The sequence below is a fragment of the Mesobacillus sp. ABV4_180 genome, assembly GCF_056158485.1.
This window is the reverse complement of sequence record NZ_JBSWTJ010000001.1, coordinates 4,174,572-4,232,242: the sequence shown is the minus strand read 5'-3', so window position 1 is coordinate 4,232,242 and position 57,671 is coordinate 4,174,572. Positions and strand designations below refer to the sequence as shown.

52 protein-coding genes and 3 pseudogenes (1 of these 55 only partly in view) are annotated in these 57,671 nt (G+C 41.2%); 39 read left to right on the top strand and 16 right to left on the bottom strand.

Going from position 1 to position 57,671, the window contains the following annotated elements; all coding sequences use genetic code 11:
- Positions 1-596 carry the 5' end (the start) of a uracil-xanthine permease family protein gene (locus ACXAEA_RS21500; RefSeq protein WP_475097881.1) on the bottom strand. The gene continues 763 nt to the left of window position 1, outside the view, so 596 of the gene's 1,359 nt are visible here — the first part of the coding sequence; it begins with the start codon at positions 594-596; its stop codon lies beyond the left edge, outside the window.
- 190 nt (positions 597-786) lie between these two features.
- Here ACXAEA_RS21500 and ACXAEA_RS21495 point away from each other — a divergent pair, with 190 nt between their 5' ends.
- The 11 genes from ACXAEA_RS21495 to ACXAEA_RS21445 all read left to right on the top strand — a co-directional run bounded on the left by ACXAEA_RS21495 (position 787) and on the right by ACXAEA_RS21445 (position 13,988).
- The gene (locus ACXAEA_RS21495; RefSeq protein WP_475097880.1) at positions 787-1,761 is read left to right on the top strand and encodes a Rieske 2Fe-2S domain-containing protein; all 975 of its coding nucleotides are present in this window, start codon (positions 787-789) and stop codon (positions 1,759-1,761) included.
- A gap of 92 nt (positions 1,762-1,853) precedes the next feature.
- A complete protein-coding gene (locus ACXAEA_RS21490; protein ID WP_475097879.1) occupies positions 1,854-2,564 on the top strand; it encodes a polysaccharide deacetylase family protein in 711 nt (236 codons plus the stop codon).
- A 366-nt stretch (positions 2,565-2,930) separates the two neighbouring features.
- Positions 2,931-6,449 (top strand): S8 family serine peptidase, encoded by a 3,519-nt coding sequence (locus ACXAEA_RS21485; RefSeq protein WP_475098187.1) that lies wholly within the window; start codon positions 2,931-2,933, stop codon positions 6,447-6,449.
- A 278-nt stretch (positions 6,450-6,727) separates the two neighbouring features.
- The gene (locus ACXAEA_RS21480; protein ID WP_475097878.1) at positions 6,728-7,831 is read left to right on the top strand and encodes an ABC transporter ATP-binding protein; all 1,104 of its coding nucleotides are present in this window, start codon (positions 6,728-6,730) and stop codon (positions 7,829-7,831) included.
- Positions 7,828-8,631: an ABC transporter permease gene (locus ACXAEA_RS21475; protein WP_475097877.1), complete on the top strand. Its 804-nt coding sequence runs from the start codon at positions 7,828-7,830 to the stop codon at positions 8,629-8,631. Before ACXAEA_RS21480 ends, ACXAEA_RS21475 begins: the two co-directional genes overlap by 4 nt.
- Position 8,632: 1 nt before the next feature.
- Complete coding sequence (locus tag ACXAEA_RS21470; RefSeq protein WP_475097876.1) at positions 8,633-9,436, top strand: ABC transporter permease; 804 nt, start codon at positions 8,633-8,635, stop codon at positions 9,434-9,436.
- Complete coding sequence (locus tag ACXAEA_RS21465; RefSeq protein WP_475097875.1) at positions 9,433-10,506, top strand: ABC transporter substrate-binding protein; 1,074 nt, start codon at positions 9,433-9,435, stop codon at positions 10,504-10,506. The genes ACXAEA_RS21470 and ACXAEA_RS21465 overlap by 4 nt, the downstream gene beginning before the upstream one ends.
- A gap of 187 nt (positions 10,507-10,693) precedes the next feature.
- Positions 10,694-11,512, top strand: coding sequence for a cupin domain-containing protein (locus ACXAEA_RS21460; RefSeq protein ID WP_475097874.1), 819 nt, complete (start codon positions 10,694-10,696; stop codon positions 11,510-11,512).
- A 226-nt stretch (positions 11,513-11,738) separates the two neighbouring features.
- Positions 11,739-11,873 (top strand): hypothetical protein, encoded by a 135-nt coding sequence (locus ACXAEA_RS21455; protein WP_475097873.1) that lies wholly within the window; start codon positions 11,739-11,741, stop codon positions 11,871-11,873.
- A 233-nt stretch (positions 11,874-12,106) separates the two neighbouring features.
- Positions 12,107-13,456: a TrkH family potassium uptake protein gene (locus ACXAEA_RS21450; RefSeq protein ID WP_475097872.1), complete on the top strand. Its 1,350-nt coding sequence runs from the start codon at positions 12,107-12,109 to the stop codon at positions 13,454-13,456.
- A gap of 97 nt (positions 13,457-13,553) precedes the next feature.
- The gene (locus tag ACXAEA_RS21445) at positions 13,554-13,988 is read left to right on the top strand and encodes an SRPBCC family protein (protein WP_475097871.1); all 435 of its coding nucleotides are present in this window, start codon (positions 13,554-13,556) and stop codon (positions 13,986-13,988) included.
- Positions 13,989-14,141: 153 nt separating this feature from the next.
- Here ACXAEA_RS21445 and ACXAEA_RS21440 read toward each other — a convergent pair whose 3' ends face one another.
- Positions 14,142-14,879, bottom strand: coding sequence for a carbohydrate kinase family protein (locus ACXAEA_RS21440; RefSeq protein WP_475097870.1), 738 nt, complete (start codon positions 14,877-14,879; stop codon positions 14,142-14,144).
- A 664-nt stretch (positions 14,880-15,543) separates the two neighbouring features.
- Here ACXAEA_RS21440 and ACXAEA_RS21435 point away from each other — a divergent pair.
- The gene (locus ACXAEA_RS21435; protein ID WP_475097869.1) at positions 15,544-16,797 is read left to right on the top strand and encodes an MFS transporter; all 1,254 of its coding nucleotides are present in this window, start codon (positions 15,544-15,546) and stop codon (positions 16,795-16,797) included.
- 149 nt (positions 16,798-16,946) lie between these two features.
- Here the strand turns inward: ACXAEA_RS21435 and ACXAEA_RS21430 are convergent, their stop codons facing one another.
- Positions 16,947-18,830 carry a M48 family metallopeptidase gene (locus ACXAEA_RS21430; protein WP_475097868.1) on the bottom strand — a complete coding sequence of 628 codons (1,884 nt, stop codon included), beginning with the start codon at positions 18,828-18,830 and terminating at the stop codon, positions 16,947-16,949.
- Positions 18,831-19,265: 435 nt separating this feature from the next.
- Between ACXAEA_RS21430 and ACXAEA_RS21425 the strand changes: the two genes are divergently transcribed.
- A complete protein-coding gene (locus ACXAEA_RS21425; RefSeq protein ID WP_475097867.1) occupies positions 19,266-20,048 on the top strand; it encodes an REP-associated tyrosine transposase in 783 nt (260 codons plus the stop codon).
- A 126-nt stretch (positions 20,049-20,174) separates the two neighbouring features.
- Here the strand turns inward: ACXAEA_RS21425 and ACXAEA_RS21420 are convergent, their stop codons facing one another.
- From ACXAEA_RS21420 to ACXAEA_RS21410, 3 genes are all read right to left on the bottom strand, one after another.
- Positions 20,175-21,395 carry an NAD(P)/FAD-dependent oxidoreductase gene (locus tag ACXAEA_RS21420; RefSeq protein WP_475097866.1) on the bottom strand — a complete coding sequence of 407 codons (1,221 nt, stop codon included), beginning with the start codon at positions 21,393-21,395 and terminating at the stop codon, positions 20,175-20,177.
- 165 nt (positions 21,396-21,560) lie between these two features.
- Positions 21,561-21,863 (bottom strand): ArsR/SmtB family transcription factor, encoded by a 303-nt coding sequence (locus tag ACXAEA_RS21415; RefSeq protein WP_475097865.1) that lies wholly within the window; start codon positions 21,861-21,863, stop codon positions 21,561-21,563.
- 45 nt (positions 21,864-21,908) lie between these two features.
- On the bottom strand, positions 21,909-22,676 hold the full coding sequence (locus tag ACXAEA_RS21410) for an SDR family NAD(P)-dependent oxidoreductase (RefSeq protein ID WP_475097864.1): 768 nt from the start codon (positions 22,674-22,676) through the stop codon (positions 21,909-21,911).
- Between the two features lie 281 nt (positions 22,677-22,957).
- On the opposite strand from ACXAEA_RS21410, the gene ACXAEA_RS21405 reads away from it, so the two are divergent.
- The 10 genes from ACXAEA_RS21405 (at position 22,958) to ACXAEA_RS21360 (ending at position 32,607) form a co-directional block, all read left to right on the top strand.
- Positions 22,958-23,203, top strand: coding sequence for a YuzF family protein (locus ACXAEA_RS21405; protein WP_475097863.1), 246 nt, complete (start codon positions 22,958-22,960; stop codon positions 23,201-23,203).
- A 409-nt stretch (positions 23,204-23,612) separates the two neighbouring features.
- Entirely contained in the window at positions 23,613-24,311 is a 699-nt protein-coding gene (locus ACXAEA_RS21400) for a SurA N-terminal domain-containing protein (protein WP_475097862.1), read from the top strand.
- A 267-nt stretch (positions 24,312-24,578) separates the two neighbouring features.
- Positions 24,579-24,815 carry a hypothetical protein gene (locus tag ACXAEA_RS21395; protein ID WP_475097861.1) on the top strand — a complete coding sequence of 79 codons (237 nt, stop codon included), beginning with the start codon at positions 24,579-24,581 and terminating at the stop codon, positions 24,813-24,815.
- A 289-nt stretch (positions 24,816-25,104) separates the two neighbouring features.
- Positions 25,105-26,826, top strand: coding sequence for a hypothetical protein (locus ACXAEA_RS21390; RefSeq protein ID WP_475097860.1), 1,722 nt, complete (start codon positions 25,105-25,107; stop codon positions 26,824-26,826).
- Positions 26,827-26,928: 102 nt separating this feature from the next.
- Positions 26,929-28,980: a DUF4179 domain-containing protein gene (locus ACXAEA_RS21385; RefSeq protein WP_475097859.1), complete on the top strand. Its 2,052-nt coding sequence runs from the start codon at positions 26,929-26,931 to the stop codon at positions 28,978-28,980.
- A gap of 104 nt (positions 28,981-29,084) precedes the next feature.
- Positions 29,085-29,864 carry a nitroreductase family protein gene (locus tag ACXAEA_RS21380; protein ID WP_475097858.1) on the top strand — a complete coding sequence of 260 codons (780 nt, stop codon included), beginning with the start codon at positions 29,085-29,087 and terminating at the stop codon, positions 29,862-29,864.
- Between the two features lie 174 nt (positions 29,865-30,038).
- Positions 30,039-30,752 (top strand): toast rack family protein, encoded by a 714-nt coding sequence (locus ACXAEA_RS21375; protein WP_475097857.1) that lies wholly within the window; start codon positions 30,039-30,041, stop codon positions 30,750-30,752.
- Positions 30,753-30,938: 186 nt separating this feature from the next.
- The gene (locus tag ACXAEA_RS21370; RefSeq protein WP_475097856.1) at positions 30,939-31,187 is read left to right on the top strand and encodes a hypothetical protein; all 249 of its coding nucleotides are present in this window, start codon (positions 30,939-30,941) and stop codon (positions 31,185-31,187) included.
- Positions 31,188-31,291: 104 nt separating this feature from the next.
- Positions 31,292-31,510, top strand: a complete 219-nt coding sequence (locus tag ACXAEA_RS21365; protein WP_475097855.1) for a hypothetical protein — start codon at positions 31,292-31,294, stop codon at positions 31,508-31,510.
- A gap of 191 nt (positions 31,511-31,701) precedes the next feature.
- On the top strand, positions 31,702-32,607 hold the full coding sequence (locus ACXAEA_RS21360; protein WP_475097854.1) for an AraC family transcriptional regulator: 906 nt from the start codon (positions 31,702-31,704) through the stop codon (positions 32,605-32,607).
- Positions 32,608-32,612: 5 nt separating this feature from the next.
- On the opposite strand, the gene ACXAEA_RS21355 is transcribed toward ACXAEA_RS21360, so the two are convergent.
- The 4 genes from ACXAEA_RS21355 to ACXAEA_RS21340 all read right to left on the bottom strand — a co-directional run bounded on the left by ACXAEA_RS21355 (position 32,613) and on the right by ACXAEA_RS21340 (position 35,263).
- The gene (locus ACXAEA_RS21355; RefSeq protein ID WP_475097853.1) at positions 32,613-33,845 is read right to left on the bottom strand and encodes an MFS transporter; all 1,233 of its coding nucleotides are present in this window, start codon (positions 33,843-33,845) and stop codon (positions 32,613-32,615) included.
- A 171-nt stretch (positions 33,846-34,016) separates the two neighbouring features.
- The gene (locus ACXAEA_RS21350) at positions 34,017-34,661 is read right to left on the bottom strand and encodes a stage II sporulation protein M (protein WP_475097852.1); all 645 of its coding nucleotides are present in this window, start codon (positions 34,659-34,661) and stop codon (positions 34,017-34,019) included.
- A gap of 18 nt (positions 34,662-34,679) precedes the next feature.
- Complete coding sequence (locus ACXAEA_RS21345; RefSeq protein WP_475097851.1) at positions 34,680-34,964, bottom strand: hypothetical protein; 285 nt, start codon at positions 34,962-34,964, stop codon at positions 34,680-34,682.
- Positions 34,964-35,263: a DUF2089 family protein gene (locus ACXAEA_RS21340; protein WP_475097850.1), complete on the bottom strand. Its 300-nt coding sequence runs from the start codon at positions 35,261-35,263 to the stop codon at positions 34,964-34,966. Before ACXAEA_RS21340 ends, ACXAEA_RS21345 begins: the two co-directional genes overlap by 1 nt.
- Before the next feature lie 534 nt (positions 35,264-35,797).
- Here ACXAEA_RS21340 and ACXAEA_RS21335 point away from each other — a divergent pair.
- Positions 35,798-36,355, top strand: coding sequence for a thioredoxin family protein (locus tag ACXAEA_RS21335; RefSeq protein WP_475097849.1), 558 nt, complete (start codon positions 35,798-35,800; stop codon positions 36,353-36,355).
- Positions 36,356-36,417: 62 nt separating this feature from the next.
- Here the strand turns inward: ACXAEA_RS21335 and ACXAEA_RS21330 are convergent, their stop codons facing one another.
- On the bottom strand, positions 36,418-37,698 hold the full coding sequence (locus ACXAEA_RS21330) for an MFS transporter (RefSeq protein ID WP_475097848.1): 1,281 nt from the start codon (positions 37,696-37,698) through the stop codon (positions 36,418-36,420).
- Between the two features lie 72 nt (positions 37,699-37,770).
- Here ACXAEA_RS21330 and ACXAEA_RS21325 point away from each other — a divergent pair.
- Positions 37,771-38,490, top strand: a pseudogene (locus ACXAEA_RS21325) (family 1 glycosylhydrolase); the annotation flags it as partial.
- Positions 38,491-38,694: 204 nt separating this feature from the next.
- Here ACXAEA_RS21325 and ACXAEA_RS21320 read toward each other — a convergent pair.
- Positions 38,695-39,633 (bottom strand): 3-oxoacyl-ACP synthase III family protein, encoded by a 939-nt coding sequence (locus tag ACXAEA_RS21320; protein WP_475097847.1) that lies wholly within the window; start codon positions 39,631-39,633, stop codon positions 38,695-38,697.
- A gap of 295 nt (positions 39,634-39,928) precedes the next feature.
- Here ACXAEA_RS21320 and ACXAEA_RS21315 point away from each other — a divergent pair, with 295 nt between their 5' ends.
- A complete protein-coding gene (locus ACXAEA_RS21315; RefSeq protein ID WP_475097846.1) occupies positions 39,929-40,912 on the top strand; it encodes a DUF4003 family protein in 984 nt (327 codons plus the stop codon).
- 1,078 nt (positions 40,913-41,990) lie between these two features.
- Here the strand turns inward: ACXAEA_RS21315 and ACXAEA_RS21310 are convergent.
- Genes ACXAEA_RS21310 through ACXAEA_RS21300 form a run of 3 tightly spaced genes read right to left on the bottom strand, consistent with a single transcriptional unit; the run spans position 41,991 to position 43,771 of the window.
- Complete coding sequence (locus ACXAEA_RS21310; protein ID WP_475097845.1) at positions 41,991-42,290, bottom strand: hypothetical protein; 300 nt, start codon at positions 42,288-42,290, stop codon at positions 41,991-41,993.
- 12 nt (positions 42,291-42,302) lie between these two features.
- Complete coding sequence (locus ACXAEA_RS21305; protein WP_475097844.1) at positions 42,303-42,614, bottom strand: hypothetical protein; 312 nt, start codon at positions 42,612-42,614, stop codon at positions 42,303-42,305.
- Positions 42,611-43,771, bottom strand: coding sequence for a lipase family protein (locus ACXAEA_RS21300; protein WP_475097843.1), 1,161 nt, complete (start codon positions 43,769-43,771; stop codon positions 42,611-42,613). The genes ACXAEA_RS21305 and ACXAEA_RS21300 overlap by 4 nt, the downstream gene beginning before the upstream one ends.
- Positions 43,772-44,117: 346 nt before the next feature.
- On the opposite strand from ACXAEA_RS21300, the gene ACXAEA_RS21295 reads away from it, so the two are divergent.
- Together ACXAEA_RS21295 and ACXAEA_RS21290 are read left to right on the top strand one after the other, a co-directional pair.
- Positions 44,118-45,074 (top strand): hypothetical protein, encoded by a 957-nt coding sequence (locus ACXAEA_RS21295; RefSeq protein WP_475097842.1) that lies wholly within the window; start codon positions 44,118-44,120, stop codon positions 45,072-45,074.
- Between the two features lie 201 nt (positions 45,075-45,275).
- Positions 45,276-45,899, top strand: coding sequence for an EcsC family protein (locus ACXAEA_RS21290; RefSeq protein ID WP_475097841.1), 624 nt, complete (start codon positions 45,276-45,278; stop codon positions 45,897-45,899).
- Between the two features lie 675 nt (positions 45,900-46,574).
- Here the strand turns inward: ACXAEA_RS21290 and ACXAEA_RS21285 are convergent.
- Positions 46,575-47,063 carry a helix-turn-helix domain-containing protein gene (locus ACXAEA_RS21285; protein ID WP_475097840.1) on the bottom strand — a complete coding sequence of 163 codons (489 nt, stop codon included), beginning with the start codon at positions 47,061-47,063 and terminating at the stop codon, positions 46,575-46,577.
- 127 nt (positions 47,064-47,190) lie between these two features.
- Here ACXAEA_RS21285 and ACXAEA_RS21280 point away from each other — a divergent pair, with 127 nt between their 5' ends.
- The 11 genes and pseudogenes from ACXAEA_RS21280 (at position 47,191) to ACXAEA_RS21230 (ending at position 57,162) form a co-directional block, all read left to right on the top strand.
- Positions 47,191-48,498, top strand: a complete 1,308-nt coding sequence (locus ACXAEA_RS21280) for an MFS transporter (protein WP_475097839.1) — start codon at positions 47,191-47,193, stop codon at positions 48,496-48,498.
- Positions 48,499-48,534: 36 nt separating this feature from the next.
- Positions 48,535-49,509 (top strand): ornithine cyclodeaminase family protein, encoded by a 975-nt coding sequence (locus tag ACXAEA_RS21275; protein ID WP_475097838.1) that lies wholly within the window; start codon positions 48,535-48,537, stop codon positions 49,507-49,509.
- Between the two features lie 313 nt (positions 49,510-49,822).
- The gene (locus tag ACXAEA_RS21270) at positions 49,823-50,023 is read left to right on the top strand and encodes a cold-shock protein (RefSeq protein WP_026694123.1); all 201 of its coding nucleotides are present in this window, start codon (positions 49,823-49,825) and stop codon (positions 50,021-50,023) included.
- Between the two features lie 237 nt (positions 50,024-50,260).
- Positions 50,261-50,584: a ribonuclease E inhibitor RraB gene (locus tag ACXAEA_RS21265; protein WP_475097837.1), complete on the top strand. Its 324-nt coding sequence runs from the start codon at positions 50,261-50,263 to the stop codon at positions 50,582-50,584.
- A gap of 15 nt (positions 50,585-50,599) precedes the next feature.
- The gene (locus ACXAEA_RS21260) at positions 50,600-51,307 is read left to right on the top strand and encodes a M48 family metallopeptidase (protein WP_475097836.1); all 708 of its coding nucleotides are present in this window, start codon (positions 50,600-50,602) and stop codon (positions 51,305-51,307) included.
- A 322-nt stretch (positions 51,308-51,629) separates the two neighbouring features.
- Positions 51,630-52,622 carry an LLM class flavin-dependent oxidoreductase gene (locus tag ACXAEA_RS21255; protein WP_475097835.1) on the top strand — a complete coding sequence of 331 codons (993 nt, stop codon included), beginning with the start codon at positions 51,630-51,632 and terminating at the stop codon, positions 52,620-52,622.
- A 203-nt stretch (positions 52,623-52,825) separates the two neighbouring features.
- Positions 52,826-53,446, top strand: a pseudogene (locus ACXAEA_RS21250) (MFS transporter); the annotation flags it as partial.
- Positions 53,447-53,482: 36 nt separating this feature from the next.
- A complete protein-coding gene (locus ACXAEA_RS21245) occupies positions 53,483-54,439 on the top strand; it encodes an ornithine cyclodeaminase family protein (RefSeq protein WP_475097834.1) in 957 nt (318 codons plus the stop codon).
- Positions 54,440-54,791: 352 nt separating this feature from the next.
- Positions 54,792-54,947, top strand: a pseudogene (locus ACXAEA_RS21240) (molybdopterin-dependent oxidoreductase); the annotation flags it as partial.
- Positions 54,948-55,531: 584 nt separating this feature from the next.
- Positions 55,532-55,945 (top strand): hypothetical protein, encoded by a 414-nt coding sequence (locus ACXAEA_RS21235; protein ID WP_475097833.1) that lies wholly within the window; start codon positions 55,532-55,534, stop codon positions 55,943-55,945.
- Positions 55,946-55,947: 2 nt separating this feature from the next.
- Positions 55,948-57,162: a DGQHR domain-containing protein gene (locus tag ACXAEA_RS21230; protein ID WP_475097832.1), complete on the top strand. Its 1,215-nt coding sequence runs from the start codon at positions 55,948-55,950 to the stop codon at positions 57,160-57,162.
- The last annotated feature ends 509 nt before the right edge of the window (positions 57,163-57,671 follow it).

The window sequence follows — 57,671 nt, the reverse complement described above, 5'->3', positions numbered from 1 at the left end:
GAAACGAGTCGGAAAAATGTACTGAGCCCATGTCTTTTGCGTCCCAGCAGCATGCAAATGACCAGGACTCCTGCAGAGACAGAAGCAACAAGAATGTTTTCCCCAATATTGCCTGGAGAGTGGTATATGTTATTTAGACCGATTGGCATCAATGCGATCCCGACAATGATGATCACTGTTCCGCCTACAAGCGGAGGAATGATCTTGCGGACTGCTTTTGCGAACCACTTCAATGGGTAACCGAGAAGGGCAATGATAATGGCACCCGGTATTAGACTCCCGGCAATAGCGCCTAGCCCCAGCTTTCCACCAATAGCCGCGATGGCCCCGATCGGTACATAAGAAGGCCCTTGTACGACAGGCAATTTAATCCCGGCGCCTGTTTGAATCAGTGTTGCAATCCCAGTGGCTAAAAAGCACATCTGAATGAAAAATGAGGTGTTTTCGGTGCTCAATGCTAAAAGCCCGGCAATAATAATCGGCGCTATGTATAAATCCATTGCCAACACATGCTGTAAGCCTAATACAAACGCTTTACCATAGCTGATTTTATCATCGACTCCGATGATGATGTTATTCTCCTTTTTCCTATCCAATCCAGTCTTCCTCCCTTGATGAATTCGTGTTTTGCGTCCTTTTCAACTGGATTATACAAAAATAAATATTTGATGTACATAAAAAACGAATAATTTTATATAAATATATTTTAATGTTCGTATTTTTGTTGACCGATTATATGAGTGCATTTACAATTAAGTCATAAAAATGGATGTGGGGGAGAAGGAAATGCAGCAAGACTATGTATTGCAGCAAGACTGGATTGTGGCATGCAAAGCTGAAGACCTTAAGGAAAAACCTGTTCAGGTCATCATTATGGGAGAACGTTTAGCGATTTTCAGAAATAGTGAAGGTGTACATGCATTCAAGGATTTATGTATTCACAGAGGTGCAGCCCTGTCATTGGGTGAAGTGAAAAATGACTGCCTTGTGTGCCCTTATCATGCCTGGGAATATAATCAGGAAGGAGAATGTGTAAACATTCCGCAGCTTCCTGAGGGACGTGCGATCCCCAAGAAAGCGAAAGCCATTTCTTACTCATGCATTGAAAAGTACGGATTCATTTGGGTGAATCTAGCCAATAATCAGCCAGAGTTTTTCTTATATGATGAAATGGAGGGGGAAAGCTGGCATAATGTCATCTGGGGTCCGCAGGCCGTGCAGGCAAAGCCGCCGCGAATCATTGAAAACTTCCTGGATGTTGGTCATCTGGCGGTCGTCCATGAGGGCTTTTTAGGAACCGATAGTCACCGAATCATAGAAGACTATGCAGTCAATCGTACCGATAACCGAATTTTTTCAGACGAAATACCCATTTATCAGCCAGATCCTGATGGGTCAGGAAAACCGAAATATGTATATTACACCTATGAAATTGTTCGTCCTTTGACGGTTAAGTTCACAAAAAGGGATCGTGAAAACAACACGGAAATGACCATCCTTTTAACAGTCCGTCCTGAAAATGAAAGCACATCCGTAGCCTATGGAATTCTTTCTTTTAACTATGAAACGGGTCTTTCCGATGACGAAATCATCGAATTCCAAAATGAGATTTTTGCACAGGACAAACCAGTGGTGGAAAACCAAAAGCCAGAAGAGCTGCCTCTCGATCTGCAAGTCGAGCTTTCGCTTGTCTGTGACCGGATGAGTATTGCATACAGGCAGTATTTGAAAGAGCTTGGAGTTGTTCTGGGTACAGCTTAAACGTAGACCATAGAATAGCTTCTTCTAAAGTAATTGCATCATGCTATAATACAACTGGTATAAAACATCCTTCAGAAAGATAGGTAACATGTATGAAGAAGAAATTAATCCTTATTGGCATGGTTGTTGTTGTAATAGCTCTTTTATCCGCAGGGATGTTTAAAGTTACGAAACTAAGAAGCTTTCAATTTTTCGGAGGCTTAACATACCAGGTTGAAACGGAAAAAAAGGTCATTGCTTTAACATTTGATGACGGTCCAACGAAGAACGTGGATCAGATTCTGCCTTTATTGGATCAATACAAGGCAAAAGCAACTTTTTTCCTCATCGGGAATGATATTGAAAAACACCCTGAAGAAGCTGAAAAATTAGTGAAAGCAGGCCACCAAATTGGCAATCATACCTTTTCACACAAAAGAATGGTCTTGAAATCTCCTTCTTTTATTAAAGAGGAAATAGAAAAAACGGATGAGTTGATCCGCAAATCTGGATATAAGGGCGAAATCGACTTTCGGCCTCCTTATGGAAAAAAACTTGTGGGCTTGCCTTATTATTTAGATAAGCACGACAGAGAAACTATAATGTGGAATTTGGAACCGGAAACGTATTATACAAGTGCTGAAGACAAAGTGAATGATGTGGTGGAAAACATTCAACCAGGATCGATTATCTTGCTGCATCCAATGTACGATCAGACAAGCGAGACATTCCAGGTGATCGAAGATATTTTACGAGAGCTTACGAACAAAGGATATCAATTTGTGACTGTGGATGAACTTCAGGAATATGATGAAAGTAAATGAAAATTTTAGGCTGATAGGATTCAGCTTTGGCGATTCTTCTGTTATGAAGGATCGCCTTTTTTCTCTAATGGGATAGAAAGACTTAGAAAAAACAAACAGAAAACGAGACTAAGAAAAAAACGGAGTTGGGGAAATAAAAGTATGAGAAAAATAGGTTATTAGACACTAGATTCATGACTTTAAAACTATAAAAAATAAATGAAAAACAAATCTCGACAAAAAGACGAACAAAAAACCCCTGAAAAACCACTAAAAAACCACCAAAAAACTTGCGAATAACCCCAATTTACTTCGAAGAATATTTCCCTTACTATTTTTATGAATAGTTTGAATATTACACTAAAACATAGAAGGGGAGTAAAGGTGATGCATAGAAAGGGAGTGCCTTATAAGGTATTAACGACTGCCTTGGCGGCTGCTATGTTGTTCGGCTCAACTGGATCGGCAGAAGGATTAGAGGAGAATTCGATTCCGGCTCCAAGTGTTGAGGACATTGTAAACCAGGGACAGAAAATTTTTATGGACATGCAAAACCAGATGGCTGATGGAGCCGTGGACAAGTTTGGCTATAAAAATATGAAAGAAAATGGCTTGGCAAAACCTTATGAGCCAAATGAAAAGGTGCGCCTCATCGTTGAGGTGGAAGAGCCGGAAACAATCGAAAAATCGATGAAGACTAAAAAAGCCAAAATGAAACAAAAGCAGGACGAAGTGATTTCACAGCTTTCAAAGAAGAAATCTGTTAAAAAGGTCAAGCACCGTTTCTATGAAAGTTTTAACGGCTTCAGTATGGAAACAGAGTTTAAGAATGTGAAAGAAATACAGGAAACTCCTGGCGTTACAAACGTACATATAGCCAGAACGTTCCAGCCGTCCATGGGAACGAGCAAGGAATTAGTCCAGGCGCAAAAGGTCTGGGAGCAGCATGGTTATGAAGGAGAAGGGCTGCTTGTCGCCATTGTTGACTCTGGATTGGACTATACACATCAGGATATGACTTTGACTGAAAAAGGAAAAGAAAAGCAGAAGTGGACGGAACCCGGGATTCAAGGGAAGCTCGCTGAAACGGCTGTTAATGAAGGGTGGTACAGCGACAAGGTACCGACTGGCTATGACTGGGCCGATGAAGATAGTGATGTCATTCCCCGCGGTAAATATGGAAGTCCGCACGGCATGCACGTAGCGGGAACTGTCGGTGCCAACGGTGATGAGGAAAACGACGGAGTAAAAGGTGTGGCACCAGGTGTCCAGCTTTTAGCGGAAAAAGTCTTCTCTGATAATGGAGGGGGCGCTTACGAAGATGACATTATTGCCGGAATTGAGCACGCAGTCACAATGGGGGCTGACGTCATCAACATGAGCCTTGGATCGGATGCAGGTTTTGTTGGGGAAGAAAATGACCCGATTCAAAAATCGATCCGCGAGGCAACAGAGCAAGGGACACTTGTGGTTGTAGCGGGAGGAAACTCAGCATACAGCACAAAGAATAACATTTTAGAAGCATCAGCCCAGCCGTATGCGGAGAATCCGGATATCGGCACTGTCGGCGAACCGTCGGTAAGTCCATTTGCCCTATCTGTCGCATCCTATGAAAATACGAATATCCATATGAACAGGCTGGCTTCTGAGGATGGTTTAGAGCTCCCATACCAGGATCAAGTACAAGTGAATCTAAAGCTTTCAAGCGTATTATCAAAGGAAGAAAGCTATGAAATGGTCTTTGTGGGAGAGGGAAGAACAGCTGATTTTAAAGGGAAAGATGTGGCGGGGAAAATTGTGGTTGCAAAGCCGCATCAGCCCTATGCAACATACTCCTATATTCAAAGTGAAGCAAAAAGGAATGGTGCTAAAGCTGTCATTTTGGTACCACCTGCCACGATGGGGGATTTCCCGTACCTGTTATTCAGTTACTTGCTGACTCCAGCGGCAACAACAAGCAAAGCAGCAGGTGATGCATTAATCGAAAAGCTAACAAGCGGGCAGACTGTGAAAATGTCCATGTCAAAAGGAACTTGGGTTGAGAACCCGGACAAGCAAACGATATCGGATTTTTCTTCCTATGGAACGCCTCATACATTAGACTTTAAACCGGAGCTGTCTGCGCCTGGCGGCAACATTTACTCAACTGTTCCCGGTAATGATTACGAAGTCATGAGTGGTACATCGATGGCGACACCGCATGTTGCGGGCGGTTCAGCTCTGCTGATGCAAGCTTTATATGAAAAAGGATTATCTCAGTCAAAGGAGACCGCCTTAAAAGCTAAGCTTGCCTTGATGAATACCTCAAAGATCATACGGGATCCACGTACCAACGATGAAGTACCGTACTCACCTCGTGTTCAGGGATCCGGTTTGATGCAAATCAATCATGCCGTTAAAACACCAGTGATTGTGACGAACAAGAACGCTCCACTAGAGCAGGCAGGTGCTGTTGCGCTAAAAGAGATCAATCATCATAAAGCGCACTTCAAGCTGAATGTCGAAGCATTACAAAACCTCGATGTAAAAGATTTGGAATATAAAGTTTACGTCGATGTTTTAACGGATGCTACAGAGAAAAAGGAATTTGACCTCGACAACGATGGCACAGTTGATACGAAAGAATATTTAACCCTGACAAGTACACGTATTGATGGTGCTGTTGCATCGGTGAACGGTGATAACGTAACTCATGCAAAAGGAAAGACACTCAAAATTAAGCCAGGTCAAAATAAGAGTCTGGACGTCGAGATTTCATTGCCGGACAGCTTCAAGGAAGGAACATTTGTCGAGGGGTATGTCCGTCTTGAGCCAGTGGGTCAAAACAGTGAATCTGCCGTTCCATTGACTGTCCCTTACATGGGCTATCATGGAGAATGGGATAAGCCGCAAAACCTTGACCCAGCTGCATGGGAAAAGGATGCGTTCTTAGGGTATACGGTGCTTTGGAATGATGAAGGAGCACGATTCCCGATGGGATATGATCCGTACACAGGTACGTTCAATATGGACCGCATTGTCATTTCGCCAAATGCGATTTTGCCTGGCGTGTATCCTACCTTTACGGCACTCCGCAACTTGAAGAAAACAGAAATGTTCGTGGAGAATCAGCAAGGAGACATGATTCAGTATTTGGGAGACTTCAGTGAATACACAGGAAAGCCGTGGAAATTTCGCAAAAATGTGATGGCATTCCGTGACTATATGAATGGCGGATATTTATGGGATGTTAAGGATCAAAACGGACAATTTGTTGAGGATGGCACCTATAATTATGTCATCAAGACAACAATGGATTACGAAAATGCCGAGCCGCAGGAAGTTACACTGCCGGTTCACGTCGATTCGGTTGCCCCGGTCGTCACCGACATCCAGGTGCAGCCAAAGGATGGCCAATATGAAATCTCCTTCAAAGCTGAAGATAACGAAGGAGGCAGCGGCTATAATGGTGCGATCATCTGGTATAACGGAACATACAAGTCTTTAAAGCCAGGTGAAACAACAACATTGGTAAAAGAAGAACCAAAGAGCGTGGTCGTGCTCGGTGTTGACTATGCATTTAATCAAGGCTATACAGTTTGGGGAGACCGTTCCTATATTAAAGAAGGAATGCTTGTCAGCTATTTTAGCGTATACCCAAATAAAAATGTGAATGCAAACACCCCTGCCGGAATTAATGCATTTGCCAACAACCGCGTGGACTGGAAAATCTACGTGAAAGATGAAGCTGGTAAGATAGTTGACACGTTTGATGTAGAAAACGAGTATGAAATCCACCTAAAGTGGACACCAGAGGATCATCATCCAAACGGCACTTACACAATCCATGCCGATGTTGTAAACAAGCAAGGATTCAGAGTCACAACAAGTGCGAAAACAGTAACAGTTTTGCATGATAACAATTGATATTTATTGGATTCAAACAAAGGTCCTCTATCGAGGACCTTTGTTTGTTGAAGCATAGTTTGGTAACGAAGAAAATAAGAAATGGGAATGTAAAAAACGAACCTGACAAAAGAGCTGTTTATTGCAGCTCTTTTTTCTTTTCGGTCGTACGTAGAGCCCTCTTTTTCTAGTCTGTGAACATTGTATTTTTTGCCCCCTACTGTATAATGAATTCCGTATGACATTGTATTTATTTACCTATTTATCAGGATAAAGACTGGATATAAAGGAGGTTCGAAATGAATAACTCTACGATTATTCAATTCAATAATGTAACGAAGCAATATGACAATGACCCGCCTGTTTTGGACAATGTGAGTTTTGAGATTGAGCGCGGGAAGTTCTATACACTCTTGGGCCCTTCTGGTTGTGGGAAGACGACGATTCTTCGTTTGATTGCCGGTTTTACGGAGGCGACGTCTGGGGATATTTTTTTCAATGGAAAAAGAATCAATGACCTGCCTGCGAACAAACGCCAGGTTAATACGGTTTTCCAGGATTACGCACTGTTTCCTCATTTAAATGTGTTCGAGAATGTGGCGTTCGGCCTGCGCATCAAGAAGATGAAGAATGCTGACATTGAGGCGAAGGTTAAAGAGGCTTTGCAGTTTGTGAATCTTTCAGGCTATGAAACTCGTGAAATCCGTGAGATGTCAGGCGGCCAGCGCCAACGTGTCGCGATTGCACGGGCGATTGTCAACGAGCCGGAGGTCATCTTACTGGATGAGCCTTTGTCGGCGCTTGACCTGAAGCTGCGTACGGAGATGCAGTATGAGCTTCGCGAGCTGCAGCAGCGTCTTGGCATCACGTTCATTTTTGTCACGCATGACCAGGAGGAAGCCCTCGCGATGTCGGATGAGATTTTCGTCATCAACCAGGGGAAAATCATGCAGAGCGGCAGTCCGACGGATATTTACGATGAGCCGATCAACCGATTTGTCGCTGATTTCATCGGCGAATCAAACATCGTCAAAGGCACGATGATTGAAGACAATCTTGTTGAGTTCACTGGCAAGCGCTTTGAGTGTGTCGACAGGGGCTTCAATCCGAATGAGCCGGTTGAAATCGTCATCCGTCCTGAGGACCTTGAAATCACGACGACCCAGAACGGCAAGCTTCAGGTAAAAGTGGATTCCCAGCTGTTCCGCGGCGTGCATTATGAGCTGAGCTGCTATGACACTGAAGGCAATGAATGGCTAGTCCATTCCACGAAAAAGGCGGCAGTTGGCGACCAGATCGGGCTTTATTTTGATCCGGAGGCGATCCACGTCATGCGTCTTGGTGAAACGGAAGAGGAGTTCGATGCGCGCCTGGAAGCATATGAGGATGGAGAAGTGAAATGAACACGAGACTGACACGTTCATGGTACACACTGCCTTATACGCTCTGGATGGTTTTCTTCGTCATCGCGCCGATTGTGCTCGTTGTCTACTATTCATTCCTGGACATCAACGGCCAATTTTCGCTGGCAAACTACCAGAAGTTCTTCACTCCGGTCTATTTGACGATGACCTTAAGCTCGTTCTGGTATGCATTTTTGATTACCTTTTTTTCATTCCTGGTTGCTTACCCAACCGCCTATCTTTTAACGAAGACGAGACATAAACAGCTCTGGCTGCTCTTGATCATCGTCCCTTCGTGGATCAATCTTTTGTTAAAAGCATACGCCTTCCTTGGAATTTTTGGGACATATGGCGTCAGCAATCAATTATTGGAAGCAATCGGGATTGGCACACAGCAAATCCTGTTCACCGATTTCAGCTTTATTTTCGTATCGGTCTATATTTTTATCCCATTCATGATTTTGCCGATTTTCAATTCGCTGAATGAATTGAACCCGACCTTGATTGATGCGGCAAATGATTTGGGTGCATCAAAGTGGACCACCTTCACAAGGGTTATTTTTCCGCTGACGATTGAAGGGGTGAAGTCAGGGATTCAGGTCACGTTCATTCCGGCATTGTCTCTGTTCATGCTGACGCGGCTGATTGCAGGAAACCGGGTCATCACGCTCGGCACGGCAATCGAGCAGCATTTCCTCGTGACGCAGGACTGGGGAATGGGTTCGACCATCGCGGTTTTCTTGATCATCATCATGTTTGCCATCATGGCAATCACAGGTACTAGAAAGAGAGGTGTGTAGGATGGAGAGAAAAACGTCTAAGCTAGCGAATGTATTCTTAATGATTGTTTTCTTCATTTTATATGCGCCGATCTTTTTCCTGATTTTTTATTCGTTCAATAGCGGTGGAACGATGTACAATTTCGAGAGCTTCACGCTTGATTGGTATAAGGAGTTATTTTCAGATGTGCGCCTGCTGATCATCGTGCTGAATACGCTGGTTGTCGCGTTGTTGTCCGCGCTGATTGCAACTATGATCGGAGTGATGGGGGCGCTGGCAATCCATGCGGTAAAAAAACGGTCAGTACGGAATTCGCTGTTGTCTTTGAACAATGTGCTGATTGTCAGTCCAGACGTCATTATCGGGGCATCGTTCCTGATTCTGTTCACGATTTCCGGCTACAAGCTCGGATTCTATTCCGTTTTGCTCTCTCATATTGCTTTTAGCGTACCGATCGTCGTCCTGATGGTGCTGCCGAAGCTGTCGGAAATGAGCTCATCGCTAGTCGATGCGGCGAGAGACCTGGGAGCAAGCAGCTGGGATGTATTGACGAAGGTCATCCTGCCGTTCATCTCACCAGGCATCATGGCGGGCTTTTTCATGGCCCTGACTTACTCATTGGATGATTTTGCGGTGACATTCTTTGTGACGGGAAATGGATTCAGCACGCTGTCAGTCGAGATTTACTCACTGGCACGTCGTGGCGTTTCATTGAATATTAACGCGTTATCGGCATTGTTATTCTTATTCACGATCATCCTTGTCGTGGTCTACTACTTCATCACGCAGCGCCAAAAGCTAACCGCAGTGGGGGTGAAGAAATGAAGCAATTAGTGCGCGTGTTCATCGTCATTTCCCTTGTTTCAGCGATGCTGCTGGTGGCGATTTCGAAGTTGAATGATACCCAGGGATACTCAGGCGACAATACTTTGACGATCTATAACTGGGGCGATTACATCGATCCCGATCTCGTCAAACGGTTTGAGAAAGAAACAGGAATCAGCGTCGTGTACGAAACATTCGATTCGAACGAAGCGATGATGACGAAGGTGAAGCAGGGCGGAACATCGTATGATATCGCCGTTCCTTCTGAATATATGATTGAAAAAATGAGGGAAGAGGACCTGCTGATCCCGATTGATCATTCGAAACTGTCGAATTTGAAAAACATTGACGAACGCTTCATGGATTTACCATTCGATCCGGAAAATAAGTATTCGATCCCTTATTTCTGGGGAACGGTTGGGATTGTTTATAACCCTGAATTATTGGACGGGAAGGAATTCAGCAGCTGGAATGATCTCTGGGATCCTGAGCTGAAAAATGAAATCCTGTTAGTCGACGGTGCCCGTGAAGTCATGGGAATGGGCCTGAACAGCCTCGGCTATTCCCTGAATGATACAAACAAAGCTCACCTGCGCCAGGCAAAGGAGAAGCTCGATACCCTGACACCGAACATCAAAGCGATCGTCGGCGATGAGATCAAAATCCTCCTCGCCAATGAAGAAGCACCAATCGGGCTTGTCTGGTCCGGGGATGCTGCTGACATCATGTCAGAGAACGAAAACCTTGACTATGTCGTCCCGGAAGAAGGCTCGAATCTTTGGTTTGACAACATGGTCATCCCAAAGACAGCCAAGAATATCGAGGGAGCACACCAGTTCATCAACTTCATGCTTGATGCAGAAGTGGCCGCACTCAATACAGAATGGGTCAGCTACTCCACGCCAAACAAAGCAGCTCTGGAATTCATGCCAGAAGAGATGGTAACAGATGAAAGATTCTATCCATCAGCAGAGCTGACAGAGAAACTCGAGGTTTATGAGAATCTGGGGCAGGCAAATTTGGCTTATTATAATGAACTCTTTTTGGAGTTTAAGATGCATAGGAAGTAATGAAGGAGCCCTGACGTTGTGTTGGGGCTTCTTTTTGCAAACAGAAACATGGGGACGGTTCTTGTGTTTTTGAATTGCTAGAAATTGTAATTTTATGAAACAGTAGAACCGTCCCTCTGTTTACTAAGTACATTCCATAAAAAAGTGCATAGGATATTTTTAGGAACTGTGAAGGGGTTGAGCAAAAATGTATTATGTACCGTATGGGTATTCAAATCCATACCCTTATTATGTCAATGGACCGATGTATTATAACAATGGAAGACAGTATGTTCAGTGGACTTATCCTAATGCCTTGCAGCAAGCGAATGGTTTTCATTCTTACCGCTATCCTAACAGTAATGGGGCTATTGCTTTAAAGGATTATGGTCCAAACCCGTATGTCGTTAATATCAATGAAGCAACACAGCAAAACAACACGTTCCGCACTGCTTTATGGACAGGAACTCATTTACAGGTAACGTTGATGAGTATCGATGTTGGCGATAGTATCGGCTTAGAAATGCATCCTGAGGTTGATCAATTTTTACGGGTTGAACAAGGCCAGGGAATTGTCCAAATGGGCAAGAGTCAAGATAACCTGACCTTTCAAAGCAGTGTCTTTGATGATTTTGCCATCATGATTCCTGCAGGGACATGGCATAACGTTACCAATACAGGCCAAACGCCGTTGAAGCTTTACTCTATCTATGCCCCGCCTAACCATCCATTTGGTACTGTTCATGTGACAAAAGCAGATGCAGAGGCTGCGGAAGAAGGCAGAGAGCAGGGCACAGTTGATTTTGGAAGGACACCGGACGAATGGGTAAAATACACCGAATTCCTGGTGGAGGAAGGACTGGAGGATGTGAAAAGAGGCATAAACGCTACACACATCCTTCAAGAGTTTATACTAATGGGCGTTCTTGTAGGCAAAGGTTATACCCCTGAAAAAGCATATGAGACTGTTGAAGAATGGGAGCGAACAGGAGAATCGAAACTTCTGCAGGCAAGCAAAAATATGTAGGTAGCAGGAAGCATGGGAACGAATCTTATGCTTCCATTTTTTCTTTTAGCTGAGCTGAAAAAAGTAGCAACACTTAGTTTTCATTACTGCTGAATATCTGTACATAATAAGAAAGGATTTCCCTGAATGGGGGTCTTTTTTAACACACGGGGACGGTTCTTGTGTTTCACCGATTGCTATTCATGAAACGGGAGAACCGTCCCTCTGTTTCGGGGGGCTTAATGTAATGGGTGAGACGAAAGAGGAGCTTAAACAGCAGCTGAGTGTACTGACGGCTCGCAGGGAACGGATGCAAAAGAATCTTTACGAGGTCGAGAAGGAAATATCGGAAATCACCAATAAGCTTGCTAAGTTAAAATGACGACGAAAGGAGCACGGGTATGATCCCTGTGCTCCTAGTTTATGCTGGTGGCATTTTGTGTAAATGGAATTGACATCATACTATTATAGGGGTAACTTAGATTCATAATTAGGCCTTATTTGCTGAATTATATGAGTGTTGGAACCATTATTGATAAATTGATGGTCTTTTTGTATGCAGTTTGAGGATCGGGCATCTTCAAAAAATCCGAAGTAGTAAAGAAGGGATATTTCTTGGCGAAAATTTTAAAAAGGAACCGCTTAAAGCCTTCGCAAATTCTGGTTTTATTCTATATAGTTGCTGTATTGATTTCAGCCGGTCTCCTTAGTCTGCCTATTGCTCTGAAGCCTGGCGTGAGCTGGACGTTTGTGGATGTTTTGTTTACGGCTGTGAGCGCAGTGAGTGTAACAGGTCTAGGCGTTGTTTCGACGCCGGATACGTTTAGTACGGAGGGCATTTTTATCTTGATGTTCATCCTTCAGTTTGGCGGCATTGGGATCATGACGCTTGGTACGTTTTTTTGGTTGTTATTGAGAAGAAGAATTGGACTCAAAGACCGACAGTTGATTATGACCGATCAGAACCAATCTCAAATGTCGGGTCTGGTCAAACTTATGAGGCAAATATTGGTCATCATTGTGTTGATCGAGGCAGTTGGGGCACTTATTTTAGGTACTTATTTTCTTGGCTATTTTCCAACATGGCAGGAAGCCTATTTGCAAGGGATGTTTGCTGCTGTTAGTGCGACGACGAATGCAGGGTTTGATATCACAGGAAGTTCCATGATTCCTTTTGCGAATGATTACTTTGTTCAAACCGTGAATATCGTTTTATTAACATTAGGAGCGATTGGATTTCCGGTGTTGGTGGAAACGAAGGATTTCATATTGAATCGTAAAAAAAAGAATCGAACTCATTTTTCATTATATACAAAGCTGACTACCGTAACCTTCTTCTCGCTTATGTTATTCGGTACAGTCATCATCCTGCTATTTGAATACAATCACTTTTTTAAAGGCTTGAGCTGGCATGAATCCTTTTTTTATGCCTTGTTTCAATCCTCCTCAACAAGAAACGGGGGACTGGCAACAATGAATGTCAGTGATTTTTCTGACCCAACCTTGTTGGCTCTCTGCTTTTTGATGTTTATTGGAGCTTCACCCAGTTCTGTGGGCGGCGGAATCAGGACAACCACATTTGCCGTGATTATCCTGCTGATCGTCAATTTTGCAAAAGGCCATAATGCCATCAAGATTTTCGGACGTGAGTTGCATGAGGAAGATGTCCGAAAATCCGTTGTGGTTAGCTTTCTAGCGATGATACTCTGTTTTATAGCGGTCGTGATCATGAATGCAACAGAAACCTTCACGATGATGGAAATCTTATTCGAAGTAAGCTCCGCATTCGGGACGACGGGTTTATCCATGGGAATCACCCCTGAACTAAGCACCGCAGGGAAGTATGTCATCATTGCACTGATGTTTATAGGAAGGATTGGAATCCTGTCCTTTATCTTCTTGTTCAACAGAGGAAAATTAGAGCCGAAATGCCATTACCCTAAAGAGAGATTGATTGTGGGGTAAACGCAGGGACGGTTCTCGTGTTTGAAACAGAGGGACGGTTCTCGTGTTTTTGTAAAAATAACAGAACCGTCCCCGTGTATTCAAGGAGGAAGCATCAATGGTAGATGTTTTAACAGAAATAGAAATAAAGCGGCCGGTTGCGGAAGTTTCTAATTATGCGATGAACCCTGATCATGCTCCTGAATGGTATGTGAATATTCATTCCGCAGAGTGGAAGACGGCCAAACCAATCACGATCGGTTCACAAATTGCTTTTAAAGCGAAGTTCCTCGGGCGAGAACTTGCTTATATATATGAAATCAAGGAATTTGAACCAAGAAAGAAGCTCGTTATGAGAACGGCTCAAGGTCCATTTCCAATGGAGACGACCTATACATTTCAATCATTAGGCGAGAACCTCACACGCATGACCCTACGAAACGCAGGCAACCCAACAGGATTCTCCAGGGTATTCTCTCCGTTTATGGCAACGATGATGAGAAAAGCAAACATGAAGGATCTGAAGAAGATCAAGAGCATACTGGAAGGATAAAGAAAAACAGGGGGAAAACACGGGGAAAACACGGGGACGGTTCTACTGTTTCAATGATGGTGCAAAAGCCAGCAAAACGCGGGGACGGTTCTTCTGTTTCAATAATGGTGCAAAAACCAAATCTTGAAACACAAGAACCGTCCCTCTGAAAAGTTATAACGAGCCAAATTTTGTCGCAGATAATGCCCCTGCTTCGTTTGCAAACTTCGTATAATCAATTAGTTGAGCTTCAGTTTCAGGAATCCCTTTGTCATGAAAACAGGATAGCAGGGCTGCCATAAACGCGTCGCCGGCGCCTGTTGTATCGACCGCCTCAACTGTAATTCCTGGAACATGCACGATGCTATTTTTGTGAATGGCACATGCTCCGTCTTTTCCTTTTGTGATAAAAAGGAAGGGAATTTCCATTTTCGCGATTTGCTCCAATCCTTTTTCGAGGGTTGCTGCTTCTGTTAAAAACAGCAATTCATCTTCAGCCATTTTTACGATATCGGCCTTTTTTACATAGGATAAAATCGTTTCCCTGCACTGGCTTTCGCTTTCCCATCGTTTCTGCCTGATATTTGTATCAAACGCTATTTGCATCTGCTCTTCTTTGGCGTACTGGAGAGCCTGTTCGGTTGTTTTTCTGGCGGTGGGGTGAAAAAGCGTACCTGAGCCAAAGTAAAATATCTTGCTATTCAAAAACGGCTGTTTATCCAGTTCCTCCGCGGTGATCCACTCATCAGGAGTTTTGTTTATGTAAGAATGGAAATAGCGTTCCCCAGACTGATTTAAGTGGATATAAACCGAACAGATTTTTTTATTTTGATGATAAGAGGAAAAGGATAGATCAATCTGTTCGTTCAGTAATTTTTTCCCTACAAAATTACTTGTTTCGTCCGTTCCCAATTTGCATAAATAATAGGAGGGAATGCCGTGCCTCCTGACTCCAACCGCTACATTAACCGTACACCACCTAATAATCGCTGATACCTTGTATTGGATGAATCTGTTGCAATAAAATCAACGATTGCTTCGCCTAGTGAAGTGATTCCTTGCTTTTTCAAGATTTGGCTCCTTTCAGTGCAGATACGTTATCATACCTATTTTACGAATAGTTTAACAGCTTTTTTCGGTGTTTGGGAAGTATGGGAAAAAACAGGGGGGAAAACAGGGGGACGGTTCTACTGTTTCAAGAAAGGTGCAAAAGCCGAATCGTGAAACACAAGAACCGTCCCTCTGTTAGTGGAACCGTCCCTCTGTTACGTGAGCCACTTTTAAAGCAATTGTATTTTTGATATGATGGTATCAATCATATATGAAACGGAGGTTTTCCTTTTGACAGCGTCAATGAGACTGCGCCACTCGATTTTCATTCGTTAATTTAATACGCATGAAAAATTCTGCCTATGTTCAGAGTAACGGGATTGGTCTGTCTATTTTTAAGGAAAACGGTTATTCAAAAGAGGGGAGAGTCTACCCTCTTTTTTGTGTCTTTAAAAATAGCAACAGCATCATGCATATGAACGCAGGTGAAGCATATAAAAAACTAAAAGAAATGAGTTGTTAGTCCATGACTACTGTAAATGAAAATCTCAAGGAGAATTGGTTAAAGAACATTATCCTGTTTTTAAGCAGCCAGACGATCTCTCTGTTTGGGTCGTCCCTGGTTCAATACGCGATTATGTGGTATATCACCTTAAAGACGGAATCTGGTTTGATGATGACCCTGTATATCATCTGCGGTTTTATTCCAACATTCCTATTGTCACCTGTGGCAGGTGTTTGGGCGGATCGCTACAATCGTAAAATGCTGATCATTTTAGCGGATGCTCTCATTGCCTTTGCGACTTTAATTTTGGCGATCCTCTTTTTCATGGGATATGACCCGATTTGGCTGCTCTTTGTAATGGCGGCGATTCGTGCACTTGGAACAGGGATACAAACGCCAGCAGTCGGAGCTATCTTGCCACAAATTGTTCCTAAGGATAAGCTGACGAAGGTGAATGGGGCAAATGGAAGTATTCAAGCCGTCATAATGTTTGTATCCCCGATGGTCAGTGCAGCATTACTGGCAATGGCATCGATTGAAATCATCTTTTTTATCGATGTCATTACGGCAGCGATTGCGATTATTACATTGTTAGCCTTTCTAAAAATCTCTGTACATGAGAAGGCAGCAGAAAACCAAACAACGAGCTACTTCAGCGATTTTAAACAAGGCATACAATACGTCAATAGCCAAGGGTTTCTGAAACGATTCTTTCTATTCTTTGCTGTGTTCTTAGTGCTGATGGCACCAGCAGCGTTCTTGACGCCATTGCAGGTGACTCGCAGCTTTGCCGGGGATGTGTGGGAACTGACCGCTATCGAGATTGCCTTTTCGATCGGCATGATGGCAGGTGGAGGGATCATCGCTTCATGGGGTGGATTCAGAAATAAAATCACCACTATGACACTAGCAAGTCTGATAATGGGAATCTGTACGCTTGCGCTCGGAATCGTTCCGAACTTTTGGGTCTACTTAGGTTTCATGGCGTTGTTCGGAGTTGCCATGCCGATTTTTAACACACCGACCACGGTTTTATTGCAGGAGAAAATCGAAGAGAATTATTTAGGCAGAGTCTTTGGAGTAATGGGGATGATTTCAACCTCGATGATGCCTCTGGGGATGCTGATCTTCGGCCCAGTCGCAGATTTCATCAAAATCGAATGGATGCTAATCGGAACTGGCGTTTTGATACTAGTGCTTGCCGTATTATTAGGCCGGGACAACGTTTTATTAGAAGCGGGAGAACCTGAGGTGAAGGAAGCAGGAACCGTCTAGTTGTGAAAACAGGGGGACGGTTCTACTGTTTCAAGAATGGTGCAAAAGCCATATCGTGAAACACAAGAACCGTCCCCATGTTTTGCCCATGTTTTGTGTTTGTTTTATAAAAAAGCAGCGAAGTCTCTAAGGCTTCGCTGCATCCGTGATCAAGAGGCTTGTTCTTTGTCCTCTAGAGAATATATAAGAGAATTTTCTACGCTTAGCATGCTTTTTCGCAGATCTTTCTTGTCATTGAGGATAATGACACAAGTATCCTCGAATTCTCCGAGTCCATTCATATATTTTTCATATAAGGCTTCTTCGGCTTCGTCGAGGTCGGTACTTTTCGGAAGTGTCAGGTCAAGACCAAGTACATACTGTTTCCGCTCAGGAATCGATGTGAGTTGTTTTCGTACAAGATAAGCTTTTGTAATTTCTCTGTACTGTGCAAGTTGATTCTTCCCGGCCAGGATTTCTTCGCTTCCTTTGTCATGAGTCGTAAAGTGGTCCGTCGGCTGGATGAAATCGCACTCTTCATTGGAAGCTTCTACGATTTCTTCCCACTTTTCCAGTTCCTCTCTGGTTTTTTCAAATAACTCGCTTTGTTCCGTCTCATAGTAGTATCCGCATAATAGATCAAGTCCTGGCAAACGCAGTTCCCATTCATAGGACATCGCAAGGTTGATCAATTGAATTCCTTTGTCCGCAGTGTCCTTGGATTCCATATAATGCTCACCCAAAGTCATTAATGCCCCTGCGGTTCTTTGGTCGTGATGATACTTTTCTGCAATTTCCTCATACATCGGAATCGCTGCTTCTAAACTATTGAATTCCGCTGTCAAAAATGCTTTTTCAAGCAATTCTTCAAGGCTGCTAACTTGTTTGTTTGATAATTCTTCGAACCGTTGCTTTGAATCATTGAATTCTTCTATTTCTTCTTTCCAGCTATCCTGATTGTAGTCCACCCACATATTATTGAAATCACTTATGATTCGACCTGGGTATGCGAAGTAATAGTCAAGCGCAGATTCTTGTTGTCTTTCCGGTAATTCGGCTTCTGCCCCCAGAGCAGAAAGTCTGTCCTTTAAACAAGGATGGGTATCCGTCATATAGCTTTCCTCTTCCAGCTGTTCACGGAAATATTGGCTTGCTTTTTGATCATTAAGTGACCGTAACTTCTCGGCAAAGTTCGAATAAGGCTGAGGAACGCTGTTGGTCTTGGCACATTCTTCAAACAACTCGCTGTAAAAATCACGGTAAAAATATGGTGCGGCCACAGAGGTAACAGCTAATGCTTCACCCATTGCCTGCGGAGATGTTACTGTGGCTGCCGAACGGTCGGCATCGTATTCTTCCTGCCTCGCCATGGCGAATGTATAGGCGTCAAACCTTGGATAAAACCATTGGAAGAATTTCCTGAAGATGAAGGTGCCGAATTGTTCATTTTCCTCCAATGAATGCAATAAACGGCCCCAGCTCATTCTCAGACGATAGATCTTCGCACCAAGGGCAGTGTCAGAATTAGAGATATGAGCAAGTTCATGGGCAAGAACAGCCGTGAATTGCTGCTGTGAAAGTGCCGTCAAAAGCGGGATCCCAATCACAAGGACATTCCGCTTTTTTCCGAACATTCCATATGCTGAAATTTGAGCGACCGAGGCATTGAATTCACTATCAAGAACAATCGCATCTATTTGTGGTGTGTTCAATTTAAGGCGCAATGTTTCAATCATCTCGAATAACTTGGGAGCATCCTCCCTTTGCAGATAATATCCTTCAGGCATTTCCATCTTCACGATTAGGGCTTTGATAATGAAGAATGACAAGGTTCCCGTCAAGAGCAGAACTTTCACATTTCCAAAGGTGAAATTCCCATCAGCAATCATGGCTATCGAAATCGCCATTAAAAATAAAAACAAAGACAAAAATAATGCAACATAACCAAAACCAAGTCCAGTAAGCATGATGACCTTGAATCTGTACAGCTTCGGGTTGGCAGATGCCTGCTTCTCCAGCCTGTTCACCAGCGTTTCAAACTCTTGAACTGTCATTCTCATTCCCCTTTAATAAGTTGTCGATAGTATTATACCAAGCAGGAAGTTCTTGCTAAAAGATGTTTTTTATTGGAAAAAACAGAAAACAGAGGGACGGTTCTACTGTTTCAAAGAAAACAGGGGGACGGTTCTACTGTTTAAAGAATGATGCAAAAGCCAAAACGTGAAACACAAGAACCGTCCCTCTGATACCTCTGATACAAGCAGTTTAATATTGTTTCCTCTTAAGGTGAGTTATACTTAATTTGTCATAGTCTTCTATCTTCTTCTTCATTTCTTCTTCTCTCTCTATCCTGCCTCTATCGGTCAGGTATAAGCCTTACCACCAAATCCATCGTTATGATTAATGCTGCTTGTCTCCTATTAATTCATCCAATTTTATTACTCCCAAACATTATTTTTATCCAAAACACTAGAAAGGCGGTCATCTAAATGCCGCGAAAACCCCGAATGAAAAGCAAGAACGGGATTTATCATGTTATGTTGAGAGGTGCGAACCGGCAGGGAATTTTTCACGATGATACAGACAATTTGAAGTTTCTTGAAATTTTTAAGAGATACAAAGAGAAATCGGGCATGAATGTGTATGCTTGGTGTTTGATGAACAACCATGTCCATCTTCTGGTGAGGGAGGTTGATGAGGAATTATCGGTCACCATGAAGCGAATCGGTGTGAGCTATGCTTCCTACTATAATCTGAAATATAAGACGACTGGCCACCTGTTCCAGGATCGTTTTCGAAGTGAAAATGTGGAGACCAGAAGTTATTTTCTGACTGTGATCAGGTATATCCATCAGAATCCGGTGAAGGCGGGAATAGTCGGGCGTGTTTCTGGGTGGAGGTGGAGCAGTTGTGCCGCGTATTATGGGCAAAATGATTACCCTGGTGGCCTACTCGATCAAAAGAAGGTTCTTCAGATTATGGCTGTGGACCCGGACGAAGCCAGAGACAAGTTTAAGGAATTCAATGAGCAAGTGAATAATGATGAATGCATGGACGAAGGAGCGAAAAGAAGGAGACTGACCGACGACGAGGCAAGAGAGGAGATTCGCAGTGTGCTAGGAAGGGTAGATATTGCTCATGTTAAAAGCTTGCCGAAGTCGGAAAGAGATGACATCCTGAGGAAGATAAAAATAATAGACGCACTTTCCCTCCGACAAGCAGCAAGAATCCTCGGTGTTCCTATTAGTCTAATCAGGAAATCTTGGCTTTAAAAAACATGGGGACGGTTCTTCTGTTTCGTGGATGGTGCAAAAGGCTATTCATGAAACGGAAGAACCGTCCCTGTGTGTGCCTCTGTGTGTATGAAACACAAGAACCGTCCCTCTGTTATCCCTCTGTTATCCAACAAGCGGTCTGTCCTGTAAATAGAGCTCCAGGTCCTGACTGTTTCCTTTTACAATATCTTCTGCAATGATTTTCGCCAGCATATGGCTGTATACGGTGCCGTTGTCGCCGAATGCCAGGAGGAAATAGCTGTTCGGATATTCGTCATACATGCCGATGATTGGAAGGCCGTCTGCTGTTCCTCCGTAAAAAGCGGTTAAGGAATACTCCGATTCAATCTTGATCTTCGGGAACATCTTGTGAAACTCATCGACCAGCTTATCTCGCTTATGAATTAGTTTGCTGTCCCGGTCTTCAGGATACGGAGTATTGTCATCGAGACCGCCGATGATGATACGGTGATCGGCTGTTGTCCTCAAATATAAATATGGTCTGGCGGTTTCCCATAGAAGCGTGCGGTTGTACCAGGAGGATAGGTCGTTAACAGGCTTTGAAGTGACGGTATAGGTACTGACGAAAGAAACAAGCTTCTCCTTTTTCAAGTCGATTCCCTCATAGCCGGCAGCAAAAATAACACGGCCTGCTGAGATGGAGTGGCCGCCTTTAGTGGAAATGATCATCCGTTTCGTTTGTGGATCATAATGATGGCCATTCATCTCGGTATCTTCGAATATCTGGAGTCCTTTGCTTGCCGCGTAGTCCATTAAAGCATGTGTAAACTTGAAAGGGTTCAGCTCGCCATCACCGTAGGAATAGATGGCCGCATCCCTGCTGAAAGGATATTTCTCCTCAATCTCTTCTTTCTGAAGAAAATTGACTTTCATGCCCTGCTGCTTTAAAAATTCGTATTCTTTTTTCAGAGCTTCGACGTCCTCACTGCAGCTTGCTGAATAAAGCGAATCCCTCCGGCAAAATTCACAGTTGAGATCCACCGCCATGGATGCTGCTTCGATTTCATTGATGGCTTCCTTCAGCAGTTGTAAATGCCTTGAAATATACTCTTTTCCAAACGTGTTGACCAGGTTCGTGAACATCTTTTCCCCGGAATACTGAATGAGCGCAGTATTCGAACTAGTGCTGCCGCTGCCAATCTTCCCCTTCTCAATGACCGCCACTTTTAATCCAGAGTCCGCAAGATAATAGGCACATTGCGAAGCCGAACTGCCCCCTCCAACAATCAGGACATCACACTCAAGATTCCCCTCTAACTTTGGATAAGAGGGAGGAGAAGGAAAAGTCGCAGGCCAATAATATGTACCAGACATTAAATTCATGTGTTTTCACCTACTCATAAAAAGGATAGGTTTATTATGTACCTGGTGGAGAATGGCATTCATGAAACATAGGGACGGTTCTTCTGTTTCATGAATGAAACGCAAGAACCGTCCCTGTGTTTTCAAAAAGAAAAAGCTGGGGATAAGCCCCAGCTTCGATTTTAGCTATAAACATTCAGTATCCACGGTATGAATCAGTTTTTTTAATAATTCAACCGAGTGGTCCAGGGTGAGGGAATAATACCGCTGCGTGCCCTTTTGTTCGATTCCCACCAATTTGTGTTCACGTAGAATTTTTAAGTGATGGGAGATAGCTGGCCTTGATAAGGTAGAATGCTCAGTTATTTCGTTGACGCTCAAGCGTTCATGTTCAGCTAATAATAAGATGATATCTTGTCTTGCAGGGTCACTTAATGCCGTGAAAAGCGGTATGCATGAACGGAAAACATCAATTGCTTTTTCCCCCATTGAATGTGCTCCTTTGTTGATTTATTATTCTTAATTAAATCGCAGTTAAGCATCTTTCGCAACATATTTGGCAATTTTTGCTGCAAGGCTTCTAGGAAGGAATTTTGCAGCATACGCTCCAACTTTATTTGCACTTCCGGTAATGACGACTCGTTTTCCTTCCATTAAAGCCTTATAGCCTTGTTTTGCAACTTGTTGAGAAGACATTGCCCCGCTGAACATCTTTGTTTTTTCTACATTCGCTACAGAAGCAAAATTGGTCTTTGTAGCGCCAGGGCATAGAGTCGTGACTGTCACATTGGTACCTGCCAACTCTTCTGCCAAAGCTTCAGAAAAGGATAACACATAGGCTTTTGTCGCATAGTATACGGCCATCATCGGCCCTGGCTGGAATGCAGCGGTACTGGCCACATTGAGGATTCTTGATCTAGTAGAATTTCCCTTCAGCTCAGGCAGAAAATGATAAGTCAATTCAGTAAGAGCGATAATGTTCAATCCAATCATTTCAGACTGCTTCTCAATGTCGAGGTCTTCAAATTGGCCCAACAGTCCAAATCCGGCATTATTCACAAGAGTATCAATCTTGATTCCCGCTGCTTTTACGTCCTCGTATACTTCCTGAGCTGACCCAGGCTGGCTTAGATCCTTAGTGATCACGATAACCTTTAAGTGAGGGTATCGATCTCTGATCTCCTCCATTTTAGTCTTATTTCGTGCAACCAGCACCAAATCATATCCATCTTCTGCAAACATTCCTGCAAATTCATATCCTAAACCGCTAGATGCTCCAGTGATTAAAGCAGTTTTATTCATTTTCAATCCTCCTGATTTTTAGGTTTATAAGTTTAAGTGTTTAAACATTTAAACATATAATAATCTTTTCTTTATTAATCTGCAAGCCTTTTTATTATTGGTGAACTACTAAATTTGCTACCCAATAGTTTTTGAAAAATATTGTTCAATTCTTTCCCAAAGCCAAGTATACGAAGGTCGCGCCATCAGGATTCCATATCAGGTGCACGGGGAACGAGCCGAGCCGGGCGGCCATAGTATAAACATGAAAAATGGCGGCCTGCCTGGAGGGGGAAAACAATATGATGCGCAATGGGATGTATCCACAGGGAGCACAAAGTGGCCCAATGAACGTAGTGGTCGTTGAGCCGTTTGTGTATTCAGCTCTTTATAGTCTTATTGGAAAAAGAGTAGTCCTTGATACTACACGAGGTTCAGTCAGCGGAGTGGTCAAGGATGCCAAGCCTGATCATGTGGTGATACAGGAGCATGATTCCACATTTTTTGTAAGGATACGAGAAATCGTTTGGATTATGCCAGAGTCGTGAAAATGGCACAAAGGGACGGTTCTAGTGTTTCAGAATAGCGGGGAGGTTTTTGTGAAACAGCAGAACCGTCCCTCTGTTTCTTTTTAAAGGACATACACAACATTAAAGAAATAAACGCACTCGAAACCATTCTCAACGACCAGATTCCAGAAGAATAGTATGAAAGAGTCTTTGGCAATTTAACATTCATACATATTAGAATTTTTGGTACAATAAACACAGTGAAATGAATGGCAGTAATATGTTTTCATCCAAGCCCATAAAGATGACATTTTTTGGGCAGCAGAACAATTTCTGTTGATTTATCACTAAATATATTAAAATCACATAACATTTCCCTTACAACTTCCCTTTTTATAGCAGGAATGTGTTAGTATGACGGACATGTTGAGTGAAAGGGGAGTTTATTATGATGAAACGCATTTTAACAGGTATTTTCTTATTGAGCATAGCCGTTCTTGTGCTTGGCGCATGCAGTAAAGATAGCTCGAAAGGAAATACTGAGAAAGAAAATAAAGAAGATTTGGTTGCAACCGTCAATGGGGAAGGCATTTCGAAGCAGAAATATAAGAAAGAGCTGGATGCCATGAAAGCATCTTACGAACAGCAGGGTATGCCGGCAGATCAGATGGATAGCAAAATGAAAAAGGAACTAGAAAAGTCCGTTCTGGATCAAATGATCAATGCGGAGCTTCTTCTCCAGACAGCTGAGAAGGACGGCATCTCCATTGAACAAAAAGAAGTGGATGCCGAGCTTGAAAAGATCAAGTCCAACTTCGAAAATGAAAAAAAGTTTGAAGAAGCACTGAAAAAGAATAAATTGACCGAGAATGAGCTTAAGGGCCAGCTGAAAAAGCAAATGACGGTCTCGAAATATTTGGACAGCAAGGTTGGCAAGGTAGAAGCAAGCGAACAAGAAATAGTAGCCTTGTATGATCAGTATAAAAAGCAGGCCGAAAGCCAAAAGCAAAAGCCGGAAGAACTTGAAAAAATTAAACCACAGCTCGAGCAGCAAGTTCTCTCGCAAAAAGAGGATGAAAAAATCAGCAAGCTGGTTGAAGAGCTCCGAAAAGAAAATGAAGATAAGATTAAAATCATTGAGGCATAGGATAGGTTTTACTTCGGATAATTTAAAAGCGTAAGACCCAAGCCCACTGAAAAAATTCCTAATCGCACTACTGCTGGACCAGGGGATAGACATTAGTCTATCCTCTTTTTTATGATTTCTAAAGTATTGATTGTTTACACTACGAAGAGATTCAATTCGGGTATTAGCATGACAATCTTTCAGTGAATATAATTTACAGAAAATTGAAACCGTTTCGTTGACATTTCGTATAATTAAGAAAGTGAAGAAGAGTAAGGGGCAGTTTGTATGAAAAAATTACTGTTCTATTTCCGATCTACCGTAGTAATTGGTTTTATTTTATATATGGGGGCGGAGTATCAAACATTGTTACATGAAGAAGCGGCTGCTGACTATAATTTGAAGCCTTATCTAATAGTTTCAACTGTTTTTCCTATTTTAATTGGGATACTGTTACGATTGCCAGAATTGTTTCTGGAGATGAAAGAAAAGAAGCAATGGGAATTGATTGGGTTAAGGTTGTAGCGATTGGAATCCCGTCACTTTATATAGCATGGTCCCCATCCTAACGATGATTTACGGGGGAAATTTATTATTCGCAAAAGAATTGTTCCTGTTAAGAGGCTCTACCTTAACGACAACAGCTGGCATTGTGTTTGGTTATGTTTTGATAGGGAGTTTGAAAAAATAAACCGGGTATTGGCGGTAATCCATTGCCATGGCAAAGGGACGGCTCGGACTTTTCATGAATTTCATGTGAAACAGCAGAACCGTCCCCATGTTTCCTGAATTAATTAAGTTGGGAGGTAGATATATGGAACCCGAATTCAATAAGGATTTATTTAGATATTTAAAGTGGAAAGTAGATGCTGGTGTAAAAATAGAAATTTTATCTTATATAAAGTCTTTTTCTTACGAGAAGGTTACTAACTATGAAACCTATTACATACAGGACAATTTACAGACGGCACAATTAACAATAAGGAAAGCGGAAGTTACATTATTAGCACCATGGAATGGGAACCTTTCTAACTTTTTTAATACTTTAAATCAAGATCAATTTTCTAAAGAGTGGGATTTGCAACTTTCTCCAAATATAATTAGTCCTTTTTATTATAGAATGTTAGATCATGAATCTGTTCATTCAATCCTAAATATGAATTTTACCAAAGAAGATAAGGAAACTATGAAACTTATTTATGCCAATAATTTTTATATTTTTCCTGGTGGTCCTAACAATTTATTCAAACTTATGTATTTCGCATTGAATTACAATGATTTTAAAAATAGTGAAGCTAGATCAGATGATTATAAATCAATATTCAATGCCATTTACTGCTTTGCAAAACAAGAAATTTTATTAGAAAGATTTGAAATTAACTTACCGATAAAGAGTTTCACAGGCCGGTTAGATATTATTCATAGAGTTATACAAAACGATGGGTACACATTACCAAAATATAAGAAAAAGATCATAATCTCTACCAGTTGGGAAGAAATTTATGCGATAGCAAGAAAAAGGTTTTTGATAGATGAAGAGTACTTGATAATCTTAGAAAAAATTCAATTTGAATGGAGATCTAAATGTAATTTAGATGAGTTATGGTTCCGTTCACTGAATGACCTGATGGACAAAATACAAGAACGGCTTCCTGAGCAAGAACTTAACCAGTTAATGATGTTTTTAGATGACATCTATCTTAGTTTGGAAGAAATAGTTTCGATAATATTTAAAAACGTTAGACAGGAAAAGTTAAGCAAACTATCGAGTTTAACTTGTAGGATATGTAAGGTAGAAAAAGCAACAAATCGTATTCCCTGGTCAATTATTACTGCTTTTAAAGGTGAGATTCCCCAATTGTGTGATTTTTGTAAGGACACTATTTTTGACCTGCATCCGGATCTTTTACTGAAAAAAAGAGCTGGAAACATCAAAATCAGTGTAGAAGATAAAAAACACGAGTTATTGGAATTGGTTAGGGGAATTTCCATTCAAACCGGTGTGGTTCCCCCGAGTGAACCTATTAAGTATTTATCCCGGGTTGATGTAAAACACCATATGGATGTACTTGATTTCTTAAACAAACTCCCAGATAGACAATTACGAAAAAAGATATTTCCGAGAGGCTGGTCACAAGTTTTAGCAGAGGCAAATTTGGTTGAAACCGAAAAGAATACGGGTTTTGGGTTTCAATGTATTGCAGAAGATGGACATCTTTGTAGGTCACTGTCCGAGAAATTCATTGATGATTGGCTTTATAAAAACGGTCTTCAACATGAATGTGAACCGGCATATCCAATTGATGAATTTCTTAACCCTAATGGGATGAGAGCGGACTTTAAGGTAGGAGATGTCTGGATTGAATTTTTTGGACTTTATAGTAAGTCGTACCTAAATAAAATTGATGTGAAACTAAAGCTTGCTAAAAAACATTCCTTAAATTTAATTCCCCTCTATCCAGAAGATCTAACAGAAGTTAATTTAGCGAATAAGTTGAATCCAATTGTCCGGGATTATAAGAGGAGTAATAAATAAGGTGGAGCAAGGGGATGGTTGCACGTTTCAAATATTGTGAAAAAGTTTTATTTCATGAAACAGCAGAACCGTCCCTCTGTTTCAAGGGGGAGAATACAAACTATGATTCTAGAAAAGATGGCTCCGATTTCGACGGCGGCTGTCCAGGAGAAGGGGATTGAATCGGTTGTCGATTGGTTTGATCGGCATAAGGATTCTTTCTATACACTTGGCTGGTGTTATCTTCGGAATGAGCAGCAGGTGGAAGAGCTTTTTTACCGGTCGATTCTGAAGGTTCATAAGGAATTGCCTCGATATAAAGGGGATTCTTCATTCAAGATGTGGGTGATCAACCTTTTCATTCAAAACTGCCGTGAGCTTTCTCGTGATAGCAGTTTCCAAGATTCAGAGGTCGTGGAACCTCGTCAGGATGTATTGGTCGCTCTTGATCAGCTTGAGGGCCACGAAAAGGAAGCGCTGATTCTTACATATGTAATCGGACTTACCCAGGAGGAGACTGCGGAGTTCTTCGGGTTTTCTTTGGATGAAATCAAAGAGCTTTTGTTCTCCGGAATACAGTCTGTCAGAAATCAATTGTACGGTTCCATCTATCATGGCTGTAAGGAGTACCATCAACATTACATCGATTACTTGGAAAAATCCATGGACCGGTCGGAGAAGATCGAGTTTGAGGTGCATCTTTACAAATGCCAATTATGCCAGGATGATTTGGCCAGCTTTCAGGAAGTCGCGGCAACCGGGTTGAATCATAGTGAGGATGTTAATGACCTGAGTGTGCCGCCTCATTTCATGGATAACGTCAAAAAGAGGCTGATAGAGAAGAAGGAGAACCAAAAACAGAAGAACAAAAAGCGTAAAAAAGTGGCTCTTGTTTTCGTAGGTGTTTTCCCATTCATTATGGCGATCGGCTTTATTACCGGTGCTTTTCCAAAGCTCTATTATGCATGGACTGAAGAGGATGAGCAATTGCGTGCCTTTCTCCAGAAGGGCCTAGGCCAAAGGCTGAACCTGGAAGCGGAGAGTGGCGGAGTGAAGGTGAAGATTAAGGGCGTGGTTGCGGATGATGTCCAGACGCTTGTTTTTTATGAAATTCACGATACCAATGAAGACAATCAATATATCATGAATTATGAAGATGGACTCATGGTTGAGAACGAAAGTGAAGTGATGAAATTCGAAGGGTATCCCCGGTATTCGATTCCTGACCTGGAAGCGGAGATGAATAATAAGGAAAAGAATGTGTTTTACGGTGTGGTTGGATTGCGGCCGCTTAAAGAAGAGGAAGGGATCATTAAACTCAAGATCACACAGCTTCGAAAAGTGGAGCGCGATCCTAGGACGTCGTTCAATTTTAGGGCTGATGAGAATAAACCAGGTGCTTGGAGCTTCGAATTCCCAGCAACGAAAGAACCGTCCACCGAATACGCATTGAACGAACTAATAGAAGTCGAGAGGATTCCCATCCGGTTTGACAAGATAACCATAGCTCCAACTGCCACGATTCTGCAATATGGAATTCATGCAGAACAGCAAGAGAGACGCATCGACATGATTAATTTTGACGAACTAGTCGTAAACGGTAAAAAGGCGAAAGCAGACCGGTATGGAAGTCTTTACATGGACACACAACAAGACAATAAGTGGAATGCCTTTCAAACATACTTTGATCCGCTTTATGGCGAAAAACCAAAAGAGGTTAGTGCTAGAATATCTGCTGCCTTTTTAACCGTTGAAGATAAAAAAAGCATCACGTTGGATGGGAATCTGCAATATCCCATGACTGTGGAATATGCAGGCAGCACGCTCAGCATCGATCGGATTGAAGAAGGTCAGTCCACAAATATTGTCATAAGCAATCATGAATTGAGAAATCGGGAATATGAAGCCCTCCACATCAATATTGTCGATGAAAACCACACCGAACTGAATTCAATGTATATCGATTCAAAAGGGGTCCTCATTGACAAAAACGGCGTTGAATACGACGAGTACACAGGTCCTATCGAATACGAAAAAATCGAACAGCCCCGCTATTTAACCACAGAACAAACGATGAAGTTCGAAGGCAATGATGAGACCCCTAAAGTACTTTTGATTTCTGGATATAACACGACAAAGTATTTGGATGAGGTTGTGAAGATGAGGGTGGAGTAGAAACATGGGGACGGTTCTACTGTTTCAATGATTGTGAGAAATTGTATTTTCGAGAAACACGAGAACCGTCCCTCTGTCTATAACAGATTTTAGGAGTGATTGTTTTGGAATTGAGTGATGTTATACACGGGCACAGGTCCATTCGGGAATATGAAGATAGGGAAGTAAGTCAAGAGCTGCTGGACCAGATTTTAGAGGCGGGTATTCGTGCCTCTTCAAGCGGCAATATGCAAACGTATTCGATCATCGTCACGAAAGACAAAGAACTCAAGAAAAAATTATACAATGCTCATATGGAGCAATCGATGGTGGTTGATGCACCGATACTCTTAACATTTTGTGCTGATTTTAATAGAATGAGGAAATGGCTTGCACTCAACGAGGCACCTGTACATTTTGATAATTACATGAGCTTTATGATCGGTGCCATTGATGCCACTTTGGCAGCGCAAAACTGTGCATTGGCAGCTGAAAATGCAGGCCTCGGCATTTGCTATATGGGCTCGACGCTCGCAAATTGTGACCAAATTGGTGAACTGCTAAACTTACCGCCAAATGTCGTACCCGTTGTAGGTTATTCATTAGGGTATCCAGCAGAAAACCCTGCCCCGCGTGATCGATTGCCGATGCATGGACTTGTTCACTACGATCAGTATCGGGATTATTCGGATGAAGACATTTTGGAAATTTACAAAGATCGAAATGAAAAAGGATGGAACCGCTATATGGCCGTCCCAAAACTCAAAGAAATGACAGAACAATTAGGATTAAAAAACCTTGCCCAAATATATACCAAAGCCAAGTATACGAAGGAATCACACCTCCACTTTTCACAAACAGTGCTGAAGTACCTAGAGAGACAAAACTTTATGAATAATGATTGAAAACATGGGGACGGTTCTTTTGTTTCATGATTGGTGCAAAACCAAAATCGTGAAACACGAGAACCGTCCCTCTGTTTCGGTCTCAGGTCTGATAATAAGTTAAAGCCTTAGCCTGTTAAGTGATTGTGGGGAATGGCTTATGATTAACCTATAATCAGCTGGAGGCGATATAAAGTGAAAAAAGTGATGGGATTTGGGTTGGTGGCGGTATCTGCTGTTTTATTACTGTCAGGATGCAATAATACGATTTTTGCTAGTGATAAAAGTGATGATGAGATCGTGGTTAAGAAGGATAAAGCCAAGGAGCTTGAGGTTGTTTTGAATTTTGGCGCGGGGGAAATGGATGTTGCAGGCGGTGCTGATGAATGGGTAAATGGCAACGCAATCTATGAACCGGAGAAGATGAAACCTGAAGTTTCCTATGATCTAGACGGGAAAGTCGGCAAGGTGGAGATCTCTCAGCCAAATGAGTTTAAAATTGGCAAGATGAAGAATGAATGGGATCTGAAAATAAGCGAAGATGTTCCAGTAGACCTTGTCGTAAATGCCGGAGCATCAGACACCGATCTTGATTTGAAAGGGATCGAGCTTTCAAACCTTGAAGTGAACGCAGGAGTTGGTCAAATAACCGTCGACCTTGGCGGAGATTGGAAAGAAAGCTTTGATGCCCGTATTTCCTCAGGAGTCGGACAGATGATGGTTATTCTTCCAAAAGATACAGGTGTAAGAATACACGCAGAAAAAGGAATCGGCTCAGCGTCTTTTGATAATTTGATTTCAAAAGGAAATGGAATTTATGTAAATGAAGCCTACGAAGATGCAAAAGTGAAGATTGATCTAGATGCTGATATCGGAGTGGGCGAAGTAACATTTGAAATGGAAAAATAATTTAGGATGAGAGGGGCGATTCCGGCGTTTCATTTTATGAAACACGAGAACCGTCCCTCTGTTTCTGAAAAAGATTTTGTCTAATTCTTAAAAATGTATGATTCTTGTCTACTCCAATTTTTTCGGTGGTGAATAAAATATTGAGGGCATTTTTATTCTCACTACAACAAAGGAGGGTAGAGGGAAATGAAAAAATGGGCAACAAACCAAACTTATTCTAATCGAGTATTAAGAGCAGAGTTTGATGATAACTGGAGGACTACCATTACCCAAACGGGATATGTAAAATATATTGCACTTGAAAACAAGGCAAAAGTAGAATTCATACTTTCTGATGGCTCAACTAGAGTCGTGTTGTTCCCAAAAAACGGTTACGTGTTAGTAGGCAGCGGGGGAACAAGCCACTTCAGTAAGCCGCATATAACCATAGACTAAATTTGATTTCAGGCAGGCTCCTTATTTGTTGCTGAGAAAACGATCAACAGCTTGTCATGATTAGACAACCTGGTTCATAAACTCTACCAAAAGGGGGTGTAGAGTTGAATCACGTCTCTAACAGAGTAGATTATTATCTAAAAGACAAATGCCTATTGAGTGCGCATGTCAAGCATTGGGAGCAATACATTGCCGCTTTGAGGGCGAGTAATACAGTGACGATCAACAAGAAAGAATATATGGTAGACAAAATCAATATGGTTCATGATCCAGCAACCATTGTATTAAAAGTCAACATTGAACCACTTAGAGTTTATAATTGAGTATCCTTCGGGGTGCTTTTTATTTTGCCTCGCGATTGGAACAAGAGAACCGTCCCCCTCTGTTTCGACGGGTCCCGAGTGAAACACAAGAACCGTCCCTCTGTTTCAAACACAAGAACCGTCCCTCTGTTTCCTCTGTTTCGTGTAAAATTGTAATGGAGAAGACAAAGACTAACCGTAAAGTGGTGAGGATGATTCAACAGTTACTTTTACTTCAGCGTGTGATTGATTATATAGAGGACCATATTAAAGAGGAGCTTAGTGCTGAAGAGCTGGCGAGAATGGTGGGGTATTCTCCTTATCATTTTTCGCGGATTTTTTATAAGCAGACGGGTTATACATTGATGGATTATGTTGGAAAAAGGAAACTCCAGTTTGCACTGTACGAATTAGTGAATGGGAAAAAGATCATCGAGATTGCCATGGATTATGGGTTTGAAACACATGCTGGCTTCACCAAGGCGTTCAAGAAGTGTTTTGGAAGTCCTCCGAGTCTGTATAAGGAGCATTGTCCGACATCATTGCCTCAAAAACTGGATCTGATGAGCCTTCACCAAAAGAACACTGGCGGTATTGTCTTGCAGCCCCAGATTGTCCGCCGGAGTGATTTTTTTGTCGCTGGGAAAATATTCAGTATAGAGAATTTCCCTGCAGACAGAAATGTGCCTGCGTTTTGGGAGCAGGAAGGTTTGACAGATGGTTCGATTGAAAGGTACTTATATGAAGTATTGTCTCCGAAAAAGCATGGAGAGTATTGTATCAATTTGAGCCGCAGCCTTGATGAAGACAGCTGCCGGTATATGTTTGCTGTAAACTATGACGATGAAATAACCTTACCGGATGGAATAACTGCTACACAAGTCCCTGAGGCTTCCTATGCCATATTCCGTACACCTTTGGTTGAAGTTGGTCAATTCGCTACGGCGATTAAAGGGACGTGGAGATACATTCTGGAGGATTGGTTTCCCCAATCATCCTATGAGGTGGTTGAAGAGGGCTTCGACTTTGAATTTTATGACGAGCATTGCCACTATTGGGATTTCAAAAAAATCTATATGGAAATTCATATTCCGATAAAAGAAAAATCTCGAGAGTGACTCGATCACCCTCGAGATTTTTTGATGGCCAATTGATATAAGTAAATCACAGGCGTTAGTAGAATGGCACTTGCAATCATTGCTATTTTTATAGAAAAATTGGCGGCAATAAATCCAATAGCCGGCCCGCCGCTAATTTGGCCGATCGCATCAACCTGGCCTTTTACCGAAAAGAACGTCGCGCGTGTCGATGAATCGGGAATGATTTTATTCAGCCATGTATCCTCAAGCGGTGCCATGACAGACCTTGTTCCTTGTATGATCAGATAAAAGCACAGCAAACTGATGATATCAGTTGAAAGAGCAAAACCGGTCAGCGAAGTGATAATCAGAACACATCCAACCAGCAAGGATACATAGATGGTGTTCAACTGGTGATGGAGAGAACTCCGGCTGATAATATGAAGGCCGACAAATGATAGGAGCATAACGACAAAATTAATGCTTCCGATCAGGATGACCAAATAGCCTTCCGTAAGATAGGCGAGACGGGTTTCTTCAAGGAAGTGAGAAATCCATAGCCGGTCAAAGCCTTCACTATATAGCCCGAAAAACAAGGCGATAAGGAAGAGAATCCGCATCAGATAACTGGCCTTTGTATAATGGACCATCTGGTTCATATTACTTTTCAGCGTTTTCCAAGTGGATGTATTTTCAGGTTGAACAGGTTTGAAATTCTCTTCTTTCATAAAAAGGAGCAGAAAAACAGCTAACCCCAGCATAGATATTCCGCCAATGATGATGGGCAGGTTAATCATGAAAAAATAACCAATCAACATACTTAAAGGAATCGCGATCACTTGTCCGAGTGTGCCAGCCTTAGCGCCATTAACAAACGCCTCGGAAGCAAGCTCTTCTCCGATCTCATCGGCAATCCACGCTTGATGCGCACCGCTTGTAAACGTGTAGCCAATTCCCCAAAGAAATTGAGAAACTAACACGGCTGCGAAATACGGAAACGAGCCCTCGATGAGGAATCCGGCCCCAATCAAAAAATACCCGATAATCACTGAAAGCCTGCGACTTTTTAAATCCGCTACAAACCCGGTCGGAATCTCAAACAGGAAAACAACTGCCTCCAGAACAGTGCCGACCAGAACAAGCTGCAGCGGATCAAGACCCACAACTTTCACATGATAAAGCAAGTTAACCGTAAAGATAAATGTAAAAAAGAACTGAGACCAAAAACGTGTATAGATATAGACTCGATATGAATCCATCTTTTTTATAAATGTCAATTTCATCCCCCCTAACCAGATTATAGAGAGGGAGGAAGACGATTTCTTTTCCAAATTTGCGGTTTTGGAGTGTGTGGGAGTGAAATTCCTTATTGGGAAGCCTACACTCCATCAAGTCTTCTTTAACTTCGGTTCCCGGATGAGACGCGAGAACGGTCCGAGTGTCTCTTACTAAAAAGCAGTTAATAAAAATTTCGAAAGAAATCCTTCGATAAAAGCAGCGATGAAAATGCAAGGTGTGATGACGAAAATGAAGGCGGAAAAAGCTTCTTTGAGGTGGTGACGGAAAGGTGTTGTGCTCTTTTTACCTTTACGAAAGGTATTGGTCAGTCTATTTACAATCGTTTTATTCAACGTATTTGCATAAATGGCGGCAAGCATAAAGGTAGTCATTTCCAGAATCGCATGCGGCAGAAAACCCAATCCGAATGTGTGGAGGACATTTAAATCAACCTGCTGAACAAGATACAAAGTCATACCGATCATCGCGCATGTTGTAATGAGCGGCAGTATGTATAGGTGCCTAATGGGGATGAAAGCAAGGATCAAGATCTGCAGGCAAACCAGCCAGTTATTCTTGAAGAGAAAAAGGGTGGCTTCCCAATATCCCTTTCTGGGGGCATCTTCTTTGAAATTTTCATCTAAGCCTGAAAGGAGCTCTTTCATATCCGGGTTTATATATGATGTAATCAGGTAAGCCATGACAAAGATGATGAAATAAAAGAACCAATACTTCCAAAAAGATCTTTCTAGATGAAGCCATACATGTTTCCAAGTTTTAATGCATGTTGTTTTTACATAATCGACAATGGTCATGATCTATTCCTTTCAGGGTTACATATCATGTATTTGTATTTTTTCCAACTCCTTTTGGCGTTGCTTCTTCAGATAATCTCTGCCTTTGATCCAGATACTTAACAAAAAGGCCAATCCGCCAACACCAGCTAAAATAAGGGAAAGCGTATCTTCATTACCAAATCTATTAAAAAACCACACCGATATAAAGGCTATGTACAGAACAGGTAAGATGGCTCCCCAAAGAACATGACTTCTCCTTGATAAATAAAATTGAACTCCAATCACTGCAATCGCAATCAACCATCCATAAATAGTAGGCATTAAGGGTCAACCCTTTCTGATTTATATTTTTCGATAATTAACTTTGCTACGTCTAAACTGATTTGTTCATCCAGCACCAGATTTTTTATCATACTGACAAACTCAAGATCCTCTTTTTTACTATTCAGCTCAATTTTCTTAATAAGCAGATCCAGCTTTGTCCGGACTGTTGGATAGGAAACTCCATAAATAGATGAGATTTCCTTTAACGAGCCGGAATTTAAAACGAACTTCCTGATAAATTCGAGTGATTCTTGATCTAATGCAAGAATCCATTCAGGTACCTCATCGCGTTTCACTTTTTCATCCCTCCTTATATTTAATAATGTTAAATGAAAGTTTAATATTATTCAATATATTTTTAAAAAAATAAAAATTAATAAAATATTTACTGGAACGAAATACAAAACATGAAAGATATTCAGGATTTGGAAGCAGCTCTCGACAATCAGCTTCCGGAGGGGCGGTTCCGGCGTCTCAACAATTGTGACAATATAATATTGATGAGTTTAAAAGAATGGAAGACGGATATTTTCACATATGGATTGAAATCAATGATCTAGATAAGTACAGAATAGTACCCGAATTTGTTATTCCTCAGTTACAAAGTTGGAGGTTAGCAGCAATATTGAACAGACAGTATTAAATGTAGTAAGATAATTCCATTTAAGACTTTATTATAATTATACTGGTGCGTTGATCCAAGATGGACAACACTCTCCCCAACAGACGTTTATCATTATATAATCCGGATTAAGTTGAAAGCACGAGTTACCGGATGCCAGGTTTACATTTCCATACGCATTTTACATAGAAATCAGGGAGGCATTTAGATGAAAACAGAGCATCAGTATTTTGAAGAGGGAAAATCAATTCAAACTTATATGAAGGAAATGGGCACGTTAAAAGAGGAAAGTTTTGCTGTTTATGAACAATTTCATCTCCCGGCAGATGGATTTGCTGAAGAGTTAAAACAATATCAACTTCATTTTCTAACGATTACCGAAGATTGGTGTGGAGATGCCATGATGATTAATCCAGTTATTCGCAAATTAGCTGAAGCTGCAGATATTGAAATGCGCGTCGCATTACGAGATGCAGATACAGATTTGATTGATCGTCACTTAACAAACGGTGGACGTGCCATTCCCATGATTTTAATCTTTAATAATCAAGGACATCTGCTTGGAAAGTGGGGACCTCGTGCACCCAAAGCTCAGCAAATCGTTGATGAAGTTCGTGCTGCATTGCCACCAAAAGAGGATCCCTCCTTTGCGGAGAAACAAAAAGCGGCCTTCGGTTCTTTAAGAAAAAGGTATACAGAGGAACCAGCTCTTTGGTCAAATGTTTATGATAGTTTCAAAGAGACTATATTAGCTATTTTGAAGTGAATAAGCAGGGACATGTCCAGGTGGTCATGTTCTTGAAATTCGGAAAAAAAGTATGCCTCACCTTATTTTAGACGGGAGGATTCTAGTTCTACCGATTCAGGCTGTCGCATTTCCTTAATAGACATCACTCCAAACAAGCCAATTAAAGAAAAAATGACTGGAATGATGAATCCATAAAAATAGCCTCCACTCATACTGCCTGAAACAGACTGAAAATGATCCAATACTTTTCCGAAAAATCCTGGCAGTAAAACAGCACTTAGAAATCCACCAGTATTTGCAAAACCAGATACAAAGCCAGATTCCCTAATAGGAAAGGATTGGCGAACGACAGCAAAAGTTAAGGCACTTGCTCCAAATCCAAAGCCGATGATAAAGAAAAGCAAAATGAGCATGAAGAGTGGAGGATTCCCTTTAAATAAGAGGAAAGCAGACCAGCTTGTTAAAATAATAAAATGAACAATGACATAAGGACGCTTGATTGTTTCAAGCCGACTTGATATCCAACTGGTTAGTGGAGCCCCTATAAGTGCCCCTATAAGACCAACCATGATTAGTTGACTGGCATCTGATCGAGTCAGATCATACATATTCATCCCATAGGGCACTGCCCATGAACTAATAAAGCCCACATAGCCGCCAACAACCCCAAAATGACAGAAGAATAAAGCCCATGCCTGCCGATTCAAAACGATTCTTCTCAGTAACATCGAAATGTTTTGGCGTTGAATTTCATCTTTAACAGTTACCGATTCATTACGAAAGAGCTGTCTTGGTTTCTTTACCAGTACAATATATAGAAGAATTCCGGATAAGCATAACGCTATGCCCGCTGAAAAAAAGGCTGCTCTCCAGCCAAGTAAGTCAATCAATAAGGAGAAAGGAACTGTCGCTAGAAGGAATCCAAGACTTCCCGTCATTCCCGCGATCCCAATTAATCGAACAAATTCCTTTACTTTAAACCAATGGCTTAAAATCAATACCAAATTGACCCAAATAGTAGCATCTCCAATTCCCGTAAGTATTCTGGCAAAAAACAAGACAAACTCATGTGTCCCAAGACTATAAATGATCGTGCCTAACCCAGTAACAATTGCACCTATAATGAGAAAAAAATTGGGCCCAAACCGATCAGCCAAAACCCCCATTGGAATTTGCAAACTAGTATAAACAAAGAATTGCATACTCGTTAGTAACCCAATCGTTGTTGCTGTTACATGAAAATCCTTCATCACCTGCTCTGTAATCAATCCCGGAGCTGTTCGCTGGCTCGACATTAATAAGTAAGTTAACAATACGGAAACAAATACAACCCACCGAAACTTGCTATTTTGTTGGTCCAATGATTTCTACTCCCGTTGGCTTTTACACTATATATATGGATATTCAGCACCGGTAATGATAACTTACTGAAGCTGGCAGCTGGTATGACATATCCTTACACTCCAAATCCAGAGGATATATGGAAAGCGATGGATAAGGACAGAGAATCATTTTTCTTCATTGATGTTCAATCAAGAGGAGAATATCCTGGGTATGCGAAGAGATTCTTCCGAGACCACAATTTAGATATCGTGATGGAAGAAGGGGACTTAGAAATCTTAAAAGAAGGCACCGTTGATTATATTGGATTCAGTTATTATTCCAGCCGCTGCACAAGCACAGACCCGGAAGTACTGAAAACTGCTATCTCTGGTAATATATTTGGTTCCATCAAAAATCCTTATACAAAAGCTTCAGAATGGGGCTGGACTATTGACCCTAAAGGATTGAGAATTACTGCAAACCAACTTTGGGATCGATATCAAAAACCATTGTTCATTGTCGAAAACGGTCTTGGAGCAGTCGATGTACCTGAAGAAGACGGATCAATAAATGATGATTATCGTATAGACTATCTAAAAGCCCATTTTGAAGAAATGAAAGAAGCGATAGAAGATGGTGTTGAGATCATTGGTTACACAAGCTGGGGTCCGATTGATATCGTCAGTGCGTCAACTGGCGAAATGAAGAAACGTTACGGATACATTTATGTGGACCGCGATAATGATGGTAACGGAACATTGGAAAGAAGCAGAAAGAAATCGTTCTATTGGTATAAAGATGTTATCAGTAGTAATGGGGAGAAGCTGTAAGAGGGACAGGGGACAGGAACCCTGTCCCTTGTTTTATGTAGAGATAAGGGTATTTTGCAATTAACCTGCCAACCTCAAAATCTCACAACTTATTCATGAAGTAGAAAAGGTAACTTTTGTTTCTTATAATCAATCGTTTGATTAAAATTAGCGAATGCACGCTGACTCCCCAGTCCCTGTCATCCAAGACTTTAGTTTAAGCAATCACTTCCCCCAGCGAAGGGTGATAGCTCCCCAGCCGAGACCTGCGCCATACCCGACTAGAACAACTAAATCTCCATCCTTGATCTTCCCTTGCTTCACTTCCTCGTGAAGACCGATTGCTACTGTTGGTGCTGATGAATTCCCGTAATATTGGATGGTTTTGGTATGAACTTTTTCCATTGGATATCCAAGAGTCTCAATTCCTTTTTCGATAATACGCAGGTTTGATTGGTGCGGGACGATGAAATCGACATCCGCCAGATTCAGCCCCGAAACTTCCAATACTTTATGAACTGCCTCCGGAAACTTGTTGACAGCGAATTCGAAAACGGCCCTTCCGTCCATCTTGATATTCTTATTTTCATCGAGGTGAAGGTATTTTCCTCCGCTCCCGTCCATCTGCATATTGATTCCCAGAATTCCATTGTTTTCTCCAACTTGGCCAACAACAACAGCTGCAGCACCGTCAGAAAACAGAAGCGCAGTCTTCTTATCCAGGGGATTCAAGAGGGAAGAGCATTTATCCACGGCAATGACCAGCACGTTTTTGTATAACCCGGTCTGGACAAACTGGGCCCCTGTTGCCAAAGCCGTAATAAAACTGGAACATCCAGAGTGGAGGTCCAGGCCTGCGCATTGCTCAGCCCCAATTCTGTCTTGTACCAGTGCAGCCGTGATATGGGTGTCATGAGTGTTCGTTCCAATAATGACCATGTCGATTTCCGTTGGATCAAGTCCGGCATCTTGGATAGCCTGTATGCCAGCAACTTCACACATGTCCGCAAGCGAAGCATCGGTAGATTCATAGCGTCTTTCCAAAATGCCTGTCTTCCTGTAAATCTCTTCTTCCGTAATACCAAATCGTTTGGCAATCACGTCGTTTGTAATAACTATTTCCGGAATGTTTGCTCCGATCCCTAGTATGCCTGCATTGTACATTGTCCAACTCTCCTCATTGAGTTAATATTTTCCAATACATTTTATCACAGAATTAGACAATATTTGTAATTATTAGGAAATTTCAGACTTGTAGAAATCCCATAGAAGAACTTATAGTGTTTTTCATCCAGTCTCTTCTCTGTCTTGTACGGCATGGATTAAAACAAGTGGTAGGTGATTATAAGTTGGATTCTGTAAAATCATGAGGCAACAGAACCGCCCCTCAGCTATAAAAATACAAAACTTTTTCCATTCTGAATCGTATGTAGAGTATGACTGACAAATGGAGGTTTATATGGAAAAAGCAAACAGGAGTATTCAGGATTATATCCAAATTTATTCCCAGCTAAGAGAAAGATATCGCTGGAAAGTTACTGATCAATCGGTTTTGATGATGGTTGCTTCTTTGTATATTTCCAGCAACCGAACCTTTGATATCAATAGATATACTGAGCTTGCGGATTATATAAAAAGTGAATCCGGGTTGTTTTCGCCTTTGCGCTCTGAGTCTCGCTTTACCTTTGCCGCTTTGCTTGACACAAAGTTTGAAAGTCCCAAAGATCATTTTCCGGCATTTATCGATGCATACAATGCATTGGTCTCAGCCGGATTCAGCAGAAATACTTTCACCTACATTGCGGCCATGCCGCTGGTCACAGCAAATACAGAAGACCTTAAGTCTCTTTCTGAACGGGCAAGAGTAGTTTATAAGAAGATGAGGGAGGAGCATTTGTTTCTGACTGGGCACAGCGATTATCCGCTTGCTGTCATGCTGGCTCAACACGACCGACAGACAGATGAGATGATTTTTCATATTGAGGACTTGTACAGCAAGCTTTCGCAAAACGGTTTCCGAAAAGGAAATGATCTGCAAAGCATGAGCCATATACTTTCTCTGAATGAAAATAGCCATGCAGATGACATGGTTGCTCTGTCCACTGAAATCTATGACAGAATGAAAAAAGAAGGAATCAAACCCAAATCCATGTTCTACCCTCAGATTGCACTGCTCACCTTAATTGAAAAAGGGAACGATAATCTTTCGAAGATAAAAGCAATATGGGAGCAATTGAACGAAGAGAAGCTATTTAAATGGAAGAAAGACATCAATTTTATGATGGCCGTTAATTTCGTGATCAGTGACAAAATCGATCATTCATCCCTGCTTCAAACCAATCTTTCTACGACAATCGAAACATTGATCCAGGCCCAGCAAGCAGCATCGATTGCAGCTATTTCGGGTGCAGCAGTCGCGGCTTCTTCAAATGGAGGAGAATAAGGACATAGAAAGCGAAGGGATTACGGCAGTACTTTCTCATATCCGGTGAAACATGGGGCGGTTCAATAAGGCAGAGCGAAAAAGAGGAAAATCAGTAGTGAGTGAAGGGGGGATAGCCCTCTTTTTTTTGCAGTTAGATAGGTTACGGAGCACAGCACCATAAATAACGGTGTGAGGACAAGGAACATTGGAACATGGGGGACGACTCTCATGTCCCTAAAATTGCAAGAGGTTAAGTTATAGTTTTATGAGGTAGAGGCTAATTCTCCCTTGGCACCAGGCCAGACCGGTGTAAAGTAAAAAGCACTCTATGCTATTTTAATCCTCTCAGATAGAATCAAGGAATTGCCCCTGTTTCTCCAGGTCCCGGCTGAAACACAAGAACCGTCCCTCTGTTTGAAGGAAATCATGAATAAAATTTGGAAAGATAAAATATATAAAGGATAAAAGTATGTGGACAACACCTGCTTTTCAAAAATTTGGAGCTATAAGGTGCTGATCTTTTGAATAGGAATAAGAATTTGCAATTAGTCCTCTTTTTGCTTTTATGTTTGCTTATATTTCTAATTGTTCATGTTATTATCCATACAAAGATTTATGTAGTGTTTAGTGCAAGTCTTGGTTCAGTCTTCATGATTGGACTGATTATCTTCCTAATTGTTTACCTCTATTTAAATGGATGAGAAAGAATTGTTATTATCTATTGGCTTCGTTTTCTGGGTTGGCGGAAGAGAGGAAGTTAGAGACATGGGGGTAGATCCTCATGTCTTGTTTTCTTAAAAATTAGTCTTGAACCTAATTTAACGTCAGGAATTATATAGCGATAGTTTCGTGATTTCTCTAACCGTTTACTCATCCACACCCAAAGTGTTTGGATCACTCGCTTTTCCCATTTCCTAGAAAGACATCCTTTTCAGCATGATTTCCATGTTAAGTAAAGAAGTAAACCTTCTATTTATGAGCTAGTTAAGTTCTCTTGTTATTTTAAAAATGAAAATACATAGTTTTGTTCTACTCCTGAATGGAACGCAAGAACCGTCCCTGTGTTTCCTAAACAAAAAAACCGGGTTTCCCCGGGTTACTTTTCGTCATATCCTATTAAAGATACTTCATATTTCTCTTCGGCAAAGTTCACCATAGCATGGATCTTGTTATCCTCATTCCCCTTTTGATAGCCATAAAGGAAAATTTCTGTCCCATTATTTCTGGAAGTGAATTCGTGGCTATCGATGACGACATCCCAGCCTTTTTGTTCTTTGAAATATTCTATTGCTGATTCAGTTGATTTTTGGACAACCTCATTTTCTTCTTCTTGAGTCATGCCGCCACACCCTTGCAAAAGTAATGTCATTATTATAAATATCATTATTTTTTTCATTGTAACATCCACCTACCACTTCGGACCGGAGTTGATTTCAGCTTGCATTAATGCGTTCAATCTCTTTTTTGTCTCGACGATTTCATATTTATTGTCTTCCAGTCGATGTATCCTTTTTGAAAGCTCGGAGAAGAAGTCATCATACCATTGTTGTGCTCTCCTGGTAGCTTCACCAGCTCGCCAACTCGACAATTGATCCAAGCTATTTCTATACCTCATTTGAGCTGAACGAAGTGTTCCGATGAAGTCATCGAGTTCTCTTTCCGCAGCGGTAAGGTTTTTAATGTCATTCATAAATGCAGCAGTCAATTTCCTGTCCATCATGTCAACTTATCCGCCCTTTCGAATTCGCTCGCTGCGTTCCTTAAGAAATGCGTAAAAGCTGAAGATTCTTCACTAAGCCACGATGCCATCTTAACAAGTTCATTCATTGTAATGTATCCGACCTGTTTTGTTTCAGGACGCTCTGCACCATGTACAAGTTTACTCTGGATTTTCCCCTTAACATGTGGCTGTTCGCGCAATATGGATTTTGTGATTTTATCAAAAGAATCAGCAGCTTCCTTTAAATGTACAGGAGTGACCTTGATGATGCCTACGTCAGCACTCACATATCGCGGAGATCGTGATATTTCCACTCCCGCCAGGACATTATAAAGAATCCCATTGCTGATATTCCCATACTTATCGAACTGATAATGATCCATGCTGTGATAATTATCGCCAGATATGGATTCAATCAACCTGCGGATTGGACGACCTTCGTTATCCATATTTTCGTATTTGAATCTTGAACCAATATAATAGGTTGAACCAATGTGACGTTCGTAAGGGGAAAGTCCTCCTGCGCCGATCGAATCTTTTGGGTGGACATAATTGACGATGGAAGAATCAAATTCGCCCGCAAAGACCCTCTCTCTTGTTTTATCGTCTAAGAGATCCACCACGCTAGGAGCACTGTATGTGACTGCTCCCAAATCATATTTTGCAGCTGTATATTGTGCAAGGGCCCCTCCTAAAGAATGTCCAGTGACGGATATTTTCGCATTTGGATTATCAGATTTAAGATCTCTGATTAAGTGTTCGGCTTGTTGGAATTGATTCTTTTTGTACCATGACTCCTTTACAGGATCATAATAAACATCGAGCCTTTCGCCCCTTGGGTTTGATTGTTTCTCATGGACTTTATCCTTCATTACAATGTATTGGATGTCCGTTTCTAAATCAGCCATACCGGCTCCAAGCATGTCATCTCCTTGAGTGCCCCTGAATGAAACGATTATGTTTTCTTTGTTTTTAACAACCAGCGCATTGAATCCAGTTGAGGTATCGGTAGTAACATAATCTTTATTATTAATAACTTCCCATTCTTGTATTTTCTGATTATTACTGTATTCAATATATCTGGGCAACCTCTTGAGATCTGTACTATAGGCTTGTTGTGACAGGAACAAATACAGTTTGTCTTCGTTTGAAGCCATTAGCTAGCATCCTCCACATCCTAAGGTTTTTCTTAATTTTACCATATTTATAATGAAAAATAAAAAACCGCGGGGCTCTCTTGACTTTCAATCCAAATTAAAAGATATTGCTATTTTCCGGCTCCACAATGGATCACGAGAACTGTCCCAGTGTTCCACGCAAGTATGAAGAAAATTTTTAAGAAAAACGTCGTTTATTCAATATATAACCTAAATATTTGAAGAATACGTCGTATAATACATAGATAAGGCTGATAATTGGACATTTAGAATATGGTTTGGGCTACAGGTCAACATTGATTATCATTACAAAAAATACCGTAATTAAGGAGAGGAAGATCCGCACATGGAATTAGAGAAGAGTAGGGCTGTTTCTAACCAAAAACCGGTGCTTCAAAGGTGTTTGTTTCCTATTACAATTATTTCCTCAATGTTAATTTCAGGATCAACCGGATATATAGCTAGTCAAATAGCTATCAACAATAATGTTGGTGACTCAACAGAGATAAATACTATGAAGAAACAAGTAAATGAAGCTAGGAATCATTCGTTAAAAGTAATAGAAACTGAACTGCCTAAAATAATTAGCGATCTAGAACAATACAATCAGGATATAGATTTATTAGTTAAAAATGTTGAGGGGCTAAATGAAAATTTAGCTCCTATAAGGGATGCAATAGACAAATTCGACACAGCCATTAACGTCGTTAAAGGAGTCAACGCTTTTGTTGATTTTCCTCTTGTAGGTAACATAAGTGATAAATTAGATCTAGCACAGTTTCAACTTAATGAGATTGATAGCGTATTATCTCGTTTGGAGAACTTGAAAGTTATTAAACAAGAGATAAGTGATTCTCATCAAAATTTAAAAGTATTATACGAAGAATATCAAAAGGAAAAAAGCATTGAACAGTTACTTCAAATTGAACAAGAGTTAAACTCAAACTTAATTTATCAGATTGAAGATTTAAGAAATACTACTCTAGAAGTTCATAAAGTTCTTGAACTATCTTCAAGTGTTTTAATTACAGTAGATAAAACTAAATCCCTTTATAACTCAATGCAGGAAATGGGGGCAAATACACTAGAGACAATTCAGTTTTGGAAGGATAATGAAGGAAGTTCTGAAATTGGGACAAATATAAAAGAAAGTTTGGAAAAGGATTTAGTAGCTTCTAAAAAGAAGATTCAAAAGCTGCCTAATGAATTAGCTCAACGATCCAAGAATAGTATTACGTCAATAAGCACTGTTCAAAAAGAGCTGCAGATTATAAAGATGGCAGAAATGATCAGTAGTGAGTGAAGAGGGGATAGCCCTCTATTTTTTTTCGTAGTTAGATAGGTTAGGGTGAACCGTACCACAAAAAAAGCCATAGTCAGGTAAAGAATAAACAGAACTAGGATAGTATAATTATTGGGAATATATTTCATCTATGGTAAAGTGATACTATAATATTACTTATTTTCCTAAAAAACTACTTAATTTATCATAGGAGAGATTATCTTGTCGAAAAATAGTTTAACAGAAAGTAAAGTAGCTCAAGCATTAGATTGGGCATATGAAAAAGCTGTTAATGGACTACCAGGAACTGACACGGCTGCTGAGTTAGCAGAGAACTATTTAAGAAAGCATACCTCTGTTGATAATGCAATTGATAGCTTAATACGATGGCAAAATGCTAAGGGAGTTACAAGTGGATTCCTAACAGGATTAGGTGGAATAATTACATTACCCGTTGCTATACCTGCTAATGTAGCATCTGTTATGTATGTTCAAATTAGAATGATTGCAACAATTGCCTATATGAGGGGGTACGACTTAAAAGATGACCAAGTTAAGACTTTTGTATTTGTGTGCTTAACTGGACAAGCTGCGACAGACATATTAAAACAGGCTGGAGTAAAACTAGGAACAGCTCTAGCCAAAGAAGCAATTAAAAAGATTCCTGGTGAGGTAATTAAAGCAATAAATAAAGCTGTTGGAATTAGATTGGTAACAAAGTTTGGTGAAAAAGGAATTGTTAATTTAGGAAAAGCTGTTCCTTTAGTTGGTGGCATAATTGGAGGAGCTGTTGATGGAATAGGGACTAATACTATTGGAAAGACAGCGAAAAAGGTATTTGCTTAATAAAATAAATATAGAGGATGTTAAAAACCTATGATTTTCATTGGAGCTATATATGTAATTGTACTGAATTTTTTCGGAGATAAGCCAGTTTGGATATCAGCGGGTATAGGATTTCTATTGGCGCTCATTACTATGGGAGGAGCTGCTACCTTTGCCACTATATTAGTAATGCCAGCCATTCTAAGGATGCTCTTTAAACAGATATGGCCAATAATTGCAGTTGAATTAGAACTAATGAAGAACAAATAGTATCAAGCCCATTTATAATGAAGGGGGTTTTTGGTGATTTTATATAGGTAACCAAATACCTCATTTATACTCGTTACGGTGAAACGGATCACAATTGATGGTAAACAAGAAAATTGCATTTACAGTACATACTAATTCTAGAAGGTAATTGAATACTTGAAAAAAGTTAATGTATAGTAATTAGAATCACATCACTATTCAATAAAAATAAAGTGGAGCTTGCTCCAAAAGGCTGTCGGTTCTCGGCAGCCTTTTTTTTTCTTGTTTCTTGTGCATTAGCGATACAAGAGACAAGAGACTCCTCGATTCCATTATTTCTTTGAACATATGTACAAAGGAGATGTGCAGGTACGCTAGAATATCCGACATACATCAATCGATAGTTCAAGGAAAACGATCTTAAGATTGAGATGCATGAAGGTGACTTTACCTGGAAGAGACAACCAAGAACCGAATCGTCTGATCTGTATGGTTGTACCAGTAATGCGTTTCACTAGCTGAAAAGAACCAGGAGTCTCCTTGTTGGAGTTCAATTATCTTTGTACCTATTTGGAGTGTCAGGGTTCCTTCTATTACATATATAAATTCATGTCCGCTATGGGCAAAGGGTTGTCCGTCGCTTTGGTTTGCTGGGAGTGTGACGAGTATGGGATGAAAGTCTGGATTTGGGACTTGTTGTGTCAGATCTTGATAGTGGAATGAAGGTTCACTCATGCGTTCAGTATTATTTGGGAAAAAGATACTTGGATTGACGCCAAGGACTTCTGAAATTTTCCGCAGTGACTCTAGTGTCACACTGGACTTTCCGCGTTCGACTTGGGATAGAAAACTTATAGATACACCGGCGCCTTCTGCCAGTTCTTTCAAGGTCATTTTTTTCTCTTTACGAATTTCTTTAAGTCGTACACCTATCATAAAAGCCCGCCTTCCTATTAACCATAAATAAAGATTGTGTCAATTTGAACAAAGTTGACAGAAAATTAACTATTATCTAATATCTAATTGAAGTACCACTTCAATTTTAAAAGAGGAGGAAGAGTAAATGCAACATTTGGATAAAAAAACGACATACCGTGTTTTGATTGCCAGCCTTGTTGGCAGTTCCATTGAGTGGTTTGACTATTTCTTATATGGAACGATGGCCGCACTTGTATTTAACCAATTATTCTTTGTCAACGAGGATCCAACAGTAGGCTTGCTTTTAGCGTATGCATCGTTCGCACTTTCGTTTTTCATCCGGCCATTTGGAGGAATTATTTTTAGTCATATCGGGGATCGAATCGGCCGGAAGAAAACCCTCGTTTTAACATTGAGCTTAATGGGTGCTGCGACATTCGCAATGGGGATTCTGCCTACATATCAAGCTATCGGTGTAGCTGCACCGATCATTTTGATTACACTTCGTCTCATCCAGGGACTAGGAATCGGCGGGGAATGGGGAGGAGCGCTGTTGCTTGCAACTGAGTATGCTCCGCCAGAACGCAGAGGATTCTTCGGTTCTATTCCACAAATGGGTGTGACGATCGGTATGGTGATGGGTACACTCGCTCTTTGGATCATGAGCTTATTACCGGAGCAACAATTCATGACATGGGGCTGGCGCGTGCCATTCATCTTTAGTGCATTACTCGTGGTCTTTGGTTTATGGATCCGAAAAGGAATCGATGAGACACCTGAATTCAAGAAAGTTAAGGAAAAAGGTGAGATTCCAAAGCTGCCAATCGTCGATACACTTCGTTACCACTGGAAAGAAGTGCTGATCACAATCGGTGCGAAAGTGGTTGAGACAGCTCCATTCTATATTTTCAGTACGTTCATTGTTTCATATGCGACAAGCACTCTAGGATTCAGCCGTTCCGCTGTGTTAGGTTCCGTCATGGTTTCAACTGTCATTACGACCATCCTTATTCCGATCATGGGAAGTTTATCAGACCGCGTTGGCCGTAAGAAAATGTATATCGTTGGTACATTAGCGATGATGGCTTTCGCCTTCCCGTATTTCTGGATGATTCATCAAGGCAGTGTACTAATGTTGGTTTTGGCGACGATTATCGGCTTGGGGATTATTTGGGCTCCAATTACGGCAGTACTTGGAACGATGTTCTCCGAAATCTTTGATGCCAAGGTTCGCTATACTGGTGTCTCACTAGGCTATCAAATTGGGGCCGCAGTTGCCGGTGGTACAGCTCCTCTAGTTGCCACTGCGCTGCTCGCATCATTCGATAATTCCTACGTGCCAGTTGCACTCTACATCATGTTCACTGCTGTGGTGTCACTGATTGCCATCTGGGCAGTGAAAAGCCGCGTTGAACCAACTGTGATCACTGGTAAAATGAGCTCGGCCAAATAATTTGGCCGAGTTTTTTCATAAAAGGAGAGATTCTATATGCTTATACTGAACGAACAACTAATCCAATCCATCTATAAAATCGAAGATGCCATTCGAGATGTTGAAGCCATGTTGGTGGCCATTCATGAAGGACGTGTTGAAAATCCTCATCGTACGGTACTGAATGTCCCTGAACGAAACGGATCGGTTCTCTATATGCCAAGCTCGGATGGAACATCAGTGGCAGCGACCAAAATTGTCTCGATTTTTCCAGATAACAGTTCAGCTGATCTTCCAACCACACAAGGAGCCATTCTGCTCACGGAACTACAAACAGGAAGACATATAAGCTTACTGTCCGCTTCCTATCTGACGCGATTAAGAACCGGCGCATTAAGTGCCATCTCAGCCCGCCACCTCGCCAGGCCAGACAGCCAAGTGTTGACCGTCATTGGCACAGGCGGAATGGCGTTCGAGCAAGTATTAGGAATAGTGAACGTCCTTCCGATTCAAGACATCTATTTAATCAATCGTTCCATTGATAAGACATACACATTTAGCGAAAAGCTCAAAGAGGCAGGGATTACCGCTAAGATACATACTGGTGTCGACCGAAACGAAGCCGTCGCCCAGTCCGATGTCATTTGCTGTGCGACCCGATCAACCGAAGAAGTCTTTGATGCCAATTATGTAAAAGCAGGAACCCATATCATCGGCGTAGGCAGTTACTTACCCGAAATGCGTGAAATCCCGTTAGGTGCGATTGAAAAGGCGACGTTGATTTATGCGGACGATTATGATGGGGTGAAAGCCGAAGCTGGAGAATTTATTGATGCAGTGGAACGTGGGAAATGGTCGTTTGATCGGCTTTCTGGGACATTGGCTGAACTTCATGTGAATCCGGTTGAACGTGGAGTTGAGGATCTTACTATTTTTAAATCAGTTGGAGCGGCTCATTTTGATTTGGCTGTGGCGAAGGGTGTCTTCGAAAAGGCGAAAGAACTGAATGTAGGTGAGGAGATTTTTTTGTAGGATGGATAAGGCAAAACCCAGGTATAGGCGAAGGTATAAAAAAGGATAGATTGAGCAATTTTTTTGCGGCTCATCTATCCTTTTCCTGGTGCAAAAGTAAAAAACGATTTTCTCTTGAACTACAACTTTCTCCATTCAACTCAAACTCATTATGAGGAAGTCACCCTACTAAAGTCCCTTGCAGTTTTTCCTAAATCTTGTTATTCTTAGGTAGAATTATTTTTGTTCGGTGTAAAGTTCGACTCTTCGTTCTAATGATCACTTTGGGCAAGGATAGTAATACAATGTGCTTTAGCACTAGGAGGCAACAAACATGGAACAAGGTACAGTTAAATGGTTTAACGCAGAAAAAGGTTTCGGATTCATCGAGCGCGAAGGTGGAGAAGATGTATTCGTTCATTTCTCTGCAATCCAATCTGAAGGCTTCAAATCATTAGACGAAGGTCAAAAAGTTACTTTCGACGTTGAGCAAGGTGCACGTGGACCTCAAGCTGCTAACGTTCAAAAAGCTTAATTTTGATATAGCATACCGAAACAGACTCCAAAAGGGTCTGTTTTTTTATTTTCAAAAATAACAGCAATAAAAAACCCTACTCAACGAACGAGTAGGGGCATGGAACCGGTAAAGTAAAAAATTTAAAGCAAAAGGTTATTTACATTATAACACAACAATCTCATAATCAAATGATTAGCAGAAATTTAGCAAGTGAATGATAATGACAACATAGAAGGCACACAAATGGAGGAATGGATGATGAAATTTCCAAACGACGCAGATGGAGAAGCATTGCGCAGTTTGTTTAATGAAGGTGTCAGTTTTAAAAAGCCGCAGCCAATCGAGTTTTTTATCGCTGTGCCGGATAAGGCAACGGGCGAGAAGCTTCTGCCCGTATTGAAGGAAGAAGGCTTTCATGGCTTACTCGAGCAGGATGATGAGACAGATGAGTGGGTTTGCAGTTGCTCGAAAAGGATGCTCCTTAACCATAGCGAATTAAAAAAAGTGCAGGAAAAGCTGGATAAAATAAGCAAGCCTTACGGCTGCCATTCTGATGGCTGGGGAGTATTTATAGAATAAAATGCAGGTGATGACATGCTTCATTCTTTTTTGGGTGAAACAATCGGGTATGATGTGATTTATAAAAATCGGAAAACAATCGGCATATATATGGATTTGTACGGCCATGTCGAAGTCCACGCTCCTAAGGGGACCTCAGATGCAAGTGTGCTTCAAATCATAGAAGGCCAATGGGACTTGATCCTGCAAAGGGCAAAGGAAATGAAAGAGCGGGCCTCAGCCGGCAGGGAAAAAGAGTACGGACCAGGCGGACAATTTCTATATTTGGGCAGGCTCTATCACATTCTGATTTCCCAGGACGCAGATATTGAAAAAGACAATGCCGTGTTCGAGGCAGACAAGCTCCACGTATACGTGAAAGAGCAAAATGAAGAGAGTATCAAACAGGCTTTAAAGCGATTTTACTATCAGCAGTGCAAGGCATTGGTCGAAAAACGGGTTAAATTTTATCAAAGCGAATTCAAAATAAAGCCGCGCTCGATTCGAATCACGGACAGTAAGACGAACTGGGGAACGTGTGATTCCATGAGGAATTTGACATTCAATTGGAAGCTGTCCATGGCACCAATGGAAGTGATTGATTATGTTGTCGTCCATGAAATGTGCCATATGGTCCATATGAATCACGACCGTTCATTTTGGCGGCTTGTCGGAAAAATCATGCCTGAATATGAACGGTATGAGCGCTGGCTCGCTGTGTCGGGGTGGAGGATGGAGGTTTAGTGAAGCGGGGGTGACAGATCCTCTCAGCGGAGCAAAAAACTTCAAAAATATTATCCTTATCCTAAAAAGGGATAGATGAGGACTCTTTTCTGTTGGAATCGGTAAGTTACATCATCCCCTTCCTCATGGTTATATTCATACTGGCATTTGGAAAGAGCTTGCTTCCAACAAAGTATTCCCGGAGCAAAATCAGATACATTCTAAGGAATGTTCCACCTTGCATTAAAGCAGTTTGGCAAAAGATACTGGCTTTGAGTAGGAAGTGTTGGCAGAGGGTATTAATACAATTATGCATACCTGTTTAACGGTGGAGGTTTACCTATTGAAATTAAGCGTTCTTGATCAATCAGTCATAAGTAAAGGGGACTCGGCAAGCACCGCTTTACAAAAAACAGTAAAACTGGCTCAACTGACTGAAGACCTGGGCTACACTCGTTTTTGGGTAGCGGAACATCATAATACGAATGGAATAGCAGGGTCCTCTCCAGAGGTCCTGATTTCTCATATAGCTTCAAATACTAGGAAAATCCGTGTAGGTTCGGGCGGTGTTTTGCTTCCACAGTACAGCCCCTATAAGATTGCTGAAAACTTCAAGCTATTAGAAGCCTTGTTTCCGAACCGTATTGATGCAGGAATTGGGCGTTCACCAGGCGGTTCCGCTATAACCCGATTGGCACTCACAGATGGATTAAGGAAAAGCCTGAATGAATTCCCCCGGCAGGTTAAGGATCTGCAAGGCTTTTTAGTGAACCATTTACCCATAGACCACCCTTACCATGACGTCAATGCCTTTCCTGTGACAGGCAGCATACCGGAAGTGTGGCTTTTAGGGATTACACATCGGGGGGCAAGGCTGGCCGCAGAAAGTGGTACAGCTTTTACTTATGGACATTTTATCACTCCGGTTAATGGAGAACAGGCCCTGGACTATTACTATAAAAACTTTCAGCCCTCGCCAATGCTTGCAAAGCCTAAAGTAAATGTATGTGTGTTTGTTGTTTGTGCCCCAACACAGGAAAAAGCTGAAGAAATCGCCCTAAGCCAGGATATGTGGCTGTTATCAGTTGAAAAGGGTGGAGACACTAGGATCCCTGCCGTCGAAGAGGCCAAAAACATACCCTTAACAAGGGATGAACGAAAGAAGATACAGGAAAATCGAAAACGCATGATTATTGGTACACCCCAAATGGTTAAGGATGAAATTCTTAAATTGAGTGAAATGTACAAGACTGAGGAATTCATGATTATCAACAATGTATATAACTTTCAGGACAAAATTACAACCTACACATTATTGGCTGAGGCGTTCCTTTAAACAAAAGGACGGTTCTTTTGCAGAAAGATGCAGAAGAACCGTCCTTTTTACTTTTATTTATTACAAGCGATTTACGGTGGAGGACGCGCTTGGCTGCCCCAAAGCACGGGGACGTATCTAATGCTTCTTTTCCGTTAACCACTAGAGAAGGAGCACAGGGTACGTCCCTGTGCTCCTGAAGAGACTGTAGAACCGTCCCGCTGTCGCTTTGCTATCACTGGAAAGAAGTGCTGATCACAATCGGTGCGAAAGTGGTGGAGACAGCTCCATTCTATATTTTCAGTACATTCATAGTTTCGTATGCGACAAGTACTCTGGGATTCAGTCGCTCTGCTGTGTTAGGTTCCGTCATGGTATCAACCGTTATTACGACCATCCTTATCCCAATCATGGGAAGTCTGTCAGACCGCGTTGGCCGAAAGAAAATGTATATCGCAGGTACATTAGCGATGATGGCTTTCGCTTTCCCATACTTCTGGATGATTCATCAAGGCAGTGTACTAATGCTGGTGTTGGCGACGATTATCGGCCTGGGAATCATTTGGGCTCCGATTACGGCAGTACTTGGAACGATGTTCTCTGAAATCTTTGATGCCAAGGTTCGCTACACTGGTGTCTCACTAGGTTATCAAATCGGCGCCGCAGTCGCTGTCGGTACAGCGCCGCTCGTTGCCACAGCGCTGCTCGCATCATTCGATAATTCCTACGTCCCAGTTGCACTCTACATCATGTTTACTGCGGTCGTGTCACTGATTGCAATCTTTGCAGTGAAGAGCCGCGTTGAACCAACTGTGATCAATGGTAAAATGAGCTCGGCCAAATAATTTGGCCGAGTTTTTTCATAAAAGGAGAGATTCTATATGCTTATACTGAACGAACAACTAATCCAATCTATATATAAAATTGAAGATGCCATTCGAGATGTCGAAGCCATGTTGGTAGCCATTCATGAAGGACGTGTTGAAAATCCTCATCGGACAGTACTGAATGTCCCCGAACGCAACGGATCCGTTCTCTACATGCCAATGGCAGCGACCAAAATTGTCTCGATTTTTCCTGAAAACAGCTCAGCTGATCTTCCGACCACACAAGGAGCCATTTTACTCACAGAACTCGAAACAGGAAAACATATAAGCTTACTGTCCGCTTCTTACCTGACACGATTGAGAACCGGCGCATTAAGTGCCATATCAGCTCGGCACCTCGCCAGGCCCGACAGTCAAGTGCTGACCGTCATTGGCACAGGCGGAATGGCGTTTGAACAAGTACTAGGAATAGTGAATGTCCTGCCGATTCAAGACATCTATTTAATCAATCGTTCCATTGATAAGACATACACATTCAGCGAAAAGCTCAAAGAGGCAGGGATTACCGCTAAGATACATACTGGTGTCGACCGAAACGAAGCCGTCGCCCAGTCAGATGTCATTTGCTGTGCGACCCGATCAACCGAAGAAGTCTTTGATGCCAATTATGTAAAAGCAGGGACACATATCATCGGTGTAGGGAGTTATTTACCTGAAATGCGTGAGATTCCATTAGGTGCGATTGAAAAAGCAACATTGATTTATGCGGATGATTATGAGGGGATGAAAGCGGAAGCAGGAGAATTCATTGATGCCGTGCAACGAGGGAAATGGTCATTTGAGCAGCTTTCTGGGACGTTAGCTGAACTTCATGTGAGTCATGTGGAACGTGGGGTTGAGGATGTTACTATATTTAAATCAGTTGGAGCGGCTCATTTTGATTTGGCTGTGGCGAAGGGGGTTTTTGAGAAGGCGGAGGAGATGGATGAGGGGGAGGAGATTTTTTTGTAGGATTTGTGGGACAAGGGAGTGAACCTGTGTCCTAAAATTTTTTAAAGGGTTTTATTAACACCTGATCCACACTAATCTTTAAAAATATACTTACAAAGACACACCATGGTTCATTTATTTGGATTCCTGAATAGACACGAGAACCGTCCCTGTGTCTATCGTGTCGTTGTCATGTGAAGAATTCGTCAAATTGAAGAGGACAGTCCAGGTCAGTGATTTTCACTGCGTTACTGGATGGTCCGTGCTTCATGTCACGTATGAAGGCATTCTGCTGAAAGATCTTATGAAGAAAGTATAGCTGAAAGAGAACGCAACCCATCTGAAATTTTATTAGGGCGACGGTGTCTATACTGACTCATTATCCCTTGAACAGGCAGCCATGGATGATGTCATGGTCGCTGTGCTCATGGATGGAGAGCTGATCCCGTCAGATTATGGAGGCCCAGTCCGGCTGATTGTACCCAAAATTTATGCCTATAAATCCGTGAGATGGCTTGTCGGAATCTAAGCTATTGATCATGTACATGAAGGCTACTGGCAAGTGAAGGGATATGATACCGATGCATGGGTGAAATCATAAGAGACAACTTGAGCTAATCTAGTACAGAAAGATAGAGCGTGTACAAAAAAAGGCAGCAAACAGGGAGCAAGGGTGACGGAACTTTTGCTCCTTTTTTCGTAATTGTTTTTTGAAGCAAAAGGTACGTCCCTCTGCTTCCTCTCATTTTTCTCCTTGTAAAGAACGGATTCAACCAAGATTTATTGGGGTTTTTCTTAACTATTTAGGTTCCCGAATGCGGCGCGAGAACCGTCCCTGCGTCTTGAAAAAGGTAATTGTGTAGTGATTGCAATTAACCTTTAGTCAAAAGAATTCCTTAATATAAATGGCTTTTTTACTATTAGAAAAAAAGCCAATCTGTATTTAGGGAAGAGGGAGGATTTTAGAGGACTATGCCCATAAACCTCATTTAGATAATAAATGGGGGTTTTTATACGTGGAACTTCGAATAAAAATATAATTTACACTTATTTGTATATTTTGGTAGAATTATAGAATAATTAGTCAAAATTTAGCGAATAAGGAATGGTAAAATGTGGTTCTTAAATTTATTTAAACGAGTTTGGGATGAAATTGATGATTTAGTAATAAATAGTATTAGTGGGTTTATAGTCAAAATGGTTATTTTCTATTTGAGTTTATTGGCTGTTTGGATTATGGGAAAGAACAGTGATATTATAATGCACATCAATAGTGGTGAGACCGCATTTTCCACTATTATATTTTACCTATTTCTTATTGTTGGAATTGGAAAATATCTTAATAAACATGGGGTAAAGGTTTATTATGATTTTATAGACAGTAAAAATTTTCATAGCGCAAGAGTTAAGAAGAGAAAAAATCAACTGCTTGAAGACTCAATGGATCAGTTACCAGGTAAGAGTGGGAAAATTCTAGAATCTAAAGCGGATGAAATCAATGAATTTACCCCATCTGAGGAGGATTAGGCATGAGATTACCTATTATAGAAATAAACCAAGATGGTAATGTTTTTTATATTAGTAAAATAAAAGCAAGAGACTTGATAGGCATATCGACTACAAAAGTTAGAAAGAATTATACAAAAAATGATCATAAGAATTATTTGGATGAGGTAGAAGACCGTATTGAAAAGGAAATTAGTCAAGGTGAGATATGGTATTTAAAAGACACCAAAGAAAATACAAATATACAAAGGAAAAAAAGTGAAGAAAGATTAAGGGAAATAGGAAAGTATATTTCTAAAGTAAATTCTATTTTTCCAAATGCAATTATCATTTCACTTAACAAAAAGAATGAGGATGACGAATTAGATTCAAACACCATCTCAATTGGTGAGAATGAGTTATACTTTGATGAATCAAAACTTATAGCAACAATAATCGATGGACAACATCGCTTAGGTGGATTTAATTATACTGATAACAAGGATTATTATTTAGATAACTTTGAATTAATTATTACTGTTATGATTGATTTAGAAGTAGCCCTGCAAGCTGAGTTGTTTGGTACGATAAATGGTAAGCAAAAACCAGTAAGTAAATCTATCTTATATGACTTATCGGAACTTTCAGAGGAAGAATATACTGAAACAGTGACAGCGCATCTAATTGCTAAATGGTTCAATGTAGATAAGTCATCTCCCTTGGCTGGAAAAATTAAGATGCTTGGTTATGGGGAAGGTACTATTTCACAGTCGGCGTTTATAGATGCTCTATTACCCTTAATTGAGGAAAAGAGGGTTTTAAAAAGTAATACTAGAGTTTTTCCTGTATTTAGGAAATATTATTTAAAAAATGATAATAAAACTATAATGCAAAATCTTTTTAATTACTTCCATTGCTTTGCAGAGTTATTTCCACTTGAGTGGAATTATGAAATGAAGCGTGGAGATGAAATAAAATATATACTTAATAAAACCACAGGAATAAGTGGAATATTATTTGCATACCCGACAATCTTCGCATACTGTGAATATCATAAGAATTTTAAGCGGAGTTTCCTCTTAAGTCTTTTAGAGAACTTAAAAGAGGTTGGATTTTCTTTTACATCTCAGGAGTATTCAGGAGGAAGTAAATCAACACAAAACAAATTAGCCGATGACATACTTAAAATATTATTTACAGAGAATGAAATAGAGATGTATCGAAGGGAATATTACTTACACCATTACAATGATAATTAATGAAAAAGGGGTTGTTTAATGAACTGTGCCCCGATTACGGACAATTTTAAAAAAGTGCCTATGCAGCCAATAAGTGGCCCCGGTATTCTACCGGGGTCATTTTATTTAAGCCTCATTGATGATTATATTCTTCGATTACACGATCTACTTCTTTCTTTACATCCTTTATATTATCAAGTGATTTATACTCTGCTAGTCTTTAAAATGGCCAAAGAAACTTTCCATTGGTCCCGATGTTCCAACAGTTTCCCTTTCGGGACATTGATTGAGTTATGCTAAGCTTTTTCGCTTTGCTTTGGAATAGAGGATGTGGGTAGTGCATTCCTTGGTCAGAGTGCAACATGGCCTCTGAATGAAAATGGTTGCCAACAACTGCCTTTAACTTTTTTAACGTCTTACAGACAATATCCATCTCTAAAGACGTGGAAAGGCAGTAGGCAAGAATTTCTGTTGGATGAAACGTGTGGAGGGTTCTTCCGTATCAGCAAATTGTATATTTTAACAATTTA

Bases quoted from the DNA above. Each gene is read 5' to 3' on its own strand.
- ACXAEA_RS21495 (WP_475097880.1), top strand. From the start codon at position 787: ATGCAGCAAGACTATGTATTGCAGCAAGACTGGATTGTGGCATGCAAA.
- ACXAEA_RS21490 (WP_475097879.1), top strand. From the start codon at position 1,854: ATGAAGAAGAAATTAATCCTTATTGGCATGGTTGTTGTTGTAATAGCT.
- ACXAEA_RS21485 (WP_475098187.1), top strand. From the start codon at position 2,931: ATGCATAGAAAGGGAGTGCCTTATAAGGTATTAACGACTGCCTTGGCG.
- ACXAEA_RS21480 (WP_475097878.1), top strand. From the start codon at position 6,728: ATGAATAACTCTACGATTATTCAATTCAATAATGTAACGAAGCAATAT.
- ACXAEA_RS21475 (WP_475097877.1), top strand. From the start codon at position 7,828: ATGAACACGAGACTGACACGTTCATGGTACACACTGCCTTATACGCTC.
- ACXAEA_RS21470 (WP_475097876.1), top strand. From the start codon at position 8,633: ATGGAGAGAAAAACGTCTAAGCTAGCGAATGTATTCTTAATGATTGTT.
- ACXAEA_RS21465 (WP_475097875.1), top strand. From the start codon at position 9,433: ATGAAGCAATTAGTGCGCGTGTTCATCGTCATTTCCCTTGTTTCAGCG.
- ACXAEA_RS21460 (WP_475097874.1), top strand. From the start codon at position 10,694: ATGTATTATGTACCGTATGGGTATTCAAATCCATACCCTTATTATGTC.
- ACXAEA_RS21455 (WP_475097873.1), top strand. From the start codon at position 11,739: ATGGGTGAGACGAAAGAGGAGCTTAAACAGCAGCTGAGTGTACTGACG.
- ACXAEA_RS21445 (WP_475097871.1), top strand. From the start codon at position 13,554: ATGGTAGATGTTTTAACAGAAATAGAAATAAAGCGGCCGGTTGCGGAA.
- ACXAEA_RS21435 (WP_475097869.1), top strand. From the start codon at position 15,544: ATGACTACTGTAAATGAAAATCTCAAGGAGAATTGGTTAAAGAACATT.
- ACXAEA_RS21430 (WP_475097868.1), bottom strand. From the start codon at position 18,830: ATGACAGTTCAAGAGTTTGAAACGCTGGTGAACAGGCTGGAGAAGCAG.
- ACXAEA_RS21425 (WP_475097867.1), top strand. From the start codon at position 19,266: ATGCCGCGAAAACCCCGAATGAAAAGCAAGAACGGGATTTATCATGTT.
- ACXAEA_RS21420 (WP_475097866.1), bottom strand. From the start codon at position 21,395: ATGAATTTAATGTCTGGTACATATTATTGGCCTGCGACTTTTCCTTCT.
- ACXAEA_RS21415 (WP_475097865.1), bottom strand. From the start codon at position 21,863: ATGGGGGAAAAAGCAATTGATGTTTTCCGTTCATGCATACCGCTTTTC.
- ACXAEA_RS21410 (WP_475097864.1), bottom strand. From the start codon at position 22,676: ATGAATAAAACTGCTTTAATCACTGGAGCATCTAGCGGTTTAGGATAT.
- ACXAEA_RS21405 (WP_475097863.1), top strand. From the start codon at position 22,958: ATGATGCGCAATGGGATGTATCCACAGGGAGCACAAAGTGGCCCAATG.
- ACXAEA_RS21400 (WP_475097862.1), top strand. From the start codon at position 23,613: ATGATGAAACGCATTTTAACAGGTATTTTCTTATTGAGCATAGCCGTT.
- ACXAEA_RS21395 (WP_475097861.1), top strand. From the start codon at position 24,579: ATGAAAAAATTACTGTTCTATTTCCGATCTACCGTAGTAATTGGTTTT.
- ACXAEA_RS21390 (WP_475097860.1), top strand. From the start codon at position 25,105: ATGGAACCCGAATTCAATAAGGATTTATTTAGATATTTAAAGTGGAAA.
- ACXAEA_RS21385 (WP_475097859.1), top strand. From the start codon at position 26,929: ATGATTCTAGAAAAGATGGCTCCGATTTCGACGGCGGCTGTCCAGGAG.
- ACXAEA_RS21370 (WP_475097856.1), top strand. From the start codon at position 30,939: ATGAAAAAATGGGCAACAAACCAAACTTATTCTAATCGAGTATTAAGA.
- ACXAEA_RS21360 (WP_475097854.1), top strand. From the start codon at position 31,702: ATGATTCAACAGTTACTTTTACTTCAGCGTGTGATTGATTATATAGAG.
- ACXAEA_RS21350 (WP_475097852.1), bottom strand. From the start codon at position 34,661: ATGACCATTGTCGATTATGTAAAAACAACATGCATTAAAACTTGGAAA.
- ACXAEA_RS21345 (WP_475097851.1), bottom strand. From the start codon at position 34,964: ATGCCTACTATTTATGGATGGTTGATTGCGATTGCAGTGATTGGAGTT.
- ACXAEA_RS21335 (WP_475097849.1), top strand. From the start codon at position 35,798: ATGAAAACAGAGCATCAGTATTTTGAAGAGGGAAAATCAATTCAAACT.
- ACXAEA_RS21320 (WP_475097847.1), bottom strand. From the start codon at position 39,633: ATGTACAATGCAGGCATACTAGGGATCGGAGCAAACATTCCGGAAATA.
- ACXAEA_RS21315 (WP_475097846.1), top strand. From the start codon at position 39,929: ATGGAAAAAGCAAACAGGAGTATTCAGGATTATATCCAAATTTATTCC.
- ACXAEA_RS21310 (WP_475097845.1), bottom strand. From the start codon at position 42,290: ATGAAAAAAATAATGATATTTATAATAATGACATTACTTTTGCAAGGG.
- ACXAEA_RS21305 (WP_475097844.1), bottom strand. From the start codon at position 42,614: ATGATGGACAGGAAATTGACTGCTGCATTTATGAATGACATTAAAAAC.
- ACXAEA_RS21300 (WP_475097843.1), bottom strand. From the start codon at position 43,771: ATGGCTTCAAACGAAGACAAACTGTATTTGTTCCTGTCACAACAAGCC.
- ACXAEA_RS21295 (WP_475097842.1), top strand. From the start codon at position 44,118: ATGGAATTAGAGAAGAGTAGGGCTGTTTCTAACCAAAAACCGGTGCTT.
- ACXAEA_RS21285 (WP_475097840.1), bottom strand. From the start codon at position 47,063: ATGATAGGTGTACGACTTAAAGAAATTCGTAAAGAGAAAAAAATGACC.
- ACXAEA_RS21280 (WP_475097839.1), top strand. From the start codon at position 47,191: ATGCAACATTTGGATAAAAAAACGACATACCGTGTTTTGATTGCCAGC.
- ACXAEA_RS21275 (WP_475097838.1), top strand. From the start codon at position 48,535: ATGCTTATACTGAACGAACAACTAATCCAATCCATCTATAAAATCGAA.
- ACXAEA_RS21270 (WP_026694123.1), top strand. From the start codon at position 49,823: ATGGAACAAGGTACAGTTAAATGGTTTAACGCAGAAAAAGGTTTCGGA.
- ACXAEA_RS21265 (WP_475097837.1), top strand. From the start codon at position 50,261: ATGATGAAATTTCCAAACGACGCAGATGGAGAAGCATTGCGCAGTTTG.
- ACXAEA_RS21260 (WP_475097836.1), top strand. From the start codon at position 50,600: ATGCTTCATTCTTTTTTGGGTGAAACAATCGGGTATGATGTGATTTAT.
- ACXAEA_RS21245 (WP_475097834.1), top strand. From the start codon at position 53,483: ATGCTTATACTGAACGAACAACTAATCCAATCTATATATAAAATTGAA.
- ACXAEA_RS21235 (WP_475097833.1), top strand. From the start codon at position 55,532: ATGTGGTTCTTAAATTTATTTAAACGAGTTTGGGATGAAATTGATGAT.
- ACXAEA_RS21230 (WP_475097832.1), top strand. From the start codon at position 55,948: ATGAGATTACCTATTATAGAAATAAACCAAGATGGTAATGTTTTTTAT.